Annotated in this window: 51 protein-coding genes, 1 tRNA gene and 1 pseudogene (2 of these 53 cut by a window edge); 26 read left to right on the top strand and 27 right to left on the bottom strand. The window is 65.0% G+C overall.

Annotated features, from left to right (window positions below; translation table 11 throughout):
- A protein-coding gene (locus IT350_02940) for a cytochrome c biogenesis protein ResB (GenBank protein ID MCC6156980.1) crosses the window boundary here: on the bottom strand, positions 1-498 show its 5' portion. Its footprint begins 927 nt before the window's first position; only the first 498 of its 1425 coding nucleotides appear in the window; it begins with the start codon at positions 496-498; its stop codon lies off the left edge, out of view.
- A 290-nt stretch (positions 499-788) separates the two neighbouring features.
- On the opposite strand from IT350_02940, the gene IT350_02935 reads away from it, so the two are divergent.
- Positions 789-2285, top strand: coding sequence for a hypothetical protein (locus tag IT350_02935; protein MCC6156979.1), 1497 nt, complete (start codon positions 789-791; stop codon positions 2283-2285).
- Positions 2286-2339: 54 nt separating this feature from the next.
- Here IT350_02935 and trmD read toward each other — a convergent pair whose 3' ends face one another.
- The 6 genes from trmD to IT350_02905 all read right to left on the bottom strand — a co-directional run bounded on the left by trmD (position 2340) and on the right by IT350_02905 (position 7255).
- Positions 2340-3398 (bottom strand): tRNA (guanosine(37)-N1)-methyltransferase TrmD, encoded by a 1059-nt coding sequence (gene trmD, locus IT350_02930; protein ID MCC6156978.1) that lies wholly within the window; start codon positions 3396-3398, stop codon positions 2340-2342.
- 3 nt (positions 3399-3401) lie between these two features.
- Entirely contained in the window at positions 3402-3779 is a 378-nt protein-coding gene (locus IT350_02925) for a HEPN domain-containing protein (GenBank protein ID MCC6156977.1), read from the bottom strand.
- Between the two features lie 35 nt (positions 3780-3814).
- Positions 3815-4135 carry a nucleotidyltransferase domain-containing protein gene (locus IT350_02920; GenBank protein MCC6156976.1) on the bottom strand — a complete coding sequence of 107 codons (321 nt, stop codon included), beginning with the start codon at positions 4133-4135 and terminating at the stop codon, positions 3815-3817.
- Positions 4136-4193: 58 nt separating this feature from the next.
- Positions 4194-5027, bottom strand: a complete 834-nt coding sequence (locus IT350_02915) for a metallophosphoesterase (GenBank protein ID MCC6156975.1) — start codon at positions 5025-5027, stop codon at positions 4194-4196.
- The gene (locus IT350_02910; GenBank protein ID MCC6156974.1) at positions 5024-6553 is read right to left on the bottom strand and encodes an ABC transporter substrate-binding protein; all 1530 of its coding nucleotides are present in this window, start codon (positions 6551-6553) and stop codon (positions 5024-5026) included. The genes IT350_02915 and IT350_02910 overlap by 4 nt, the downstream gene beginning before the upstream one ends.
- 72 nt (positions 6554-6625) lie before the next feature.
- Complete coding sequence (locus IT350_02905; protein ID MCC6156973.1) at positions 6626-7255, bottom strand: hypothetical protein; 630 nt, start codon at positions 7253-7255, stop codon at positions 6626-6628.
- A gap of 171 nt (positions 7256-7426) precedes the next feature.
- On the opposite strand from IT350_02905, the gene IT350_02900 reads away from it, so the two are divergent.
- Positions 7427-8143, top strand: a complete 717-nt coding sequence (locus tag IT350_02900) for a hypothetical protein (protein ID MCC6156972.1) — start codon at positions 7427-7429, stop codon at positions 8141-8143.
- Positions 8144-8209: 66 nt separating this feature from the next.
- Here IT350_02900 and IT350_02895 read toward each other — a convergent pair whose 3' ends face one another.
- The 7 genes from IT350_02895 to IT350_02865 form a co-directional block, all read right to left on the bottom strand.
- A complete protein-coding gene (locus IT350_02895; GenBank protein MCC6156971.1) occupies positions 8210-9592 on the bottom strand; it encodes a sigma 54-interacting transcriptional regulator in 1383 nt (460 codons plus the stop codon).
- A gap of 70 nt (positions 9593-9662) precedes the next feature.
- Positions 9663-9863 (bottom strand): DUF2892 domain-containing protein, encoded by a 201-nt coding sequence (locus IT350_02890; GenBank protein MCC6156970.1) that lies wholly within the window; start codon positions 9861-9863, stop codon positions 9663-9665.
- 31 nt (positions 9864-9894) lie between these two features.
- The gene (locus IT350_02885; GenBank protein ID MCC6156969.1) at positions 9895-10188 is read right to left on the bottom strand and encodes a hypothetical protein; all 294 of its coding nucleotides are present in this window, start codon (positions 10186-10188) and stop codon (positions 9895-9897) included.
- The gene (locus IT350_02880; protein ID MCC6156968.1) at positions 10185-13496 is read right to left on the bottom strand and encodes an efflux RND transporter permease subunit; all 3312 of its coding nucleotides are present in this window, start codon (positions 13494-13496) and stop codon (positions 10185-10187) included. Before IT350_02880 ends, IT350_02885 begins: the two co-directional genes overlap by 4 nt.
- Positions 13493-14584 carry an efflux RND transporter periplasmic adaptor subunit gene (locus IT350_02875; GenBank protein ID MCC6156967.1) on the bottom strand — a complete coding sequence of 364 codons (1092 nt, stop codon included), beginning with the start codon at positions 14582-14584 and terminating at the stop codon, positions 13493-13495. Before IT350_02875 ends, IT350_02880 begins: the two co-directional genes overlap by 4 nt.
- Before the next feature lie 35 nt (positions 14585-14619).
- Positions 14620-15975, bottom strand: coding sequence for a TolC family protein (locus IT350_02870; GenBank protein ID MCC6156966.1), 1356 nt, complete (start codon positions 15973-15975; stop codon positions 14620-14622).
- Positions 15976-16071: 96 nt separating this feature from the next.
- The gene (locus tag IT350_02865; GenBank protein ID MCC6156965.1) at positions 16072-16257 is read right to left on the bottom strand and encodes a hypothetical protein; all 186 of its coding nucleotides are present in this window, start codon (positions 16255-16257) and stop codon (positions 16072-16074) included.
- A gap of 150 nt (positions 16258-16407) precedes the next feature.
- On the opposite strand from IT350_02865, the gene IT350_02860 reads away from it, so the two are divergent.
- From IT350_02860 to IT350_02845, 4 genes are all read left to right on the top strand, one after another.
- The gene (locus tag IT350_02860; GenBank protein MCC6156964.1) at positions 16408-17805 is read left to right on the top strand and encodes a hypothetical protein; all 1398 of its coding nucleotides are present in this window, start codon (positions 16408-16410) and stop codon (positions 17803-17805) included.
- A gap of 77 nt (positions 17806-17882) precedes the next feature.
- Positions 17883-20750: a TonB-dependent receptor gene (locus tag IT350_02855; GenBank protein MCC6156963.1), complete on the top strand. Its 2868-nt coding sequence runs from the start codon at positions 17883-17885 to the stop codon at positions 20748-20750.
- A 42-nt stretch (positions 20751-20792) separates the two neighbouring features.
- Positions 20793-21494 (top strand): TonB family protein, encoded by a 702-nt coding sequence (locus IT350_02850; protein ID MCC6156962.1) that lies wholly within the window; start codon positions 20793-20795, stop codon positions 21492-21494.
- An 88-nt stretch (positions 21495-21582) separates the two neighbouring features.
- A complete protein-coding gene (locus IT350_02845) occupies positions 21583-22485 on the top strand; it encodes a hypothetical protein (GenBank protein ID MCC6156961.1) in 903 nt (300 codons plus the stop codon).
- Between the two features lie 202 nt (positions 22486-22687).
- On the opposite strand, the gene IT350_02840 is transcribed toward IT350_02845, so the two are convergent.
- From IT350_02840 to aspS, 3 genes are read right to left on the bottom strand one after another with little or no spacing between them, the layout of a single operon-like run.
- Positions 22688-23905 (bottom strand): hypothetical protein, encoded by a 1218-nt coding sequence (locus tag IT350_02840; GenBank protein ID MCC6156960.1) that lies wholly within the window; start codon positions 23903-23905, stop codon positions 22688-22690.
- Between the two features lie 13 nt (positions 23906-23918).
- On the bottom strand, positions 23919-25229 hold the full coding sequence (gene asnS / locus IT350_02835) for an asparagine--tRNA ligase (protein ID MCC6156959.1): 1311 nt from the start codon (positions 25227-25229) through the stop codon (positions 23919-23921).
- A gap of 10 nt (positions 25230-25239) precedes the next feature.
- Positions 25240-27024, bottom strand: coding sequence for an aspartate--tRNA ligase (gene aspS / locus IT350_02830; protein MCC6156958.1), 1785 nt, complete (start codon positions 27022-27024; stop codon positions 25240-25242).
- Positions 27025-27749: 725 nt separating this feature from the next.
- On the opposite strand from aspS, the gene IT350_02825 reads away from it, so the two are divergent.
- Positions 27750-27833 (top strand) — tRNA-Leu (locus IT350_02825).
- A gap of 40 nt (positions 27834-27873) precedes the next feature.
- A pseudogene (locus IT350_02820) lies at positions 27874-28113 on the top strand (hypothetical protein).
- Positions 28114-29067: 954 nt separating this feature from the next.
- Here the strand turns inward: IT350_02820 and IT350_02815 are convergent.
- A complete protein-coding gene (locus IT350_02815; GenBank protein MCC6156957.1) occupies positions 29068-29895 on the bottom strand; it encodes a ParA family protein in 828 nt (275 codons plus the stop codon).
- 274 nt (positions 29896-30169) lie between these two features.
- On the opposite strand from IT350_02815, the gene IT350_02810 reads away from it, so the two are divergent.
- Positions 30170-31366: a DNA cytosine methyltransferase gene (locus tag IT350_02810; GenBank protein ID MCC6156956.1), complete on the top strand. Its 1197-nt coding sequence runs from the start codon at positions 30170-30172 to the stop codon at positions 31364-31366.
- Positions 31359-31979 (top strand): Eco29kI family restriction endonuclease, encoded by a 621-nt coding sequence (locus IT350_02805; GenBank protein ID MCC6156955.1) that lies wholly within the window; start codon positions 31359-31361, stop codon positions 31977-31979. Before IT350_02810 ends, IT350_02805 begins: the two co-directional genes overlap by 8 nt.
- Here the strand turns inward: IT350_02805 and vsr are convergent.
- The 4 genes from vsr to gspN all read right to left on the bottom strand — a co-directional run bounded on the left by vsr (position 31976) and on the right by gspN (position 34607).
- Complete coding sequence (gene vsr, locus IT350_02800; GenBank protein MCC6156954.1) at positions 31976-32380, bottom strand: DNA mismatch endonuclease Vsr; 405 nt, start codon at positions 32378-32380, stop codon at positions 31976-31978. The genes IT350_02805 and vsr overlap by 4 nt on opposite strands.
- Before the next feature lie 37 nt (positions 32381-32417).
- The gene (locus tag IT350_02795) at positions 32418-32864 is read right to left on the bottom strand and encodes a nuclear transport factor 2 family protein (GenBank protein MCC6156953.1); all 447 of its coding nucleotides are present in this window, start codon (positions 32862-32864) and stop codon (positions 32418-32420) included.
- Entirely contained in the window at positions 32861-33631 is a 771-nt protein-coding gene (gene bamD / locus IT350_02790; protein MCC6156952.1) for an outer membrane protein assembly factor BamD, read from the bottom strand. Before bamD ends, IT350_02795 begins: the two co-directional genes overlap by 4 nt.
- A gap of 64 nt (positions 33632-33695) precedes the next feature.
- Positions 33696-34607, bottom strand: coding sequence for a type II secretion system protein GspN (gene gspN / locus IT350_02785; GenBank protein ID MCC6156951.1), 912 nt, complete (start codon positions 34605-34607; stop codon positions 33696-33698).
- A gap of 116 nt (positions 34608-34723) precedes the next feature.
- Between gspN and IT350_02780 the strand changes: the two genes are divergently transcribed.
- From IT350_02780 to IT350_02750, 7 genes are all read left to right on the top strand, one after another.
- A complete protein-coding gene (locus tag IT350_02780) occupies positions 34724-35491 on the top strand; it encodes a hypothetical protein (protein MCC6156950.1) in 768 nt (255 codons plus the stop codon).
- A gap of 19 nt (positions 35492-35510) precedes the next feature.
- Positions 35511-36629, top strand: a complete 1119-nt coding sequence (locus IT350_02775) for a Fic family protein (protein ID MCC6156949.1) — start codon at positions 35511-35513, stop codon at positions 36627-36629.
- A 603-nt stretch (positions 36630-37232) separates the two neighbouring features.
- Entirely contained in the window at positions 37233-38792 is a 1560-nt protein-coding gene (locus tag IT350_02770; protein MCC6156948.1) for a hypothetical protein, read from the top strand.
- Entirely contained in the window at positions 38789-39574 is a 786-nt protein-coding gene (locus IT350_02765; GenBank protein ID MCC6156947.1) for an ABC transporter ATP-binding protein, read from the top strand. The genes IT350_02770 and IT350_02765 overlap by 4 nt, the downstream gene beginning before the upstream one ends.
- A 1-nt stretch (position 39575) precedes the next feature.
- Positions 39576-40658: a membrane dipeptidase gene (locus tag IT350_02760; GenBank protein MCC6156946.1), complete on the top strand. Its 1083-nt coding sequence runs from the start codon at positions 39576-39578 to the stop codon at positions 40656-40658.
- Between the two features lie 126 nt (positions 40659-40784).
- Entirely contained in the window at positions 40785-42302 is a 1518-nt protein-coding gene (locus IT350_02755; protein ID MCC6156945.1) for an MCE family protein, read from the top strand.
- A gap of 18 nt (positions 42303-42320) precedes the next feature.
- On the top strand, positions 42321-43103 hold the full coding sequence (locus IT350_02750; GenBank protein ID MCC6156944.1) for a YhfC family intramembrane metalloprotease: 783 nt from the start codon (positions 42321-42323) through the stop codon (positions 43101-43103).
- Positions 43104-43224: 121 nt separating this feature from the next.
- Here IT350_02750 and IT350_02745 read toward each other — a convergent pair whose 3' ends face one another.
- The gene (locus IT350_02745) at positions 43225-43992 is read right to left on the bottom strand and encodes a hypothetical protein (protein ID MCC6156943.1); all 768 of its coding nucleotides are present in this window, start codon (positions 43990-43992) and stop codon (positions 43225-43227) included.
- A gap of 122 nt (positions 43993-44114) precedes the next feature.
- Between IT350_02745 and IT350_02740 the strand changes: the two genes are divergently transcribed.
- The 4 genes from IT350_02740 to IT350_02725 all read left to right on the top strand — a co-directional run bounded on the left by IT350_02740 (position 44115) and on the right by IT350_02725 (position 47465).
- Positions 44115-44858, top strand: a complete 744-nt coding sequence (locus IT350_02740) for an SIMPL domain-containing protein (GenBank protein MCC6156942.1) — start codon at positions 44115-44117, stop codon at positions 44856-44858.
- A 102-nt stretch (positions 44859-44960) separates the two neighbouring features.
- A complete protein-coding gene (locus tag IT350_02735) occupies positions 44961-46013 on the top strand; it encodes a type III polyketide synthase (GenBank protein MCC6156941.1) in 1053 nt (350 codons plus the stop codon).
- 8 nt (positions 46014-46021) lie between these two features.
- Positions 46022-46780, top strand: coding sequence for an enoyl-CoA hydratase/isomerase family protein (locus tag IT350_02730; protein MCC6156940.1), 759 nt, complete (start codon positions 46022-46024; stop codon positions 46778-46780).
- A 7-nt stretch (positions 46781-46787) separates the two neighbouring features.
- Positions 46788-47465: a hypothetical protein gene (locus tag IT350_02725; protein MCC6156939.1), complete on the top strand. Its 678-nt coding sequence runs from the start codon at positions 46788-46790 to the stop codon at positions 47463-47465.
- A 58-nt stretch (positions 47466-47523) separates the two neighbouring features.
- Here the strand turns inward: IT350_02725 and IT350_02720 are convergent, their stop codons facing one another.
- Positions 47524-48405 carry an endo alpha-1,4 polygalactosaminidase gene (locus tag IT350_02720; protein MCC6156938.1) on the bottom strand — a complete coding sequence of 294 codons (882 nt, stop codon included), beginning with the start codon at positions 48403-48405 and terminating at the stop codon, positions 47524-47526.
- A complete protein-coding gene (locus IT350_02715; protein MCC6156937.1) occupies positions 48393-50102 on the bottom strand; it encodes a fibronectin type III domain-containing protein in 1710 nt (569 codons plus the stop codon). Before IT350_02715 ends, IT350_02720 begins: the two co-directional genes overlap by 13 nt.
- A 150-nt stretch (positions 50103-50252) precedes the next feature.
- Here IT350_02715 and IT350_02710 point away from each other — a divergent pair, with 150 nt between their 5' ends.
- Positions 50253-51800 (top strand): hypothetical protein, encoded by a 1548-nt coding sequence (locus tag IT350_02710; GenBank protein MCC6156936.1) that lies wholly within the window; start codon positions 50253-50255, stop codon positions 51798-51800.
- A gap of 6 nt (positions 51801-51806) precedes the next feature.
- Here the strand turns inward: IT350_02710 and IT350_02705 are convergent, their stop codons facing one another.
- Entirely contained in the window at positions 51807-52949 is a 1143-nt protein-coding gene (locus IT350_02705) for a hypothetical protein (GenBank protein ID MCC6156935.1), read from the bottom strand.
- Positions 52950-53110: 161 nt separating this feature from the next.
- On the opposite strand from IT350_02705, the gene IT350_02700 reads away from it, so the two are divergent.
- Positions 53111-53314 (top strand): ribbon-helix-helix domain-containing protein, encoded by a 204-nt coding sequence (locus tag IT350_02700; protein ID MCC6156934.1) that lies wholly within the window; start codon positions 53111-53113, stop codon positions 53312-53314.
- Positions 53307-54059, top strand: a complete 753-nt coding sequence (gene pyrF, locus IT350_02695) for an orotidine-5'-phosphate decarboxylase (GenBank protein ID MCC6156933.1) — start codon at positions 53307-53309, stop codon at positions 54057-54059. Before IT350_02700 ends, pyrF begins: the two co-directional genes overlap by 8 nt.
- Before the next feature lie 63 nt (positions 54060-54122).
- Here the strand turns inward: pyrF and IT350_02690 are convergent, their stop codons facing one another.
- A complete protein-coding gene (locus tag IT350_02690; protein ID MCC6156932.1) occupies positions 54123-55451 on the bottom strand; it encodes a hypothetical protein in 1329 nt (442 codons plus the stop codon).
- A gap of 129 nt (positions 55452-55580) precedes the next feature.
- Between IT350_02690 and IT350_02685 the strand changes: the two genes are divergently transcribed.
- Positions 55581-56819 carry a DNA repair exonuclease gene (locus IT350_02685; GenBank protein MCC6156931.1) on the top strand — a complete coding sequence of 413 codons (1239 nt, stop codon included), beginning with the start codon at positions 55581-55583 and terminating at the stop codon, positions 56817-56819.
- Positions 56816-57671, top strand: partial view of an AAA family ATPase gene (locus IT350_02680; protein ID MCC6156930.1) — the start only. It continues 2654 nt past the right edge of the window; 856 of the gene's 3510 nt are visible here — the first part of the coding sequence; the start codon lies at positions 56816-56818; its stop codon lies beyond the right edge, outside the window. The genes IT350_02685 and IT350_02680 overlap by 4 nt, the downstream gene beginning before the upstream one ends.

The following is a 57671-nucleotide window of genomic DNA, read 5'->3' as shown; positions in this document are numbered from 1 at the left end:
GAACAGGCGCCGCACGGCGGCATCGTCGGGCGCGGCGTTCGGGACGTGATACTGCTTGCCGAAGCGCGAGAGGAGTTTCGGGCCGAGCGCGATGCCCTTGGTGTAGTCGGGCTTCACGATGTGCTCGATGCGCGTGATCGTGCACACGATGAGGTTCACGCACAAAATCAGCACAAGGGCGAGAAACCACGGCGAGTGGAAAACCTCGTACAGGCCCAGCTTGTCGGCGACGGCGAAGACGCCGCCTTTCGCGATCAGATCGGCGTATTGCTGCTCGGTGAGCCCCGGTCCGCGCTGCGGCACGATCGTGCCGATAAGCGTGGCGATGCCGAGGCCCGACAGGGTGTAGATCGCGAGACGGTTGCTCGCGAGGAACTCGACCCAGGTCTCCCGCCGGGGCGCGGAGCCCGCCGGGGCCGGCCCGGACAGCGGTGTTTCCGAAACGGGCGGCGGCGTGTCGGGGAAAGGATCTTCGGCGATGGTATGGGGTGGCGTCATGCTGTTGGGTTTCGCGGTGCGTCCGTGTTCGTGGGTGCACCTAACACGCCCGACGCTCGTCGATCAAGGTTTGCCCGGTCACGATTCGCCGTTCCCCGCCGTGTTTCGGCACGAAATGGAAAGGAATAACGGGAAACTCCTGTTTTTTCGACGTGAAATATCACCCAAAAAAAGTCGGCGCGAAAATTCGACATTCATGGTAAAAAGACGCGGTGAACTGGGAACCAATTCGGCCCCCAAACGGGACCGACGCGGCTTTGGACGAATTCGTTCCATTTGGAGGACTCGCGATGAGAACCTTGCGTCAGAAATGGTGGGTGGTTTTGTGCGCGCTGGTCTTTGCGTCGTGGACCGCGTGCGGCGGCGGGGGCGACGATGACGACGACTCGGGCGCTCCCGCGGACGACGACTCGGGTCTGGGCGGCGATGACGACGACGACGATCTCGCCGACGACGACACGACCGACGACGACACGGCCGATGACGACACGGCGGATGACGACACCGCCGACGACGACACGACCGACGACGACACGGCGGATGACGACACCGCCGACGACGACACGGGCGATGACGACACCGGCCCGACGACGATCTTCGACATCGACTTCGAGGACTACACGAACGGCAACCTCGGCTTCCCGTGGGGTCTGGATCTGTCGGGCGACACGACGATGGTCGTGGGCGACCTCGTGGCCGCGGACGGATCGGGCAAGGTCGTTTATCAAACGGGCGACGTGGACACCGAGGGCGGCGACTTTTTGGTCGCGCAATACGGTTTCAACGAGCAAGACGACGACGTCTGGGTGTCGTTCGACGTGAGCGTGGCCGACAGCGGAGTCGATTTCGGATTCCGCACGGTGCTCGAATACTACGGCTACGCCTATCCGCAGACGCAGCTCGTGGTCGAGAACGCGACGGTCAAGGCGCTCAACTTCACGACGAGCGCAATGGTGACATGCGGAACGCTCACGGCCCTGGACTGGGACAACGTGGCCGTGCTCTACAACTACAGCTCCGGCACCTACGACGTGAATCTCAACGGCTCGTCCACGGCGTGCGACAACGTTCCGGCCAACGCGACGCAGTACCCCGCGTACGGCCTGCAGGTGGTCGACTGGAGCGATGACACATACGGCGGCGTGGCGACCTTCGACAACTTCCACGGAGAGATCGATGGCGGCGCCGACATGTTCGACATCGACTTCACCGCTTACGCCGAAGGCCCGCTCGCCGCGCCGTGGGCGATCGTCGATCAGGATGGCACGAGCGAGGCGAACATCGTGACGCTCACCGCCGCGGACGGCGCGGGCAAAGCGCTCGAACTGGACGGCGGGACGACCATCACGATCGCCGACTATGTGCTGGCCAGTTACGGCTTCGCATCCACGCCGGCTGACCTGAACGTGTATTTCGACGTCTTCTACGACGACACGGACACCGAGTTCGGTTTCCGCACAATGCAAAACCCGTTCACCGGCGCGACGCCGGGTGCGCAGCTCCTCGTCGAGGCCGGGTACCTCAGCGCGTACGACTACACTCCCGGCACGTGGGTCGATTGCGGCGCGCTCACGGTCAGCGAGTGGCATACCGTGGAGGTCCGCCACACCTATGCGGCCAAGACCTACTCCATTTGGGTCGACGAGGCCGAGAGCCTGTGCGTCGGACTCCAAACGGGCTCCGTGCCGTTCAACGGACCCTTCAACGGAATTCAGCTCATCGACTGGAGCGACGAGGGTTACGGCGGAAACGTGATGTGGGACAACCTGTTGGGCATCGCCCCGTAACGCATTCGCACTGATGGGATCCGAAGGGCCGGTCCGAAGGGATCGGCCCTTTTCTCAATCGAAGGACGGATCGAGCACGGCAGCGATGCGCGCAAAGGCATCCGCGCCCGCGCCGCCCTCGACGCGCAGCACGACGCCGAGCCCTTCGATCAGCGCGGCTCGGATCTGCGCCCGAGCGGACTCGTCATCGGTGAAACCGATCCGCATCCGCTCGAACCGGCCGATGAGCCGTCGCCATCGATCCGTCGCGGCGGTTTCGCTCGGCGAGACCCATGCGTTTGGCGTATCGCCCCACGACACGCGAAATCGCGAGCGTTCATCCGCGTCGGCATGCACGTAAATCGCGCCGCGCACGAAGCGTCCGACGAGCGGCCACGCGGTCATCGCGGCCTCGACCCCGTCGCACCCCGCGAACTCGAGTCCAATGCGGTGCGCCCCCGCCGCGACGACGAGCGTCGGGCGAAAACGAATCGTGCGCGCCAGCGCCGCATCGCGCCGCCAACCCTCGACCGCCGCGGCATCGCCGGTTCGCAGCACTTCCGGAACGCGCAGTCCGTCGAAATTGTCGGGCCGTGTGTAGACCGGCCACTTGAGCCCGCTGTTGAAACTGTCCGTCTCCACGTTTTCGCCCTTGCCGACCACGCCCGGCACGAAGCGCGCGGCGGCGTCGACGATGGCGAGCGCCGCGATTTCGCCGCCCGACATCACGAAGTCGCCGGCCGAGATCTCGCCGTCGCAGTGATGGTCGATCACGCGCTGGTCGATGCCGTCGTAGCGGCCGCACACGAGCGCGAACGCCCCCGCGTGGGCCAACTCTCGCGCGGTGTCGCTCGTGAACGGTTCGCCGCCGGGCGTGAGGGCGAAGACGCGCACGCCGGGCGCCCGCGCGCGCACGTCCCAAATCGCCGCCGCCAGCGGTTCGGGCTTCATCACCATCCCGTGCCCTCCGCCGAAGCCGTAGTCGTCGGCGCGGCGGTGACGATCCGTCGCGTATTCGCGCGGGTTCACGCATTCGACGCACACGAGCCCGCGCGAAATCGCGCGACCCAGCACGCCGACGCGAAGCGGCGAATCAAAGAACTCGGGGAAGAGGGTGAGGAGGACGGCCCGCACGATTCACGAAGTCGTCGGCGCGGAACTGCTCTTAAGGACGCGCCGCACAGACTCGATGAACGTTTCGGCCTCTGAGATCAGGACCGTCAATTCGCTCTCGGAAAAGGGGCTCAGAAACCGATAATCGGACTCCTGTCGAAGATCGAATGCCCGAGCCAACGACTTCGCCAGTTCTTTCGGCAGTTCGCCGGTGCGCACGAATTCCCGATGGAAAACTTCGATGGCGCCCTTGTGCTTGCGCGGCGTGATCTTCCGCTCCTGCAACAGCGCCAGGACGGCATAGAACATAGCGTAGTACGCCCTGTTGATGACACCCTGCTGGCCGAAACCCGTTTGAAGCAGCGCGCGCGCCTCCTTGATGGCGTTGTCGGCCTGCTCCATTCGATGTCGAATCAGAACTTCGACGTCGGGATCGTTCACGCGGCAACGCCTTCCCGTGTTACGGCCAGTCCCAACAGCGATTTCTGGAACAGCCCCGTGCCCCACTCGCTTGTCGATAGGGGAACGGGAACGATGCACGACTCCGTCTCAAACCCCACTTCCCACGCGCAGTCGCTGACGGTGCGCCGGACGGCGGCATCGACGTTCGTGTCGACGACGACGAGAACATCGAAGTCCGAATCCTCGCGGGCGTCTCCCCGCGCTCGGGATCCAAAGAGGATGAGCCGCGCCAAGGGAACCCGTTCCGCCAGACAGGACTTGAATTGTGTTAGAATTTCGCGTTCCCGGTCGGTCATGGAGGAATCCTAACAGATCGCCCTTTGCGCGAAAATGGGAGTCGGGTCGACCGCCCCTTCAGCGATTCGCGTCGTCCCGAAAATTGAAGATCACCACTTCGGGCTTAACGCCAAGACGCAGCGGCAGGCCCGTCCAACCGAGGCCCGCGTTCACCCACATCACCGAATCGTCCAGCGCGTAGCGCCCGCGCAACCAGTGCGCCTTTTCGCGGCCGAGCACGAGCGCGTAAAGCGGGCGCGGAAGCCAAGTCTGGCCGCCGTGCGTGTCGCCCGCGAGCATCAGGTCCGCGCCCGCCTTGGCGTAGGCGGGAAAACTCTCGGGAAGGTGCGCCATGGCGATGACGGGCCGCGCGCCCCTGCGCGCCCAATCGAGCGCGGGGCGCAGCTTCACGTCGCCCGCCCAGAGATCCACCGCGGGCTCGCCGTCCGTCCCCGCGAGCGTCGCCATTTGATCGCGCAGCACGCGCACAGGCAGATCGTCGCGAATCGCCCAGCTTCCCGGCGCGTGGCAATACACGCAGTTTTGCGAACCGAGCCGATACTCCGCGTCGCCCAGCACCGCGTACGCGCCGCGCCGCGCGCGGATGCGGCGGAAGAATTCGAGCGACGGTTCGGCGGAACCCTCGTAGGGCTTCAGGTCGCCAGCGATGAGCACGTAATCCGGCGATTCGCGCTCGATGAGGTCCAGCACGAAGCGCTCGCGCGGACCGATCGCGCGCACGTGGATGTCGGACAGAAAGACGATCTTCGTGCCCGCGAGCGCTTTCGCCACGGCGGGTGGCGCGTCGGCGCGCGTGACGCGCACGTCGTACAGATCGACGACGCCCTTGTAGGCGAGATTGATGAACGCGATGAGCGCGACGATCCAGGCGATGCGCCGGCGGTCGGTCACGGGTGCGTCTCCCCGGCGAGCCGCGCCGACGCGAGCGAGGTGTACTCGCCGCCGGGGTACGGCGTGAAGCCGACGAGCCGCTCGCGACGCACGATCACGTTGTCCATCCACCACAGACCCACATATACCGCTTCGTCCGCCACGCGACGTTGTACAACACGCAGGAGATCGAGCCGCGCGGATTCGTCCGCCTCCGCGCGCGAGCGTTCGAGCAGCGCGTCCACTTCGGCATTGCGATAGCGCCCGCGATTCGCCCCCGAGGGCGGCATCGACGACGAGTGGAAGACGTAGAACAGATGATCGGGATCGATCACGCCCACCCATGTCAGGCTGAACGTCTGGAAATTCCCCTTCTGGATGTCGGCGAAAAACGTGCCCCACTCGAACTGACGTTTCTCCACCGCGATGCCCACCTCGGCAAGCTGGGCCGCGATGGCGTCGGCGATGCGGTTGCGCAGCCGGTCGGTGCTCGTCTTGTACGACAACCGAAATCGCGGTGCGGGGCCGTCGCCGTCGGGATCGGGAAAACCCGCCGCGTCGAGCAGCGCCTTCGCACGCGCCGAATCGTGCGTGTAACGCGTCACGTCGGCGTGCGCGGGCAATTCGGGCGCGAACATCGAATCGGCCACGCGCGCCTGACCCAGCAGCAGCGTCGCGATGATCGCCTCGCGGTCGATCGCATGCGCGATCGCCCGGCGCACCTCCACGCGGCTCGTGATCGCGCGCGGGTCTTCGAGGTGGAATCCCAGATAGCTGTAGTTGATGCCGGGCGTGCGTTCGACGGCCACGCCGGGGATGTCTTCGAAATAGCGCACCGCGTGGGGCGGGACATTGTTTTGCAGCAGGTCGATGTCGCCGCGCTTCATGTTCAGCATGCGCGTCGTTTCGTTGGCGATGACCTCGAAGCGGATGCGCGCGATGGCGGGCGGCGGTCCGGGCCGGTGCGGATTCACGGCGAGCTCGATGGCCCGGCCGCGCTCGAAGCGCGTCACCATGTACGGCCCCGAACCGATCGGCCGCTCGCCGAAGTCCGCGTCGGCGAGGCACGCGGCGGGGACGATTCCGCGCGTGAGCTTGAGGAGAAACGGCGCGAAGGGACGCCGGAGCGTGATGACAAGAGTGCGTTCGTCGGGGGCGTCGACGGATTCCACGGCGTCGAGCGACGAGGCTGCGGGACACTTGTTGGCGGGGTCGAGGATGAAACGGAAGTTCGCGGCGACATTGCTAGCGGTCAGCGGCGTTCCGTCGGCGAAGGCGACGCCGTCGCGCAGATGAAACGTGTATCTCGTGCCGCTTTCGATCGACCAACGCTCCGCCAGGCCGGGACCGACCCGTCCGTCCGGCGTGACGGTGACCAGCCCGTCGAAGAGAAGGGGCAGGATTCGCGTGGCGTAGGCGTCCATCGCGAATCGGGGATCGAGCGTGGACGGGCTGCCCTCGAGTCCCACGACGACGGTGCCGGAATCGCGCTCGTCGGAGCATCCCGCGGACAACGCCGCGAACGCAACGCAGATCGCCACAAACATGGTTCGGAATCGCCGCACGCGGCCACGCTATCGGCGGCCCCGGGCGATGTCAAAGTCGAAGGGCAGTCCGCGTTACGGGTTCGCGGCCTCGCCTTCAGGCGCGTCCGGAGCAGGGGCTTCGCCGGCCGGTGCCGTGACGCCTTCGAGCGCGCTGGGGTTGTCGAACGCGGGATCGGACTCCGCACCCGCCGGCGGCGCGGCCTTTCCCTGCGGCATCAGCCCGCCGAGGAAATGTTTGAGGATGCGCTTGTCCACGCTGCCCACGGGGCGCCCGCCCGGCAGGGTCGAGGTCGTGCCCAGGATGCGCACGAGCTCGACCATCGGCTGCGAACCGAACTGCTCGCCGAGTTTGGCGAAGGTCTCGCCGGGCACGACGAGAAACACGCGGCCATTGAGCGCGAGGTTCACGGCGCGGACGTTTCGATCCTTCTCCTTGGCGGCGAACTCGAAAAAGAGCTTCAGCGCCCGCTGGGCGACCTGTTCGCCGCCCGCGCTGGTGATGTTGAAGACGACGGTGTCGAACCGGTAGTAGCGCATGAAGTGCGCCTTGACGCCGATCTGGGTCTCGGCTGATTCGGCCAGCACCTTGTTGATCGGCATCTGCAGGGTCACGTAGTTGAAACTCCACAGGCCGACGCCGGCCACGAGAAACAACGTCACCAGACCCAGAACGGCTTTGGTCGCAACGGTCTTCCAGTTCATCTCATCACATCCTCATGGCCAAATAACATACGCTGCCGGATGGGGCCCTATACCACGGAGCGCCCGGCGTGAAAACCGGCGACGGCGCCCGGTGAATGCGTCGCGAGCTTGACAGTCCGAATCCCTTCGGGTTACGAAACCCGCGTGGTGACCACGAAGAAGAGGCCGAAAATGCGCGCGCGCGCGAGGGTATTGGTGTTGTGGACGGCGGTGCTCGTCATCGTCGGAGCGCTCGCGTCCGCCTGCGCCCAGGACAACAAGGACGAGGACGACGTCAAGAAGACCGTCATGGTGAAGATTCTCGTCCTGCGCGACGGGCTGTTCAACTTCCAGGTCGACGACTCGGTCGGCGAGGTCGAGTTCAGCAAGTACCGTGGCCCCGTCGGCTCGATGGTCGAGGCCGTGGCCCGCATCAACAACCTCTCCACGTTCACCGACCGAAAGGTCAACGTCCGCCTCGAACTGCGCAATCAGGACGCGACGCAGACCGTCTTCGAGCCGATCGACTGGGTGCAGGACGCGAACCGGCGGTCGTTCAAGTTCTACGTCCCGCAGGTCGAAACCGTCCCCGTGCTGCTCAACTTCCGGCTGCGCGTCTACGAATTCGCCGACGGCTCGACGCTGCCGCCCTTCGACGGCGGCGATGACGTGGATGACGACGCGGCGGATGACGACGCGGATGATGACGCGGACGATGATACCGACGACGATGCCGACGACGACGCGGATGATGACGCCGACGATGACGCAGATGACGATGCGGACGATGACGCGTCCGACGACGACACGGATGACGACGATGCGGACTCGGCGAACGAGCCCGAGTTCGAAGCCGCGGCCGATTTTGTCTTCACCGTGAATTCGGGCGGACCGGGCATCGGCGACTGACGCCATCGAATTTGGAGAAACGATCAAGCGGCGCTCCCCCAAAGGGGCGCCGTTTCCCATCCCGGCTCAGCGAAGGCCGAGTTCCTTCATCCATCGCCACAACGTCGTGCGGCTGATCCCGAGTTCCGCAGCCGCGGCGTCGCGATGGCGCCGGTGGCGCGCCAGAGCCGCGACGATTTTCTCGCGTTCCACGCGCGGCGGCACGGTCACGTCCGTCAATTCCGATTCGCCGCGCCCGGCGCGCTTTGCCGCGTCTTCGATCGCGCGCAGCGTTCGCGCGGCCGCGTCGTCGGAGTTTAAAAACGACGGCGGCAGGTCGCGCGGTTCGATCACCGCGCCCGGCGCGACCGCCAGCGCGTACTCCACCACGTTGATGAGCTCGCGCACGTTGCCCGGCCAGTCATGATTGATGAGTGCGCGCAGCGCGGTTTCCGAAAACCGCTTTTCCGACCGATGAAAACGCTCGGCGGCGACGCGCAGGTGATGCTCGAGCAGCAGCTCGATGTCTTCGCGCCGTTCGCGCAGCGGCGGCAGGTGGATCGGCACCACCGCGAGCCGGAAATACAGATCCTGACGGAATCGGCCGTCGTTCACGGCGCGCGTCAGATCGACGTTGGTCGCCGCGATGATCCGAGCATCCATCTCCAGCGTGCGCGTGCCACCGACGCGCTCGAAGGTGCGTTCCTGCAACACGCGCAGCAATTTGACCTGCAGCGGCGCGGGCATATCGCCCAGCTCGTCGAGAAAAAGCGTGCCGCCGTTCGCGAGTTCGATCCGCCCGGGTTTTTGGCGCACGGCCCCGGTGAACGCGCCCTTTTCGTGGCCGAAGATCTCGCTGTCCAGGATCTCGGGCGCGAGCGCGCCGCAGTTGACCGCGTGGAACGGCCCCTCGCGGCGCGGCGACAGATCGTGGATCGCGCGCGCGACGAGCTCCTTGCCCGTGCCGGATTCGCCGGTCACCAGCACGCTCACGTCGGTCTCGGCGATGGCACGCACCAGCTCAAAGATGCGCAACATCGCGGGCGAGCGCGACACTATGTTGGAAAACCGCCAGCGCCCGGCGGCCTCGGCCTGCAATCGGTCGAGCACCGACAGGTCGCGGATGCGACCGATCATGAGCGGCGCGCCCGCGACATCGGCGGGGACGCGCGTCAGGCGGATCTCGACCGGGATGCGAAGCCCGTCGCTTCGCCGGATCACCGCGTGGCTGCCGGGGTGGGGCTCGTCGCGCCCGCGCAGTTCCTGGAACACGCAGTACGCCTCGTCGCCCGCGCCGCCGAAGACCGCGCTGCAGTGGCGGCCGATCACGTCATCGAGCGACGCGCCGGTGAGGTGCCGGGCCGACGCATTGCAATAGACGAGGTTCTGCGCGTCGTCGACGACGAAGATCGCGTCCTCGATGTCATCGAGAACGAACCGGATGAACGGCGCGAGCGCAAAGTCGGCCACGGGCAATCGCCCTCCGCAAAACGGGGGCACTTTAAACCCGATCGCGCCGCCGGCCAAACGCGTCCGCCCTTCAGCGCGCCGACGTCTCGGGAACGCCGAGTTTACGCAGCAGCGAGATCATGGGGCACGCGCGGGTGAACGCGCTCTGCAAGAGGTTCACGCCGACGAAGGCGGTGAAGGCCAGCGCCCACGGTGTCCACAGGACGCCGAGGGCCACGCTGGCGACCACAAAGGCGCCCGCGATGAGTCGGATGTAGTCGTTCACGGTCATGATGAAACTCCCTGTAAAGTGGTGCATGGAGCTAAAGAAATTCCTCGACGCCGAGGACCGCGACGTGCATGGACGTGCCAGCCGCGTTGACGCGTGCCGCCATGTCGGCGAGCTGCGTCTTCAGAGCGACCGCCCGTTCGGCGGGCACCACGGTGAAGATGAGCGTGCTGGCCCCCGGGTGCAGGCGGGACCCGAGCCGTTTGCCGTGCGTGCCCTCGCCGAACACCATGGGAACCTCGGTGTAGCCGCGCGCGCCGTGGTCTTCCAAAAACACCTCGACCTGATCGCGCAGCGAACCGTCGGCGATGATCATGAACATCTTCATGCGGATGCCTCCTTCGGCTGGGCCGCCGCGCGCCGTTCGCGGCGCGATTCGACGGCGTAGTAGAGAAGCGGAATCACCACGAGGGTGAGCGCGGTGGAGACGCCGACCCCGAAGACGAGGCTGGTCGCCAGCCCGCCGAAGATGGGATCGGTGAACATGACGATGCCGCCGATGGCCGCGGCGATGGCGGTGAGGACGATGGCCTTGAAGCGGATCGCGCCCGCGGCAAGCACGGCGTCGGCGAGCGTGGCGCCCGCCTCGCGTTCCTGCTCGACGAAATCGACGAGCAGAATCGAGTTGCGCACCACGATGCCCGCCAGCGCGATGAAGCCGATCATGCTGGTGGCGGTGAAGAAGTTGCCGGTCAGCCAGTGACCCGGGACGATGCCGATGAGCGCCAGCGGAATCGGCGCCATGATGATGAGCGGCGTGGAGAAGCTTTTGAACCACGCGACGACGAGGATGTACATGAGCACCATGACGACCGCGAACGCGATGCCCATGTCGCGGAAGACCTCGTAGGTCACCTGCCACTCACCGTCCCACTTCACGCTGTACGTCGTCTCCGACGCGGGCATGCCGGACCAGAGCTGCATCGCCGTTCCACCGCCCGGGGCGGCCATGGCCGCAACGCGGTCCTTCATGTCGAGCAGCGCGTAGACGGGGCTTTCGTCCGCGCCCGAGACCTCGGCGTTCAGATACACCACGCGGCGCAGATCCTTGTGGTAGATGAAGCGGTCCTCGGAGGACAGCTCCTCGCGCACGAGCTCGGCGATCGGCACAAGACGCCCGTCCGCGCCATGCACGCGGATCGAGGTCAGGTCGCGGGCGGAAGAGCGCAGCGCGCGCGGGATCACGACCTGGAGTTTCACGGGCTCGCGCTCGCGGTCGGTGTGCAGCAGGCCCGCGGGGCGACCGGTGAGAGCGAGGCCAAGGGTGTTCGTGATGTGCTCGGTGGAGACCCCCGAGAGCGCCGCCTTGTCCTTGTCGACGATCAACCGCGCCTCGGGCTGATCGGCCTCGACGTACCAGTCCACGTCCACCACGCCCGGCGTCGATGCAAAAACGTCCTTCAGGTTTTTCGCGAGTTCGAGCTGCCCGGCGGCCTCGGGGCCGTAGATCTCGGCCACGATCGTCGAGAGCACCGGCGGCCCGGGCGGGACCTCGGCGACCGACGCCACCGCGCCGTGACGGCTCGCGATCTCGACGATCGCCGGGCGCAGGCGCTTGGCGATGTCGTGGCTCTTCTCGTCGCGGGCGTGTTTTTCGATCAGATTCACCTGCACGTCGCCCTGATGCGCTCCGCTGCGCAGGAAATAGTGACGCACGAGGCCGTTGAAGTTGATCGGCGCGGCGGTGCCGACATGCACCTGCACGTCGCGCACGACCGGCTCGGCCGCGAGGCGCGCGGCGATTTCCCGCGTCGCGGCGGCGGTCGCCTCGAGCGTCGAGCCCTCCGGCAGATCGACGATCACCTGGAACTCGGCCTTGTTGTCGTGCGGCAGCATCTTGACCTTGGCCCAGCGCGGCACGAACAGGGAGACGGAAACCAGCAGTGCCGCGACTACGCCGAGCAGGAACACGTTTCGTCTCTTCGGCGAACGCACGAGCGGCGTCATGATGGCGCGGTACACGCGCGTAACGCGGTCGTCGCCGTCGTGGCCGTGGTCGCGCCCCTTCATGCCGAGGCGTTCGGTGAGCCGGATCAGCCCCTTTGCGGTCCACGGCGTGACGATGAAGGCGACCGCGAGCGAGAACGCCATCGCCGCCGACGCGTTGATCGGGATCGGGCTCATGTAGGGCCCCATCATCCCGGAGACGAACGCCATGGGCAGCAGCGCGAAGATCACGGCGATGGTGGCGAGGATCGTCGGGTTGCCGACTTCATCGACCGCGTAGGGCGCCATGACCTTCAGCGGTCCCCAGTTCATCTTGTGGTGACGGTTGATGTTTTCGACGATGACGATCGCGTCGTCGACGAGGATGCCGATCGAAAAGATCAGCGCGAAAAGCGTGATGCGATTGAGCGTGTAGCCGAACAGGTAGCTGGTGAAGAGCGTGAGCGCGAGGGTGACGGGAATCGCCACGATGACGACGGCCGCCTCGCGCAGGCCGAGCGCCAGCGCCATCAGCAGCGCGACGGCCACGGTGGCCTCGAGCATGTGGCGGATCAGCTCGTTGGACTTCTCCTTCGCCGAACGCCCGTAGTCGCGCGTGACGGTCGCGTCGATACCCGACACGATGGTGCGTCCGCGCTGCTCGTCCACCACGGCGCGCAGTTTTTCGGCGAGCCACGTGGCGTTCGCCCCGCGCCGTTTCGCCACGGCGATGGTGACTGCGGCCTCCTCGGCAAAATCGCCGGCCGGCGTTTTGTGCGCGTGATCCGTGCCCGCGCCGTCGAGGTGGAACACGTAATCGCGGACCTCCTCGGGTCCGTCGCTCACCGTCGCGACGTCGGACAGATAAACCGGACGGCCGTTGAAGACGGACACCACCACGCGGCCGAGCTCGTCGGCGTCGCGGAACCAGTCGCCCACCTCGACCAGCACATTGCGGTTGTTTTCGTCAAACGAGCCCGCGGGCAAATTGGCGTTCGCCTGCGCGACGGCCTGATAGACTGACAGGGGCGACGCGCCGACGCCCGCGAGACGGGCGGGGTCGAGCTCGATGCGCACCTGGCGGCGCGCACCGCCGATCAGCGACGTCTCGCTGATGTCCGGGATCTTTTTCATCTCGGTCGCGACTTCGGCGGCGACCCGGCGCAGCATGTGGTGGTCGTATTCGCGCGAGTGCAACGTGAGCGCGAAGATCGGCACGTCGTCGATGCCCCGCAGCTTGATGAGCGGCGGCGACACGCCGATGGGGATGCGGTCCATGTTGCCGTGCATCTTGTTGTAGATCTTGACGAGGCTCTGTTCCTCGGGCTCGCCGACCTTGAAGCGCACGATGGCCATCGCGCCGGAGGGCTGCGAGATCGTGTAGATGTGGTCGACGCCGGGGATCTCCCACAGCAGCTTTTCCATCGGCGTCGCGACGAGCTGCTCCACCTCGCGGGCGCTCGCGCCGGGATACTGAACGAAGACGTTGACCATCGGCACGACGATCTGCGGCTCTTCCTCGGACGGCGTCATCACGACGGCCATGCCGCCGAGAAACAGCGCGAAGAGCACGATGAGCGGCGTGAGCTTGCTGTCGAGAAACGCGGCGGCGATGCGTCCCGAAATGCCGAGCTTCTTTCGCTCGTAGCGGTGACGCAGCACCTCGGCGGCGGCCGCGTTCGATGCGGATTCGTGCTTCGCGGTCGTCATGGCTGCACCTTCGCCTGCTGGCCGTCGATGAGCGATGCGATGTCGGACACGACGAGGCGGTCGCCATCGGCGAGGCCGGAGAGAATCTCGACCTCCCCGCCGCGCGCGCGGCCCTCGCGCACGAGGCGCAGGCGCACCGTGTCCGCGCCGTCCACGATGAACACGCCCGCGAGCTGCCCGCGACGCACGATGCGGTCGGCGGGCACGGCGACGGCGACGGGACCGCCGGCCGCCCGGGGAAAGCTCACGCGCCCGAACGCGCCGCTGCGCAGCCCCTCGGTTTCGGCGAGGGCGATGCGCACCGTCGTGGTGTGCGTGCCGGTGTCGGAAGCAGGCACGATCTCGCTGATCTCGCCGCGGGCTTCGCGCTGCTCGTCTCGCGACAGGTCGAGCGACACGCTGACGGCCTGCCCGACGCGCAGTTCACGCACGTCGCGCTCGTCCACGGTCGTCTCGAACTCCAGCTTCGACTCGCCCTCGACCTTCACGAGCGGTCGGCCCGGGGCGACCATCTCGCCCTGCTCGATCAGGGTATCGACCACGCGGCCGTCGAAGGGTGCGGCGACGCGCGCCTCTCCCGCCATGCTGCCCGCGGTCGCGACCGCACCGCGCGCGGCCTTGAGCGCGCCCGCGGCCGATTCGAATTCGTATCGCGCCTTGTCGAGTTCGGCCTGGCTCGCGCTGCCCTTGGCGAACAGGTCCTCAAAACGCGCCAGGTTGGTTTTCGCGATCGCATGAGCCGCCTCGGCCTGCGCGAGCCCGCCGCCCGCCTGCTGCACTTGGCCCTGCATGTCGCGGTCGTCCACGCGGATCAGCAGGTCGCCCTTCTTCACCGCGTCGCCCGACTTCACGCGCACCTCGACCACGGTGCCCATCACTTTGCTGGTCAGCACCGACTCGCGCACGTTCTTCACACGACCCACCGACTGAAACGTCGCCGCGCCGTCCTGCGTGGACAGCGTACGCACGGAAACCTCGGCAGTGGGTTTGGGCGCGGGGGCCGCGCCGTCGTGCGAACCGGAGCAGGCGGTCGCCCCCAGCAACAGCGTCGCGCCGAGCATCGCGGGGAGATATCGTCGGATCTTCATCATCGTCGTCTCCATGAAAAGAAAATCGGTTGGATTCAGTTGTTTGAGGGTTTCGAGGACAGGGCGTCGCAGTCCGTCGCGCCGACCGCGTGCAGCAGCGCGCGACGCGCGAGGACGAGGTCGTACGTCAGGTTCAGCTCGCCGGTGCGCGCCTCGGTCTGCGCCGTCTGCGCGTCGAGCACCTCGGCGATCTTCACGAGACCCTGCTCATAACGGTTGGTCATGATCTCCAGATGCCGCGTCGCCTGCGTGACCGCCGTGCGGGCGGTGTCGAGCTTGCGTCGCGCCGATTCGAGTTCGAGCGCGTAGCGGCGCGTTTCGAGCGCGATGCCCTCCCGCATCTGCCGCAGCCGCGTCTCGGCGACTTTCTGATCGGCCGCGGCCTTCGCCGTCCTCGACGCGTCGCGAAATCCCGAAAAGAGTTCCCACTTCGCCGCGACGTACACGGTCCAGTCCTCGGCCTGATCGCCGAACAGATCCTCTTCGTCGTGAAAATCGTATTCGCCGCGCACGCCCACTTGCGGCAGGAACGCGCCGGCGGCGCCGAATTTCGCCGCTTTCGCCGCGCGAACGCGGTGCTCCATTGCGGCGAGATCCGCGCGGTCGATCCACGCAACGTCGATCAGCGCGGGGGTTTCGGGAAACTCGCAGGCGTCCGATGGCGGTTCGGCCAGGTCCCACACGGCGTCCTGATTCTCGCCCATCAGATAGTTGAGCTTCGCCAGCGCGAGGCGGCGATTGTTTTCGGTCTCCAACAGCGAAACGCGGGCCTTGGCGAGATACACGTCGGCCTGCAGCACCTCGCTTTCGAGCACGAGCCCGCCCGCGAAGGCGTCGCCCGCCGTCTGGCGGTGGCGCTCCATTGTGCTCACCACCTGCTTCGTCAGATCCACGAAACGCGTCGCGCGCAGCACGTCCAGATACGAACGCTCGACCTCGTAGCGCACGTTTTGCGCGACCTGGTCCACGCCCGCCTCGGCGGCCTTTTTCATTTGGTTCGCGCCCACGACGCCCGAGGTGATGCGACCGCCCGCGAAAATCGGCTGCTCGACCGACAGGCGCGTGATGTAGTCCTCGGCGATGTCGGGCTCGTTGGGGTCCGACATCTGGAAGTCCATCAACGAAAACGTGCCCTGGTTCAGATCCGTTCCGAACGCCGCCACCGGATTGTTGGAACGCAGGTAGATTTCTTCGACGCGTCCCGTGGGCAGGTAGTGGCCCGCCGCCTCGGTGAGTTGCCAGAACGCGGCATCGCGCTCGTACCGCGCGGCCTTCAGATCGGGGTGGGCGCTTTCGGCCCTCGCGCGCGCGTCGTCGAGGGTGAGGGACTCCGCTGAGGCGACGTTCGCCGCCAATGTGAAGAAGGTGAGAAAGGCAAAAATCCGAATCATCTTTGAATCTCCCCGCAAAACAACACGGGAGGTATCTCAAGATCCGTGCCGATCGAAATTGTCGATAAATTCCATATAGATAAGCGAATTGGCGTTTCAATCGCCAACGCGGATACGTTTCATTGTGTTTCTCAGTGAAACAAAGTGAAACGTTACAAATTGGAACGGCAGCGTCGGGAAGCGGGGACGGGAGAGCGCCAGTTCACGTAATCGCCGCATCGTTTTCACGATTTCGTCGTCAAAAACCGTGGTTTCGCTGCGCGATTTCTCGATATGGAACATCGAATTTGCGGTTTCGTCATCATGATGCCATTTCGATCGAGTCCACTCCGCCCCGCTCAATGCTGACCACGACCGGAAAAGGCTCACCCGCAATGGACGCGGGGCGGCAACCGGACAGGAACGAAATCACCAAGACGGAGGCGAGGGACGATGAATCGAGGCATTTGGACAATCTGGGCGCTCGTGATGGCGCTGCTGGCGATGGGCGCGGCGGCGGGATGCGTCGGCGACGACGACGATGACGACGATTCGGGCGGCGGCGGTGACGACGACGATGATGACGACGACGATGACGATGTCGAAGGCGTCGAGTGCGAGAACAACCTGTGCATCCTCACCGGCGTCATCGGCGAGGACTACACGATGAAGGCCGAAAACGAATACCTGCTTTCGGGCGGTGTGTTCATCGGCGACGACACGAATGAAACGGTGCTGACGATCGAACCCGGCACGCGCATCTACGGCGAGTCGTCCACGAACGGCCTTCTCGTCGTCACGCGCGGCTCGAAGATCATGGCCGAGGGGACCGCGGACGACCCGATCGTGTTTTCGTCGTCGAAGGTCGACGGCGAGCGCGCCCGCGGCGACTGGGGCGGTATCATCATCAACGGCCGCGCGCCGATCAACAACTGCCTCGTCGAGGACACGACGGAATTCTGCGAGTCGATCGGCGAAGGCGGCACGGGCAAGTACGGCGGCACCGACGCGGGCGACAGCAGCGGCGTGCTCAAGTACGTGCGCGTCGAATTCGCGGGCAACATCATCAGCCCGGACAACGAGCTCAACGGCATCGCCTTCCAGGGCGTCGGCAGCGGCACCGAGGTCGATTACGTCCACGTTCACATGAACAAGGACGACGGCGTCGAGTTCTTCGGCGGCACGGTGAACGCCAAGCACATCATCGTGACGGGCGTGGCCGATGACATGATCGACTGGACCGACGGCTGGACGGGCAAGGTGCAGTTCGCGGTGCTCCAGCAGTACGCGGACGGCGGCGACAACGGCTTCGAGGGCGACAACAACGGCGAGGACAACACCGCCACCCCGCGCTCGCACCCGACGATCTCCAACGTAACGATCATCGGCGTGCCCGGCGGCGAGTTCTCCGACCTCGGCATGCTGATCCGCGAGGGTACGGCCGGCAACTTCTCGAACATCCTCATCGACGGCTTCGCCGAGGGCTGCATCCAGATCGAGCACGACGAGACCTTCAACGTCGCGGCGGACGGCGCCGACCTGTCGGGCGAGCTGACGCTCGCCAACTCGATCCTGCACTGCGACACCGTCGCCGTGGAACCCGCCGAGGCCGCGGACCCCGACTTCACCGTCGCGGACTTCGTGAACACCCTCAACGACGGCAACACGACCGACGATCCGATGCTCTCCGACGCGTTCAACACATCGAGCCCCGACTTCACTCCGTCGGGTTCGAGCCCGGCGCTCGGCGCGGGCGTTGCGCCTTCGGACTCCTTCTTCGACGCCGTGGACTTCATCGGCGGCATGGGCACCGAGGACTGGACGAGCTGGACGGCTTACCCCGCTTCGTGAGCGGAACATTCGGGCGCGGCGGGCAACCCCCGCCGCGCCTTTTCGCAATCGGCATGTGACAGCACGCGGGATGTTGCGTGGCAAAACGAAGGGGACAGGACATGGAGCGCACGGCAGTGATGAGTGAAAAGAAATTTGCCGGTCGAATCGGCTGGTGCGTGCTGGCGGTCGCCGCGGCGCTTTGTGTGCTCGCCGATACGGCATGGTCGCAAACGGCCAACGGCCGCGTCGAGGGACGCCTTGTGCGCAAGGACGACGGCATTCCCGTCGACGGCGCGCGCATCGCGGTGAAGGACGGCGCGGCGCAGGTGGTCACGGACGAGGAAGGCGCGTTTGCGATCGAACTGCCTCCCGGTTCCTACACGCTCCTCGTCACGCACGCCGATTTTCCGAACGGCGCGACGCGATCGGTCACCGTCGAGGCCGGAATGACGGCGAGCGTGTCGATCGAGATTTCGTCGGACGCGGACCTCGCCGCCGACGAATATGTCGTCACGGAAAAACACAAGGAAGGCTCCGTGGCGTCGATGCTCGACGAACGCAAGAACGCCGACGCGGTGGCCGACGTCATCGGCTCGGAACAGATCGCCAAGTCGGGCGATTCGAGCACGGCCTCGGCGCTCAAGCGCGTCACGGGCCTGACCCTCGTGGACGACCAGTTCATTTACGTGCGCGGCATGGGTGAGCGTTATTCGGCGACGATGCTGAACGGATCGATCCTGCCGAGCCCCGAACCCGAGCGCCGCGTGGTGCCGCTCGACATCTTTCCCGCCGGCATGCTGCGCGGCGTGATGATCCAAAAGACGTATTCGCCCGACCTGCCCGGCGAGTTCGGCGGTGGCGCGGTTCTGCTCGAAACGCGCGGGTTGCCCGACGGCTTCGTCGCGGACGCCGGCGTGTCGGGCAACTGGCACGCGGGGACAACCGGCGAGCGCGGCCTGATGTACGAGGGCGGCTCCACCGACTGGCTCGGTATCGACGACGGCGACCGACAACTGCCCGGCAACATCGACGACGCCTCGGCCGATCAGCCGCTGCTGGAACGCGACCGCTTTTCGGATCGGGGCTACACGGCCGACGAGCTCGAACAGTTCGGCGAGGACATGCCCAACGTATGGGAACTGCGCCGCGAGGACGTGCCGATGGACACCGGCGCGTCGGTCTTCGTCGGCCACCGCGTGCGCCCTTTCGGCATTCCGCTCGGCGGCATGCTCGGCGTCTCGTACGACAACAGCCGGGATCTCGCGAAGACCGAGAAGAGCTACTACATCGTCGGCGCCGGCGACGAACTGGAACTCCAACACCAGTACAATTTCGAGACGCTCGAGCACAGCGTCAACCTCGGCGGCATCCTCGGGCTCGGGCTCGAGATCACGCCCGACCACACGATCAAATCGACAACGATGCTGCTGCGGATCACGGACGACGAAACGCGCGTGTACGAAGGGCGCAACCGCGACGTCGCCACCGACATCGAGGTTTCGCGCATCGCGTGGATCGAGCGCCAGATGTTCTATCAGCAGGTCGCGGGCGAACACGTCATCCGGCCGCTGTGGGATGTTGAGCTCGACTGGCGTTTCAACTACGCCAAGGCGACGCGCGACGAGCCCGACCGCCGCGAGGCGCGCTACGACTTCGACACGCAAAGTTCCACGTGGCTGCTCTCCGACCGCCCCGAGGGAAACCAGCGGATCTTTTCGGACCTGGGCGACGAGTTGCAGGACATCGGCGTCGATCTGAAAGCCCCGTTTCGCGTGTGGAACGCGCTCGATGCGAGCGTGAAGACCGGCGCGACGCTGGTCGATCGCGTGCGCGACGTGGGCACGCGGCGCTTCAAGTACCAGCACAAGGGCCCGGCGTCGGGCGATCCGAACGTGCTTCGACGGGATCTCGAGGACATCTTCACCTCCGCGAATATCGGCAGCGACGGGTTCCAGTTCGAGGAAGTCACGCGCCAGACGGACAACTACGAGGCGGACCAGGATCTCCTGGGGGTGTACGCGATGGCGGATCTGCCCGTCGTTGTGGACGAGGTCCGCATCGTGGGCGGCGCGCGATACGAGCAGTCGAAGCAGGCGGTCGAGACCTTCGAGCTGTTCAACCCCGACCAGGAGCCCGTCGTTGCCGATCTCGACACCACCGACGTGTTGCCCGCGGCCAACGTCGCGTGGTCGGTCCGGCCCGACATGATCCTGCGCGCAGCGTATGGACGCACACTATCCAGGCCGGATTTTCGCGAAATGTCACCTGCAACATACAATGATGTCACCGGCGGGCGCGAATTATTCGGCAACCCCGATCTGGAACGCACGCTGATCGACAACTCCGACATCCGTTGGGAATGGTATTTCGCCTCGGGCGAGGCCGTGTCGCTCGGCCTGTTCCACAAGAGTTTCAAGAAGCCCATCGAGTCGATCGTCGTGCCCAGCGCGCAGCAGTCGGTCACGTACGAGAACGCCGACGGCGCGACGAACTACGGCGTCGAGATCGACTTCCGCAAGGACTTCGCCTTCGCCATGCCCGAACTGCGCGACCTCTACCTCATGGGCAATTACGCGTGGATCCAGTCGCAGGTGGAACTCGGCGACGACTCGGGGCTTTCCACCGAAAAGGAACGCGCGCTGCAAGGGCAGTCGCCCTGGGTGGTGAACGCCACGCTCGGCTACGACCAGCTCGACTGGGGTACGAGCGCCACGCTGCTCTACAACGTCTTCGGCCCGCGCATCGTCGAGGTCGGCGCGTTCAACGCCCCCGACATCATGGAAGAGCCCGTGCACCAGCTCGACTTCGTGGCGTCCCAGAAGATCCCGTGGGGATTCAAGGTCAGCCTGAAGGCGAAGAATCTGATCGATCTGGAAGTCCGCAGGACGCAGGGCGACGAGATCACCGAGCGCACGTTCAAGGGCCGCGAGATCGGCCTCGGCCTGTCGTGGCACTACGAATGACCGGCCCGGTCCGTCATCGCGGGCCGGCCAAAGAGGTGAGCCATGTACATTGAACCCGATCCGCCGCGTCGTTCGCGATTCGTGATCGCGACGATCGTCGTTTCCGTGCTCTTCCACGTCGGGGTCAGCGCCGGGCTCTCCGAGATGTCGCCGCCGAAACCGAAGGCGGTCTCGTATCACGTCGCGTTCGATCCCCCGCCCCCACCCCCGCCCCCGCCGATGCCCGAGCCGGAGAAGCCGAAGCCGAAACCCAAGGCCCCCGAGCCGGAGCCCGCGCCGAAGGTGGAGGAGCCGTCGAAGGCCGCGGAGCCGGTGAAGGAGGTCTTCGGCGTGACGAAGGATTCCGTCGCCGAGGATTCGAGCTTCGCCGTGCGCGTGGGCAACACGCTCATGGCCGAGCAGGAACAGACCTTCACCGATCCCGCGAAGGTCAAGACGCTCGCGCCGGTGGCCGAGAAGAAGCCCGCCGTGAAGGTGGCGTCGCCGCCGCGACTGCGCAGCAGTGACGCGCCGAACTATCCGCCGATGGCCCGCGAGTCGGGCCGCGAAGGGCGCGTGGTGCTGCGCGTGTTGATCGACGAGAACGGTCGCGTCAGGGAGTTGAAGGTCATCAGCGAGGACCCGCCCGAAATGGGCTTCGGCGACGCCGCCATGGCCGCCGTGCGCCGCTGGGTCTACGCCGCGCCCGACACCGGCAGCGAGGTCTGGTTCTTCCAGCCCGTGCGGTTCAGTTTGGAGAATTGATTCGAGGAGGACGCCGGATTTCGCGCGCGACCGTTGCCTCGGCCGCGCAGTCGTGCGAACAACTCCTCACGGATTCAGGATCGTCCGAATGTCGGGGGAGCGCGTGGCGGCCGGCGAGCAGGGACAACTCGATCTGTTTTCGGGCGCGGTGCAACGTCGCCGGCTCGCCGAGGACGCGCTCGACGAATTCCGTCTCGACGACGCCGTTCGGGAACTACCCCTCCATCTGGAAACGTATCCCCGCGATGAAGACATGCGCGCCCGGCTCGTCGCCGCGACCGCGCTCGCCGAGCGTCTTGCCCGTCTGCGCTCGGAAACCGCCGACGACTTTCGTGCCCTGCTCGCGCTCGGCGAATACGTCGCGAGGAATGATCTGAAGAAGGCTTGGCATCGCCGCGTGGCCCGCGACGCCGAGGTACGCTTCGGAGAAGGATGCCGGATTGACGGAACGCCGGCCGGACTTCACTGGCTCGACGGCGGCGACGCGAAGCAGGCCGCGCAGTCGCTTCGCGCGACGCTTGATGCGACGCCGCGCACCGACCCCGACAGGGTGCGAATTCTGGCGCATCTGGGCGACGCGATTCATCTCGGCGGGGACGGCGAGCGGGCGGGAGCGTGTTATCTGGCCGCATTCCTGACAGATCCCACAGATGTGGATACTGCGCGCATCGCGAACGTAGACATCATCCGTCTCGCGCGTCGCGAGCAAATGCCGGACGACATTGTCGGTGACTGGCGGGACTGGATCGCGCCCGTCGGCGTCGTCGCGGGCTTCTTCGAACTGCCCAGGCCAAACCCCTGGGGCGTAGAGAAACTCCCCGGCGATCCCGATCTCGACGCCGAAGGCCGGCCCGGGTTGGAGTTTTTCCGATTGCTTCTCTCCGTTCGCGATGAGCCCGAGGTCGCGCGACGCCGCGAAATCCGGAAACGCATGAAGGAGCTGTGCCCATCCCTCTTCGCCGAGTACCGAGAGTCCGTCGGCGAGGCATGACGATGCGGCAGACGCCGGACGTCAAACGAAAGCCACGCGCGCCTCTGCATCCCCGCTTTACCACCATGCGGCTCAAGTACTGTTCGTGCGGATATACCCGTATAAACGGTTATACGGTTATAAACACGCGACGATGATCGGCTGCCGAATACGGGACGTGCGAACGTCGTGCGCGGTTTGAGTTTCGAACCCTGTGCGGGCGTCAGCGTTTCGGAGCGAGTTGCGCGCCGAGGAACTTCGCGGCGTCCGGGATCTGACGCGAGACGAACATCAGCGAGTGCGCGCCGGCGCGAACCGGGTCCGCGGGCTCGACCGTCGCGCCGAGCTGCCGCGCGCGGGCGGCGAAGCGCGGGATGTGGTGCTGGAAGAAGTAGACGTCCTTGTCGCCGGCGACGATGTAGAACGCGCGCCCGGACAGATCGAGCCCGCCCGGCGAGAGCAGGTCGGGCGGATTCGTTTCGCGCAGGCGCTCCCACACCGGCCGGTCCTCGTTCCACACCGGCCCCGGGGATTTGTCGCTGTCGAAGACCGGCCAGAACGCCCAGCGGTCCGTGAAGCGCCCGATGCGCCCCGCGCGCAGGATCACGCGATCGGGGCGGTCGTCTTCGATCGGCCGGTAATGGGCCTCGTCGTACGGCGCGAGCCGATCGCCGTCGATGGCGTAGCGCGTGTCGAGCGCCGGCGAGATGGCGACGACGGTGTACGCCAGCCGGGGCTGCCGAAGCGCGAGAGACACCGCGATATAGCCGCCGACCGAGTAGCCCATGAGCACCGTGCCCCCGGCGTCGGTGCGCACGGGGTAGTGCTCGCGCACAAAGGGAATCACGCCGCCGAGAAGATCGTCGGAAAACCGGCCGAGGTTCGAGTCGACGCCCCAGTGGCCGAGACGCTCATCGAGCGGCGTCACGGGATCATCCGCGCCCGTGCCTCCGATCGACACGTCGGGAATCGCGATCACCGAGGGCGGGAACACGCCCGCCGCCATCGCATCGGCGAGGGGCTTGAGCGTGGTCGCGAGCATATGGACCGGCGTGTCGAGATAGCCGTGAAAGAGCAGGATGAGCGGCGCGTCGGCCTTGGCGACGTCGATCGCGTCCGGCGTGTAGACGATCAGGTTGCGTTCGCGATCGAGAATCACGCTGCGATAGGGCGGCTTGTTCTCGACGCGCGCGCCGGGGATCTCCCAGTTGGTCGCGTATACGTCCAGTCGACCGGGCAGGTCGTGCGTGTAAGGGGTCGGCGCGAAGACGAGTTTGTGCGCGTATTCCGGCCCGCGCAGCGGCCCGCGCATCGGGCGCGTGCAAACCCGGGCGGTCGCGCCGAGCAGCAGAATCAATACACATATATAAAGGAGTCGATTTCGACGCTTTCGCGGCGGTTCGGGTGCGGCCCCGCCCGCATCGATGTCCGTTTGGGCCATCGTGCCCTTCCGATCAGGGCGACAGACGCCCCATCAGGCGCGGGAACGGAATCGTCTCGCGCACGTGATGAAGTCCGCAAATCCACGACACGGTGCGTTCGATGCCGAGCCCGAATCCCGCGTGGGGGATCGATCCGAACTTGCGCACGTCGAGGTACCACGCAAACGCCTCGCGCGGCAGGCCGTGCGCGTCGATCTTGGCGACGAGCGTGTCGTAGTCGTCCTCGCGCTGGCCGCCGCCGACGATCTCGCCGTAGCCCTCGGGCGCGATCACGTCCACGCACAGCGCGCGCTCGAGCCGCGCGGGGTCGTTTTTCATGTAGAACGCTTTAACGGCCGTCGGGTAGCGGTGGACCATCACGGGGCGGTCGAAGTTCTTCGACAGCACGGTCTCGTGTTCGGCGCCCAGATCGTCGCCGATAGAAAAGGGCACCTCGTATTCGGCTTGCGAGCGTAGGATGATTTCAGCGGCTTCGTCATAGCTGATGCGCGGAAAGGGCTTTTGCACCCGGCGCAGGGGTTCGAGATCGCGCTCGACCGCGGCCAGATCCGCCTCGCACCGCTCCAGTACGCGCCCGACAACGAAGACGAGGAAGTCCTCGGCGAGGTCCATGTCGCCGTCGAGGTCCATGTAGGCGACCTCGGGCTCGACCATCCAGAATTCGGTCAGGTGACGGCGCGTCTTGCTCTTTTCGGCGCGGAACGTCGGTCCGAAGCAATAGACCTTGCCGAAGGCTTGGCAGGTCGGCTCGTTGTAGAGCTGCCCCGACTGCGACAGATACGCCGGCTCGCCGAAGTAGTCGGTGGCGAACAGCGTCGTCGTGCCCTCGCAGGCGTTGTTGGTCAGGATCGGCGCGTCCACCAGCGTGAAGCCGTTGTCGTCGAAATAGTCGCGCACCGCCTTGATGATCTGGTGGCGGATGCGCACGATCGCGTGCTGGCGCTTCGAACGCAGCCACAAGTGGCGGTTGTTCATCAGGAAGTCGACGCCGTGCTCCTTCTTGGAGATCGGGTATTCCTCGGCGCAGGCGTGCACAACGCGAAAGCCGGTGACATCGAGCTCGAAGCCGAGCTGCGAGCGCGTGTCTTCTTTCACCTTGCCGGTGACGACGAGCGACGATTCCTGCGGCAGGCGATCGGCGGCGAGGAAGGTCTCCTCGTCGAAGTTGCCCTTGAACATCACGCACTGGATCGTCTGCGTGCCGTCGCGCACCTGCAGGAAGTGGAGCTTGCCGCTGGAGCGCTTGTTGTAGAGCCAGCCGCGCAGCTCGATCTCCTCGCCCAGATGGGCGGCGATGTCGCGGATATAAACATGGGGCGCCATCGTCGACTCCTCAGGTGGTTCGCAGGACGCGGATGCCCAGGTCCTCGAGGGCGCTGTTGGGCACGACCGACGGCGAGGCCGTCATGAGGCACGACGCGCGCGCGGTCTTGGGAAACGCAATGACATCGCGGATGTTCGTCGTGCCCGCGAGCAGCATGATGAGCCGGTCGAAGCCGAACGCGAGGCCGCCGTGGGGCGGCGTGCCGAAGGCGAGGGCGTCGAGCAGGAAGCCGAACTTCTCGCGCGCCTCCTCTTCGCCAATGCCGAGCGTCTTGAACATGAGCGCCTGCACATCGCGGCGGTGGATTCGGATCGATCCGCCGCCCAACTCACAACCGTTCCACACGAGGTCGTAAGCGTTCGCGAGCACCTTGCCGGGGTCCGTCTCCATCAGCGCGATGTCCTCGTCGCGTGGGCTGGTGAAGGGATGGTGCATCGCGTAGAAGCGGCCGTCCTCCTCGCTCCACTCGAGCAGCGGGAAGTCGACCACCCAGAACAGGTCGTTTTTCGCGTCGTCGATCAGGTTCAGGTCACGGCCGAGTTTCAGCCGCAGCGCGCCGAGGGCGTCGAAGGCGACCTTGGGCTTGCCGGCGACGATCAGGAACGCGTCGCCGTCCTTGGCGCCCAAGGTCTCGATCATGGCGCGGCCCTCGGCCTCGGAGAGGAACTTCGAGGAGCCGCCGGTCCACGCGCCGCCATCGAGCTTGCCCCAGAAGAGCCCCTGCGCGCCGAAGACCTGCACGTGCGCGGCGAGATCGTCCATCTGCTTGCGCGAGTACGACCCCACCGGGGCGCAGATGCCGCGGATCGTGCCGCCCGCGTCGAGGACGCCGCGGAACACGCGGAACTCGGAATTCGCGAAGTCCGCCGTCAGGTCGCGGAGTTCCAGCCCGAAGCGCCGGTCGGGTTTATCCGATCCGAATCGGTCCATCGCCTCGCGGTAGGACATGCGTTCGAAGGGCAACGGCAGCTCCACGCCCTTCACCTCGCGGAAGATCGCCGCCATCATCCCTTCGATGTGGACGAACAGGTCGTCGCGCGACAGAAAGCTTGTCTCGATGTCGATCTGCGTGAACTCGGGCTGCCGGTCGGCGCGCAGGTCCTCGTCGCGGAAGCACTTCACGATCTGGAAGTAGCGGTCGTAGCCCGCGACCATGAGGAGCTGCTTGAAGAGCTGAGGGCTCTGCGGCAGGGCGTAGAACGACCCGGGGCTCACCCGCGAGGGAACGAGGTAATCGCGCGCGCCTTCGGGGGTGCTCTTGGTCAATACGGGCGTCTCAATCTCGAGGAATCCCGCGTCGGACAGATGGTTTCGCGCGAGGCGAGCCACCTGGTGGCGCAGCATCAGCATTCGCTGCAACCGCGTGCGTCGCAGGTCGAGATAGCGATAACGCAGACGCAGGTCCTCGCTCGCGTCCACGTCGTCGACGATCACGAAGGGCGGCACGGCGGCCTCGTTGAGGATTTCGAAATCGGTCGCGGAGACTTCGACGTCGCCGGTCTCGATGCCGTCGTTGCGCGTGCCTTCGGGGCGGGTGCGCACGCGCCCGCGGATGGAGACGACGAACTCGCCGCGCAGGGTCTTCGCCTGTTCCATCAGCTCGTCGCCGACCGAAGCGGGATCGATGACGACCTGCACGATGCCCTCGCGGTCGCGCAGATCGACGAAGATGATCTGACCGAGATCGCGCCGACGCGCGACCCATCCGAAGAGTACGACATCCGCGTCCGCGTGCTGCGCGCGCAGCGCTCCGCACATGTGAGTGCGCGTCCATTGTCGCTTGCCGATGGCCATGACGATGTTCTCCGAAAATTCACGGCACGCCCAATTGACGGGCCTGTCACTGAAGCGCCGCGATTATATCGGGGCGCATCGGAGCGTCAAGGAACGCGCGCCGCGCGCAAACGTACCATGACGATTCGCGCCGCGAATGTCATGACGGCGCATCCGTCATGACGTGGGTTCCGTCATGACACGCGCGTCTTTCACGCGAGCGATTTTCGGGCGGCGAGCGGGCTCGGAGGCTATCCGGGCGAAAAAAAAGGACAAACTAGGGCTCGACCGAAAAAAAACATTTGACACAAGATGTAGTAGGTTGTAGGGTGCGTCGATAAGGAGATGCCCTGAATCGGATGCGTAGCCAGAACCTGCACGGTCGGCTGAACACCAGATTGCATCGACCTGAATTTCACGGGGGCGAGCCGAAAACGCATCGCCGTTTCACGCCACCCGCCACGACGCGCGCATCGATGTCCCCCATCGCGACGCGGTCGAAATCTCGGGACGACATTCGCGGACGTGTCGCGCGAAGCGCGACGGAGCGAATCGACGGATACAGACAGGCGGTACCGGGAACTCAACCGAGCGGCGTCATCGGAAGCGCCGCGAACGAGGACATCGAAATCAGCGACACGGCATAGGAACGCGACGCGTCGCGCATGCGTCGGCGAACACGAAGTCGGGTCGTTGTCAGTGAGCGAGTCCAAGGTTGGGCGTGGGCGGCATTGGAAACCGTCCGCGCCTGGATGGCGGAATTGGCAGACGCGCGGGACTTAAAATCCCGTAACCGAAAGGTTGTGCGGGTTCGACCCCCGCTCCAGGCAGTCTGCGCGTTCAACCCTGATCCCTGCAAGGAGGTTCGAAATGGCTGAGGTGAAGAAAGCTGCTCCGAAGAAGGCCGCTGCGAAGAAGCCGGCCGCCAAGAAGGCCGCTGTGAAGAAGCCGGCCGCCAAGAAAGTCGCGGCGAAGAAGCCCGCGGCCAAGAAGCCCGCCGCGAAGAAGCCCGCGGCCAAGAAGCCGGCGGCGAAGAAGCCGGCCGCCAAGAAGGCCGCCGCCAAACCGGCTGCCAAAAAGGCCCCGGCAAAGAAGGCGCCTGCCAAAAAGGCGGCGCCGAAAAAAGACGAATCCAAGGCGTCACCTCTTTCGCCGGCTCCTGTCAGTCCCGCGGCCAAGAAGCCGGCCATCACCAGTTCTTTGGCCGCGGATGACCGTGAACGCGTCGGAAGCGCCGGGACGGAGCGCGCGGCGGCAGCGGCATCGCCCGCGGCCGCGCGCCGTACCGATCTGCGACTGGCCCCGTCGCCGGTGGAAAGCTTCGCGCAATTCACCACGTTCCCTTTCAACATTCAGGGGACAACGCCGGACGGTCGCGTTTATTACGGCACCGGAACGATCCTGATCAGCAGCGATCGCCACACGCGCCGCGCCTCCTACACGGTCACTTTCGACACGATCACCTACCGCGGCACCGCCCTGCTGCGGGGCAGTCTCGACGAGAAGAACCTGGTGATCGTTTTGGACTATCACGAGAGACCTTTTCACAAGGGCATGGTGGTTTCGATCCATGAACAGGATCCCAAAACCGGCAAGTTCAAGGGCCGGCTGCTGTTTCAAGGGCGGCAGGAGATCGGAGAAGAGACCATCACGCTGACATGACGGCGCGGGGGCCCTCCCCGCCCGTCCCCATCGACTGCAGATCAACGTAAAACCCCGAAAGGGGTTTTTCTTTTTTTGCGTTGAGAGACCGAAGCGAGAATTCGGTTGCCCAACCTGTCGCCGCGAAACCCCGGTCGCAGCGAAACCCCGGTCACTGCGCACAACCTGTCACCCTGAGCGAAGCGAAGGGTCTGCCTGGAATGCGTGTCACCCTGAGCGAAGCGAAGGGTCTGCCCGGAATGCGTGTCACCCTGAGCGAAGCGAAGGGTCTAGCGTGAGTCGGGACAAGATCCTTCGCTTCGCTCAGGATGACAGGCCGGTCGGGATGACAAGTGAAGAGCGTTGAGGATGACAGTCGGACAGTGACGGGATTAACCGGCGGGGTTCCCGCGGCGACTTCGCTCAGTACAGCGCGTCGGCTCCGCCCTCGGACGGCGTGGGCTTCTTGCCCGCGGCTTCTTCCTGCGCTTTTTTCATGATCTCTTTCGCAAGACGCAGATAGGCCTGGGCGATTTCGGCGTCGGGGTCCTGCATGATGATGGGCTTGCCGACGGCGAACGACGCGGAGAACTCCTCGCTGCGCGGGATGACGTTGCGGAACACGACCTCCTCGGGGAAGCTCGCCCACACCTGACGCGCGACTTCGCGGCTGATACGGTAGTTCTCGTCGTACATCGTGAGCAGCAAGCCCTCGATGATGAGATCGGGGTTCACGCTGCGGCGCACCTTGCGGATGATCTTGAGGATCTGCGTCAGGGTCTTGAGCGAAAGCGGCTCGGGCTGCATCGGCACGAGCACCGAATCCGCGGCCGACAGGGCGTAGATCGTCAGGTCGCCCATGCCCGGCGGGCAGTCGATCAGGATGAAATCGCAACTGTTGCGCACGGCGGCGATGTACTTCTTCAGCAGCGGCGCGCTGCCCTTCTGGCGCACGAACTTTTCGAACTCGTCGGTCAGCGTGCCCTTGCCGTAGGGGATGACCTTGAGCGTGGGGACGGACGTTGGATGGATGATGTCGCGCAGCCGCGCCCGGCCCATGAAGACATCGTAGATGCCGCTCATCATCTGCGCGCGGGACAGACCGAGGCCGAAGCCCACCGCGTTCTGTTCGTCCAGGTCGATGACGAGCGTGCGCTGGCGCATCGTCGCCAGCGACGCGGCGATGTTGATCGTCGTCGTCGTCTTGCCGACGCCGCCCTTTTGCGATGCGATCGCGATGACCTTACCCATCGAAGCCACACCCGTATGCTCGCGGCGCGATCCAAAGTCCGCGCCGACGGTTCGGAATTGAAGGCTCGCTCATGCTAGCGGCGCGCCCGCCCATGCGTCAAGGATGCGCGTCGCGTCGGCGCGATCGTCACACGCTCAGGCCACCACGTCACACGCACCGGCTCCCCGAATTTCGCCTTACCCTTTCTCAAACGCGATTTCGAGCTTCGTCGGATTGATAGCGGCGTGGGAATTACGTAAAAGGGGGACATACGAGTAACTCGCGGTGGATGCAATGGCCGAACGCACGAAAACCAAAGTCTCGAGAACCCCCGGCCTTCGATCGCTCGAACTCTTCACCGGTGCTGGCGGATTGGCGTTGGGTCTGCACTTCGCGGGGTTTCGACACGTCGCCTTAATCGACTACAATCGCGATGCTTGCCGGACCATCGAGCGAAACGCTGAGCGCGGGACCATCAAAGGCGTCGGCGATTGGAATGTCGTCGCGTCACCGATTCAGGACGTGTCGTTCGAGAAGTTCGGCGACGTCGATGTGGTGGCCGGTGGTCCTCCTTGCCAGCCTTTCAGCATAGGCGGAAGGCACCGCGGGCCCGAGGATCAACGCGACATGATCCCCGAGTTCATTCGGGCCGTGCGCGTGCTGCGGCCGCGCGCCTTCATCCTAGAGAACGTTCGCGGGCTACTTCGCAAGTCGTTCGCCACCTATTTCCAATATGCATTGTTGCAACTGTCGCTGCCCACCTTGGCTCGAAGGCAGAACGAGACCCCTGTCGACCATCTAGCTCGATTGGAAAAAGCCCAGACCTCGGGAAAGCCGTTTGAGCCTCGATACAATCTCGTGTTTCGAGTTCTGAACGCGGCGGATCACGGCGTTCCTCAGAAGCGCGAACGCATTTTTATCGTTGGATTCAGGGGTGACACCGGCATCGAATGGTGCTTCCCGGAAGCTTCCCACTCCGATGACGCACTTGCCTATACGCAATACGTCACGGGGGAGTATTGGGAGCGTCACGCCGTTTCGCCGCCCGAGGAATTCGGGTGTGCTCCACGGGAAACCAGCATACGATTGCCTGCGGGTCGGGAGCCGTGGCGGACAGTAAGGGACGGCCTTGTCGGTCTTCCAGATCCTCGCAGTCCACGCGCGGCGATGTGCATCCCGAACCACGTGTTTCAGCCGGGAGCACGCGTTTATCAGGGTCACACAGGAAGCCCGCTCGATCTGCCAGCAAAGACTCTGAAGGCGGGTGTTCATGGAGTCCCGGGAGGCGAGAACATGATCGCGTTCCCGAATGGGGACTTGCGCTATTTCTCGGTACGAGAAGCGGCACGCATTCAGACTTTTCCCGACGAGTGGGAATTCGTCGGGGCTTGGTCCGAGTCGATGCGGCAACTCGGGAACGCTGTTCCCGTTGAGCTTGCGCGCGTCGTGGCGGCGGGCGTCGCGCGGAATCTGGAGGGATCCCGTGCCTGAGGCGAGAGACTTTCGGGAATATAACCCCCTCGACTACGAGAACCTGACGTGGACCCTGGTTCGGGAACTCCTGACTCGGGGCCCATTCGACCTTCCGCTCATGGAGCCCTTTGTCGGATCAGGCGTATACGCTCTGTTCTACGACGGAGATTTCGGGCCGTATCGTACACTGCGATCCGCGGATGCAAGCACTCCCATCTACGCGGGGAAAGCCGTTCCGGCGGGATCACGCAAGGGCAATTCGAAGAACTTCGACGGAAAAGCGCTGTTCAAGCGAATCGGGGAGCACGTAGCGTCGATCAACGCGGCGGAGAACCTGGACATCGCACATTTCCGATGTCGGTTTCTGGTCGTGACACCTCTGTGGATCACGATGGCCGAGAGGTTTCTCATCGAACACTTCAGGCCAGTCTGGAATCAATGCATCGACGGGTTTGGCAACCATACACCGGGCATTAGACGTGGCGAGGGCGAAATTTCGTGGTGGGACGCACTTCACCCGGGGCGGCCTTGGGCTCGCGGTCTACGTAGAACAAGGTCCGAGACGGACGCTCAACGACGTCTGCAGAGTTTTCTCGGGGTGAATCGTGCGTCGGATGGGGAGCCAGCTTAAGAGAGGAACTCAATCAGCCGCTTCGAGAGTTTCTCTCGATCCCCTATTTGGCACTCCCAGACGACCAAATAATTCCACCCCATCTTTCTCAGGCGCGACTGCGCAGTCCGGTCTCGCATTGCATTCGACTCGAGCTTGGGCAACCAGAAATTCAAGCGGCTTTTCGGCAGGCGGGCCAGTGCGCATCCCCTGTGGCGGTGCCAGAAACATCCGTGTACGAAAACGACCTTTCGCCGTGAACGGAACAGGAGATCGGGACGACCCGGCAGGTCCTTTCCCTGGAGCCGATAACGGTAACCCAGCGAATGGAGGAGACTCCTAACGGCTTTTTCCGGTTTGGTGTCGCGGGATTTGACCCGCGACATTCTTTCACTTCGCTCCAGTGGAGTCAGGGTGTCCATGGTGTTTGCCCGCGCGACTTTCGCTCCGGCCGCCACGTCACACGCTCAGGCCCTCGTAGAACAGATACTCGGTGAAGAGGCCCCAGCGGCGGTGGCGCTTGAGCTTGAAGTATTCGGTGTCGGCGTGGCGCACGATCTGGCCGTCCAGCATTTCGGCCTGCAACGTGAATTCCTGCACCACGCTCGCGATCTCGCCGTCCTGCTCGAACGTGACGCGCCGATTGGTGGTGTAGAGCTGAATCGTCCGGTACTTGGTGAACCGCTGCTCGGTTTGCGACCGGATGGTCTGCGTGGAGTCGGGCTTGTAGCGGTACTGGGGATGGAAGAGCGCGACGTAGCCCTCGACATCGAGTGACGCGAGCGCCTTTTGCCGGGCTTCGAGCGTTTTTTCGACCAGCAATTCGGGATGCGCGCCGCACCCGGTCGCGATGACCGCGGCGAACGCGGCGAATGCGACGAGGACGACCGCGCGCGCGCGCGTCACGGCGAAACCGAGTCGGGCGCGGGGCCAGACGTGGGCGCGGCCTCGCCCGCGAGTTTTTGCGAGAGCTTGTGATCGGGGAACTTGGCCGCGAGCATTTTTTCGTGCCGTTCGGCCTGCTCGGGCTCCTCGAGCTTTCGGTAGCACAACGCCGAGAAATACAGCGCCTCGGGCAGGAACTTCGTGTCGGAGAAATCGCGCACGATCCGCTGCCAGCGCATGACCGAGGCGTAGTACTCCTTCTCGCGCCAGTAGAACCTCGCGATGTAGCGCTCGCGCCCCGCCAGATCCTCGCGCACCTTCAGCAGCCGCGCCCGCGCATCGGCGATGTCGGCGTAGTCGGGGTACTGCGTCACCACCCGCGCGAGCGTTTGTTCCGCGGCGAGCGTCTCTTCCTGATCGCGGTCGAGGGCGAGGCGCTGTTCGTCGTGCGACGCGCCTTCGCGGTGGATCGCCCGCGGCGCGGCCTCGTTGGTGGGATGCCGCTCGGCGAAATCCTTGTAGGCCACCGCGGCTTCGGGCCACCGCTTGCGCGCGAAGTAGGCGTCGGCGATGGCGAGTTCGGCCCGCGTGACGTAGGTGCTGAACGGGTAGAGCTCGATGAGCTTCTCGAACGCCTCGATCGACTCGGAGTAGTCGCGCTTTTCGAAACGATTCGAGCCGTAGTCGTAGATTTCGGACGCCGACATGTTTTCGAACTTCGGCGCGCACGCCGCCGCGAAGGCGACAACGAAAACGACGGCAACGGCGCGAACGGTCCGATTCATCATGCGCGAAACCTACTTGCGCGGCCGGGGCAGGTCAAGGCCGACGACGCCGCGGCCCGGGCGAGCGCTATCGGAAATTGATATTCGGTTTGGAGAACGGGCCGTTGATGCGCAGCGTGTACCAGCCCTGCGAATCCGGCGCTTTCATCATGGCGAGTTCGGCGAACTGGTCGAGCAGCGTCTCGGACGGCTTGGCCTTGAGCGTGAAGCTGATGCGGCTGTTGCGCAGGTTGTCGTTCACCGTCACACGGCCGGTCATGTTGATCGACAGGTTGTCGCCGTTCATGTCCCACTGCGAGATCGAAAACGCGCTGCGCTTAAAATCCATCTTCACCGCCGAGGGTTCAAAATTGATCTCGGGCAGCGTCTTGGTCATGATCGTCGCGTCGGCGATCTTCATCCCCTCGAATTTCAGGTCCACCGCGCCCTGGCTGTTGCGCTTCTGCACGCCGTCGAAAAAGAGGTTCAGGCTGCCCGAGAGCTTGCCGAACAGGTTCATCTGCCCGTAGTCCTCGATCAGCTTGGCGAAGTTGTAGCGGTTCAGATCGAGGTTCAGAAAATTCACCGCCACCGCGAATCGCTTGCCGGTGCGGCCCTCGATCACACCCGAGAGTCCGCCGCCGTAAGCCTCGAGGTCGAAATCGACGACGGTGCGCCGGCGAAAGAGCGGCGCGATATGGACCCGAAAACGCATCAGGTCGATTTCGGCCAGCACCTGGGTGTTGTCGCTCGGTTTCATCAGGCGCACGCCCTCGGCCTGCACGCCGCTCATGCGCAGGGGACGCAGCCGCGCGACCTCGACCTTGGCGCCGGTGCGCGCCTCGAGCTCGGTCACCAGCGTCGCCTTGATCGTGTCGAAGGGAAACGACAGGTAGATGACGGCGAAAAATACGAACACGAAAACGACGGCGTACAGGGCCGTCTGTTTCCAGTCGAGGCTCGCGATGAAGCCCCTCAGGGCCGCCAGCACCCGTTTCATGCCGTGTTCGTGCCTTTCCCCAAAACGGCGATTCTTCTAACATGCGCCCAAGCGCCCGACAAGTCGAGTTGGCCGTCAGACACGTCGCGCGCGGGCGTGTTCCCGGGAGGAAGACGATGACGCATCACCGATGGACGACCGTTTGGACAATCGCCGTTGCCCTGTTCGCGGCGACGTTCGCATACGCCGCCGGTTCGGACGACGAAAACGACGAGCCGCCCGACGATCGCGATCGCCCGCTCGACGCCGGCATCTACGGCGCGGTCGCGTACATGCCGATTTTTCAGGACACGCAGCGCCTCGCGGCCAAGCTTCCCGCGTCGCCGCCATTTGCCACCTATACGCCGGCGCTCGACTTCGAGTTGCACTTCTTCGGGCGGTCCGCGGCGATTCTCGGCATTTCGGGCGGCATGTGGAAAACGCAGTCCAAGGACGACCTGATGGACACCGACCTGTCGGGTTGGGACATCCAGCTCGACGTGGGCACGCCGGTGGCCGAGTACCGTCTCGGGACGGTGTCGGTGCTCGTGGGGCTCGGGTACGCGCAAAATCACCTGCGTTTCGAGGGCGACTTCGCGGCGCTCGACAACAGCGACGAACACCTGCCCACGGGCAAGGACGCGGCGGATCTGTATCAGACGGGATTCGTGTACGACGTGGCGTTGCGAACGGACTTTCGCGATCCGTTTCTTGCGGGCGAGCGCGGCGCGGGACTCGTCGTGAGCGGGTTCTCGATGGGGTACAAGAGCGTGCCGTGGTCGACGAAGTGGATGCGCGGCGGCGACGAGATCGCCAATCTGCCGTACGTGGCCGAGCATATGCTGTTCGCCCGGCTGCACGTGGGTCTCGGCGGCGGCGCGTATCTTCGCGCGGGCGAGGATTGAGGGGCGGGAGGATATTCGCATGTCCGGCGCGGTGAAATATCACGAGGGGCGGTTTCCGCCCAAGGGTCTCGATTGGGAGCGGCTGGTTCCCTTGGTCGGCCCCGCGACGGCGGCGCTCGCCCGTTACGACGGATTGCTCATCGCGATTCCCAACTCATCCGTGCTGCTCAGTCCGTTGACAACGAACGAGGCGGTGTTGTCGTCACGGATCGAGGGCACGCAGGCCACCATCGGCGAGGTGCTGGAGTACGAGGCTTCGCCGGGCGGACCGTCTCTCCCGCCCGAAAAAATCGCCGACATCCACGAGGTCATCAACTATCGAAACGCGATGCTGGAGGCCGAACGTCTGCTGCGCGAATTGCCGCTATGCATCCGTGTGTTGCGCGAGGCACACAGGATCCTGATGTCGGGCGTGCGCGGACAAGGGAAGGCCCCGGGCGAGTATCGCCGCATTCCGAATTGGATCGGCCCGCCGGGGTGCGGGATCGAAGATGCGCGATACGTGCCGATCGAGGCGGGGTCGCTTCCGGATGCCATGAGCCGCTGGGAGACGTATGTGAACTCGGATCAGCCCGATGTCCTCGTGCAAACGGCCATCATGCACGCCGAGTTCGAGGCGTTGCATCCGTTTCTCGACGGGAACGGGCGGCTCGGCCGAATGTGGATTCCACTTTTTCTGTTTCAGCGCGGGGTGATTCGCCGCCCGTACTTTTTCATCAGCGAGTATTTCGAAAAGCACCGCGACGCGTATTACGACAGCCTCCTCGGCGTGTCGCGCGATCACGACTGGACGGCGTGGTGCGTGTTCTTCCTAAAGGCGATCGTCGAACAGGCGGAGGCGAATCGCACGAAAGCCGAAGCCATCGTTCGTCTTTACCGACGCATGAACGAGGAGCTGTCGGGGATGCTCAAGTCCCAGTTCTCCTCCCTCGCGGTCGAATTTCTCTTCCAGAGGCCCATTTTCAGCGGTTCGGATTTCGTTCACGCTCGTATCCCCGAACCGACAGCCCGAATCTTGCTCAACAAGCTGAGAGATTTCAATATCTTACGTGAAATTCGTCCTGCTGGAGGTCGCCGCGCGGCCATTTTTGGGTTCACGGAACTCGTCAACATTACTGAAGGTGAGCCCGTCCTTTGAGTCGAGTCTGCTCGACTCAAAGAGCGTTGTCTCTACTGAAAGGCCGTTTCAGTAGAGACAAGTGGATTTGAACCCAACAGAATCGTGACAAAACGAGAGCCGTGCTTTGTTCCCGTGTGTCGTTGAGGCTTCGTCCTTTTCTTGCGGATTTGAGTCGAGTCTGCTCCCCTCGCCAGAGTTTGTTGCTACTGAAAGACCCTTTCAGTAACGACAAACGGACTTGATGCCACCAGAATAGCGACAATGGAGTGGCAGGGAGCCTCCTCGGGGTTCGAGCGACGCTCCTTCGACGATCCACCCTCCATATTTGGCGTGCTCGCCGTGTTCGAGTTTCGGTGACGGCGAGGACGATGACCCGTACACCATTCCCCTCCTCGCCTTCGGCGCGCAAAGTCGTCAGCCGTCCCCCGCGGCCAACTTGTCATCCCTCCCCGCTTCGTATTAACTAGGGCGGCTACGACAAACCGGCCCGTCTTGCGGCATACGGGAGGGCCGGTTGTCGCGGCTTGCTGTCGTGTTTTGACTTCGATCCGAAAATGACCTAATCAGAACGCCGATTTCGATGAGCCTCCTCGTGGGTTTATTGAAAAAGGGGCTCGATCCATGACGCAGTTCCGCGCCGCAACGCCTGGGGCGATCGCGAAATACCTGCTCGCGCACCGGCAGCGCGTCAAGCTCTCGTTCTGGCTGGGCGCGGGAGCGTCCACGTCCAGCGGAATTCCGGGCGCCGACGATCTCGCCGCGGCGATTCACGCGCGTTTTCCCTATCTGCCCGACGAGCCCGACAACCGCGTCGATTCGCCGTACGCGCAGGCCTTCAACCGGCTGCGGCCGTTCTCGCAACGCACGTTCCTGAACGAAGTCAACGACGGCGCGCGCACGATCAACTGGACGCACCTGCTGCTCACGCAGCTCGTCAACACCGGCTGGGTCAACCTGATTCTCACGTCGAATTTCGACACGCTGCCGGTGCGTTCCGCGCACTTTCTGCACGACGCGAAACCGCGATTCGTCGATCTCGCGCGCGACGTGAAGTCGAGCGCCGAAGGACTCGAGCCCGGCACGGTGGTTTACCTCAACGGTATGGCCGACAATCACGCGCCCGCCAGTGAGGAAAGCCTCAAGCGACACGACGCTGTGATCCTGCAGATGCTCTACCGCGCTGCGCTCGATTCCGTCGTCATCGTGCTCGGCTATTCGGGCCGGCGCGATCCGCTCTTCGACCGATTCGCGCGAATGCCCGAGGCCGGCAACGGCCTGTTCTGGGTGACGCGCGATCCCGAGCCCGACGCGCACGTGCAGGAGGAAATCCTGGGTACGGGTCGCTACGCCGATTTTCTCGGCAAAACCGACGCCGACCGCTTCATGGCCGAGCTCGTGCTCGCCGGAATGGGCCTGCCCGACCCCGAGCCGCTGGCCGATCGCGAGCGCTACTGGGCCGATCACGTCGCGCAGATCGACGTGCGGCCGATCGGCGGCAACGGCACACCGCCGCCGTGGACGCCGCCCGCGCCATCAACACCGCCGCCCGTCTCGCCACCTTCCTCCGCGATGGAGGCGACGTTTGAGGATACCGCGTCCGCCGTCGAAGTGGCGGAGGCCGATCTCATTGCCGACGCGCGCGTGCATGCGGATCTCGCGGCGAAGGCCGATGAATCCATGATCGTCGAGCCGCAAGTCGACGAACCCGAGGTCGATGAGCCCGCGCCCGCCCAGATCCTCGAGGCCGAGGTGACCTTCGCGCAGGCCGCGGCATCCGTACTCGACGTGGAACCCGTGGAGGACGTCGTCGAGGAACCGACCTTGACCGAGGACGTGTACGAGCCGACCAACGGATTTCATGCCGACGAGATGATCGGCCAGGCGCAGGAAGCCCTCGTCATGGGCGATACCGACGATCTGATCGAGATCGCGCTCAAAGCGTTCGAGATGGAGGTCACGGACGCGTTCGATGAGCTGACTGAAACGCTGCTCGAATACGGACGCGAACTTTTCGGTCACGAAAACCTGAAAGACTCCAAGCGCGTTTTCGAGATGGCCGTGCAGCTTTCGCCCGACCGGCCCGAGCCCTGGCGCGCGCTCGCCGATCTGGCGCGGCGGATGGGCGATCACGCCGCGGCCCGGTCGCTCGATGAAAAGGCGCGCGAACGCAACGGCTCATGAGTGACGCCCCCGCCGCCGCGCCCGACGGCACGCCCGTCATTCAGATGCTCGACGTGTACAAGTCCTTCGGCGCCCACAAGGTGCTGCAGGGCGTCAACCTCACGTGCGAGAAAAATCAGATCACCATCCTGATCGGTCGTTCGGGCAGCGGAAAATCCGTCACGCTCAAGCACCTCATCGGCCTGCTCATGCCCGACGCGGGGCGCGTGCTGATCGACGGCATCGACATGACGCAGCTCGGCCCGATCGAGCTCAACAACATGCGCCGCAAGTTCGGCATGCTGTTTCAGGACGGCGCGCTCTTCGACTCGATGAACGTGGCCGAGAACGTGGCTTTTCCGATCAAGGAGACGCGCAAGTTCACCAAGTCCGAGATCGCGGAAAAAGTGCGCGACGCGCTCGAAGAAGTCGGCCTGCACGGAGTCGGCCAAAAAATGCCGTCGGAGCTGTCGGGCGGCATGCGCAAACGCGCGGCGCTCGCGCGGGCGATCGTGCTCGGTCCCGACATCATGCTCTACGACGAGCCGACCACCGGCCTCGACCCCATCATGACCGACTCGATCCACCGTCTCATCAGGAGCACCAAGGAACACCTGGGCCATACGAGCTTCATCATCAGCCACGACATCTCCGCGGCGATGAAGATCGCCGATCAAATGGCCGTGCTCTACGAAGGGCGCATCATCGCGACCGGCCCGCCCGACGAGATCCGCCGCCACGACCACCCCTTTATCCAGGCGTTCCTCGCGGGCGAGCACGCCGGATTCGACGATCAGGCCTGACGTGGGCGCGACGCCGACCGCGACCGGCGCGTACACCGAGGCGAACACCTCGCCCGAAACCTCGCCTTCGCTCGAACGCGCGCGCGAGTTGCATCGCTCGTGTCTCGTCGCCGACCTGCACATCGACATCCTGCTCACGCACGACCTGCTCGGCTACGACATCGCCAAACGCCACCGCAACATGGTGCCCCGGGCGCCGCTCGTCTGGCAGGCCGACCTGCCGCGCTTTCGCGACGCCGGCATCGACATCCAGGGACTCGGGCTCGTGTGTTCGCCGCTGTCGTCGCCCCGCCGGCGCGCGGGAAAAATCCGCCGCCAGCTCGAATACCTTCATCGCGTGTGCGACGCGCACCCCGGCGAGATCCACGTGATCCGCGACCGCACCTCGATGCGCGAGGGGATCGACGCCGGGCGCATCGGTGCGTTCTGCGGCATCGAGGGCGCGCACGCGCTCGGGGGTCGGATCGAGCTGCTCGGGATGTTTCACGAACTCGGCGTGCGTTACATGACCTTCGCGCACTTCTCGGGCAACGAGGCGTGCGAATGCGCGATGGGCTTGGGCTCGCGCTCGGGCCGCGACAGGGGACTCACCGACTTCGGCCGCGCGCTGCTCGCCGAGTGCGAACGGATGGGGATCGTCGTCGATCTCGCGCACGTCAACAAACGCGGCTTCATGGAAGCGTGCGCGCGCGCCGAAAAACCCGTCATCGTCAGTCACACCGGCGTTTGCGGCGTGAAAAAAACCTGGCGCAACATCGACGACGAGCAGATCGAGGCCGTCGCGAAAAACGGCGGTGTGATCGGCGTGATCTTCGGCCCGCAGTTCACGGGGCGCACGTGGTTCGACGATCTGTGGTGCGTCGCCAGGCATATCCTGCACATCGTGCGCGTCGCGGGCGCGGACCACGCCGCGTACGGATCGGACATCGACGGCTGGCTTTGGACGATGCCCGCGGGGATGCGCGGCATTGAGGATCTGCCGCGCCTGACGGCGCTGCTGCTCGATGCGGGCCTTTCCGAAGCCGACGTGAAAAAGATCATCGGCGGCAACGTCGCGCGGGTCCTCGAGCGCACGCTCGCGTGATGTCGCGATGGGATGGCCGTCCGGGCCGATCGGTGGAACCCCCCGTTCGCCGCGAGGCGTCGCCGATTGCGTTTTGGGGGCTCGGATAGTAGAAAAACCTCACCTTAAAGCGGCCTTGGGAGATCCATGCGAAAACTCACGACGGAGACGAAGGTCGGCATCTTCTTCGTCGTCGTCTTCCTGCTCATCGCCTGGATCTCGACCCGGCTCGGCGACTACGCCATCGGCGACAAGTACCCGAACCGATATGCCGCCCGTTTTCCCACCGCGGCCGGCATTCAGAAAGACACCAACGTCTATTTGGCGGGCATCAAGATCGGCGTGGTCGAAGAGACCCGGCTGGACGGCGGCAAGGGTCTGGTGACGATGAAAATCAGCGCCGATGCCAAGATTCCCGACGACAGCCGCATCTCGATCGCCAGCCACGGTTTTCTGGGTCAGAAATATATCGAAATCCTTCCGGGCGCGAGCCGACAGGTCCTGGAACCGGGCAAGGAATTCGAAAACGTGGACGATTCGGGCGACATCGCCGCCCTGACCGGCAACCTCAACGACGTGGCCGAGGACATCAAGGCGGTCACGACGAACCTGCGCGAAGTCTTCGGCGGCGAGGAGGGACAAGAGGGCATCCGCGACGTCTTCATCTCGCTCAACACGATCACGACGACGCTCGCCGACACGCTCGAGGCCAACCAGGATCGCATGGACGCGATCATGGCGAACGTCGAGAGCTTTTCGGGCAACCTGTCGTACGTGACGTCGAAGAATCGCGAGGAAATGTCGCGCACGGTGGCGGCGCTGCCCGCCATCGCCGAAAACCTCAAGGACATCAGCGGGCATTTGGCGACGGTGATGTCCACCAATCGCGAGGACATCTCGGCGACGCTCGAAAACCTCGTGGCGGTCACCGAAAACCTGTCGCGCAGCCTCGAGGCCTTCGCCAACGTCGCGCAAAAGATCGACGACGGGCAGGGCACGCTGGGCAAGCTCGTCAACGACGACGAGACGATCACGTCACTCAACGAGGCCGTGAGCGGCATCAACGACTACGTGCAGCGCCTCACGCGCCTGGAGATGGAGTTCAAGTACCGGGGCGAATACCACATCGAGCAGCAGGAGGCGAAGAGCTTCTTCGCGCTCAACATCCGGCCGAATTACGACAAGGTCTACATGCTCGCCCTGGTCGACTCGCCCAAGGGACGCACACGCACCACCGAAATCGAGACGACCACCGTGGAGAACCCCGACGCGGCGGACGAGGAGACGTCGGTCAAGAACGAGACACGTCGCGTGACGAGCGACGAGCTGCTCTTCAGCGCGCAGTTCGGCAAGCGCTGGCACGACTTCCTGTTCCGCGGCGGCATCATCGAGTCCAAGGGCGGCGTCGGCGTCGAGTACTTCCTGTTCAAGGACCACTTGGACATCGCGTTCGAGGCATCGGATTTTTCGAAGGACAACAACCCGCGCCTGAAGACCTACATCGACCTGATGTTCCTCGATCACTTCTTCGTGACGGCGGGCGTCGACGACTTCATCAACAAGTATGACGACCCGCGCTGGTTCCTGGGCGCGGGCCTGTATTTCAGCGACCGCGATCTGTCGATTCTCGCGTCGAGCCTCCCCACGAGTGGAGCCGGCCTGTAACGAAGCACGGAGGCCGCGATCCTACCGCAAACATCCGCGCCAGCGCTGCTCATCGCCGCGTTCGCCGCGTCGGCTGTTCTCGTCGCGCTGCTTGTTTTCGTCGTCCCCCGCATCTGGCGCGCACGAACCGGCGCGGCATCGCGCTATGTGTGGTGGGGCGTCGCGACCTTCTTCATCTTCCAGATCGCCACGCGCATCCCGCTCGTCGCGATCCTCTCCAAACTCGCGGGACTCGGCGCGGAGGCAAGCCGCACAACCACCCTCGTCGTCGCCGTGCTGCTCTCGTACAGCGCGGGGCTCTTCGAGGAGGTCGGTCGTTATCTGGTGCTTCGATGGTGGTGCAAGCCGAAACCCGGGGACACGCACGCGTGGCGCGATGCGGTCGCCTTCGGACTCGGCCACGGCGCGCTCGAGGCGTTCGTGCTGAACGTGTTGCCGTTCGCCGGTTTCGCCGTGCTGTTTTCGATCCGCATCGACGCTCCCCCGCCGGAACTCGCCGCCGTGATGGGCCAAATTCTGAAGACCCCCGCGCACATGCCGTTCCTGGGTGTGATCGAACGCGCGATGGCGTTGGGGCTGCACGCGTCGCTGGCCGTGATGGTGGCGCGCGGGATCAACGCGGGCCGCGCCGGCAAAGCGGTGCTCGCCGCGATCTTCGTGCACGGCACGGTGAACCTGATCGCGCTCGCCCTCATGCAGGCTGCCGGTTGGTGGGCCGCGGAGATCGCAGTCGCGGTGAGTGTGGCGGGGTTGGCGTGGTGGGCTGTCTCGACGCGCGGCGAGGCGGCGTTCTCCGCGTAGTCCGAATGCGCCGAACGGGACTGATTGGAGCGTGGCGCGGGCGCCCTCGCCCGCGACGATGTGAATTCCCCGGCCGGGGGCGGCCGGGCCACAATTCAAATCGTCATTCTTTGGACTCGCCTCAGTCGTAGGTCTCCCGGTCGCCGCCGATACCCACGAGCACGTAGGGTCCCGTCATGTGGAACTCGGGTCCGCCCGAGACGTTGAACGCGCCGCTGCGCCAGTCCGCGGCGGGCGGCGTCCACATGTACCCGCCGCGCGCGGAGATCACGAAGTGCTCCTGCCGCCCCTTGCGGTCGAAGGTCGGGATCGTGACATCCAGCACGGCGCCGGCGTCGAGGATGAAGTTGTGGGCGGTCATGTTCAGCACGCGCCGGGTGGAGGTGTGCGCGACCTCGACCGAATTGCCGCCCTTCTCGGTGTGCGACATCTGGAGCCACCCGTAGCCGATGCCGATCATCGGGTAGCAGTTGAAGACGGTGGGCGGGACCATGTTGAACCCGACGTGGCCAATGATCGCGCCGCCCATCATCGCCGACTCGAAGCGCGTCGAGCTGTCCGACTCGCGGATGAAGATCGGCACCATGAAATCGCTGCGGAGATTGCCCCGGCGGTAGAACGACTCGAAGCCCACCGTCGTGAAGTTGCCGTCGAACTCCGGGTAGCCCCACTTCTTCAGCGTCGAGTTGATCCGGTCGAAGTCGAAGAACACGCCCCCCACCTGCAGCAGCCCGCCCCCGAAGTGCGTTTCGCGCTCGTCGTCCAGACCGTCGTCATACGGGTTCGCGCCGCCGTCGTCCTGGGCGAACGCGAGACCGTTCGTCATCAGGACCGCCAGGATCACCAACAGCGCGGAGACGAATGCGAGCAGGGCCGAGCGAAAGGTCATGTCGATCCTCCGGGAAAAAGGACTCGGGCGATCTTCCCGAAACGACGCGGGCGACGCAAGGCCGCGCCCGTTGCCCGTCCGAGCTGTGCGGGTGTAGAGTCCCTTCCAACGCGGAGGACTCGATGTCGAAGGACAACTGGCCGTTTTTCTGGGGCATGCTCGCGCTGGCCGTGGGGATCTCGCTCGCCGGGCGTTTCCTGTCGAACACCGTGCGCGATCTGAAAAGCGGCGAGGAGATCATCAGTTCGACCGGTTCGGCGACGAAACCGATCCAGTCCGACTTCATGATCTGGCGCGGGCGGCTCTCGGCGACCGGTGCAACCTCGCAGGCCGCGTTCCCCGAGATCAAGCGCCACGTCGAACGGCTCAAGGCCTACTTCCAGAAGGAGGGCGTGAAGCCCGAGGAGCTCGTCTTTCCGCCCATCGCCACCTCGCCGATGTACCAGACGCGCGTGTTGGAAGGCGACCAGACGATCAACGAGGTCGTCGGCTACGAGTTGTCGCAGGGCTTCGAGATCCAGTCGACCGACGTCGCGCGGGTCACGGCCGTCTCGCGCAAGGTGACGGATCTGATCGAAGAGGGCGTGCCGCTGGAATCCTACGCGCCCGAATACTACTTCACCAAGCTCGCCGAGATGCGCATCGAGATGCTCGGCCTCGCCACGGACGACGCCAAGGTTCGCGCCGAGAAAATGGCCGACTCCGCGGGCGGCAAGGTCGGTGTGCTGCGTTCGATCAGCTCGGGCGTGTTTCAGGTGACGCCGCGTTATTCCACCGACGTGTCGGGCTACGGCATGAACGACACGACGTCGCTGGAAAAGGACATCACCGCCGTCGTGAAGGCGGCTTTCGCCGTCGAGCACTAAAATAGTCCCCGGCGTCACGGGCTGAACATTGCGCCCAATGTCGCGCCGATGGACATGCGAAATCGGACGCGATAGCGTCGAGGCTTGCAAGCCGCTGACGCCATGACACGTTCGGATTTCATCGCGCCGCGCATCGCGGCCATCGGCACGGCGAATCCGCCGGACCGCTACACGCAGGATCAGTTCCTCGATCTGTTCCGTGTGGATGATCCCCGTTCGCGCGCGTTGTTTCGCAACAGCCATATCGAATCGCGCCATCTCTATCTGCCGCCCGCCAACGGCGACGGCTACGCCGACGAGTCGCCCGAGGAACTGATCGGCAAGCATCTGCGCGGCGTGCTCGACATGGGCGCGCGGGCGGTCGGCGCGGCGCTGGACATGGGAGAGCTCGCTCCGGGCGACATCGACCAACTCGTGACCGTCACCAGCACGGGGTTTTTGTGTCCGGGCATCAGCGCGCATCTCGTGCGTGCGATGGGATTTCGCGCCGACGTGCACCGGCTCGACATCATCGGCATGGGCTGCAACGCCGCGCTCAACGGCCTCGCGCCGGCGGCGTCGTATGCCGGTGCGCACCCCGGCGCGCGGTCGCTGCTGCTGTGCTGCGAGGTGTGCTCCGCGGCGTATGTGCACGACGAGACCATGCGCACCGCCGTCGTCAACTCGCTGTTCGGCGACGGCGCGGCGGCCGCCGTGCTCACGACGGGGAATTCCGAAACGCACCCCGCGGTGCTCGGTTTCGAATCGCACATCATTCCCGAGGCGATCGACGCGATGCGTTTCGACACCGTGGGCGGCAAGCTCTCGTTTTTTCTCGATCACAATATCCCCTACGTCATCGGCAATAACGTGCGTGTGCCCGTGATGCGCCTGCTGGACCGCTTCGGCCTCAAGCAGCGAAACATCGCGCACTGGCTCGTACATTCGGGCGGAAAGAAAGTCATCGACAGCATCAAGTACAATCTCGGCCTCACGAATCACGACGTGCGCCACACGCGCGCGATCCTGCGCGGCTTCGGCAATCTCTCGTCGGCGTCGGTGCTGTTTTCGCTGGCGCGACTGCGTGACGAGCAAATCGCGAAGGACGGCGACTACGGCGTGATGATCGCGATGGGCCCGGGCACGAGCATCGAGACGGCGCTGTTGCGCTGGTGAGGAGAGAGATGGGTTACGAAACACTGACGCTCACGGACGGCCCGCGCGTCGCCACGCTCACGCTGAACCGGCCCGAAGCGGGCAACGCCACGAACATGAAGATGGTGCGCGAGCTGGTCGCGGCGTGCGAGCATCTGGCCGACGAGTCGAAGGCCGATGTGCTCGTCATTCGCGGCGCGGGCGACGTGTTCTGCTCGGGCATTGATCTCGCCGATTTCGAGCCCGGCCGCGCGGCGGACATCAATGGCTTTCACAAGTGGGAAAAGGCCTGCACCGCGATCGAGAAACTTCCCAAGATCACGATTGCGCAGATCAACGGCGAGTGCGTGGGCGGCGGCGCGCAGCTCGCGCTCGTGTGCGATTTTCGCCTGATGGCGCGCGGCGCTCGGATCGGCTTCAACGAGGTGCGTCTCGGTTTTATCCCGGGCCTCGCCACGTTCCGCCTCGCCAAGTTCATCGGCCTGGGGCGCGCCAAATCGATCGTGCTCACGAGCCGGATGCTCGCGGCGGACGAGGCCGAGCGGATCGGGCTCGTCGATCGGCTCTACGACCCGGTTGACGCCGACGCCGCGCTCGCGAAAACGATCGACGAGTTTCTGCCGTTCAACGCCGTCTCGCTCGAACTCTCGCGGCGGCTGCTGAACGAATCCTACGCGGTCGAGTACGAGGATTTCGTCGGGCATTTTCTCGCGGCGCAGCATAGGTCGATTTCGGACGAGCCCTTCGCGGCGCATGTCGCGAAAGCCCGCACGAAAAAATCCGATTGAGCGCGCCATGACCGTCGGCCCCCTCGACTACGATCCCGCATGGCTCGAACGCATTCGCCCGATGCGCGAGCCCGACGTTCCGCGCGTGGCGGCGATGCATGCCGAGGGCATGGGACGCACCATCTGGGGTCGGCTCGGCACGGGATTTTTGAGCGAGATTTACGCGGGCATGATCGCGCGCCGCGATTTCATCGGCTTTGTGTACGAGGACGGCGAGGGTGCGGCGCGCACGGTGCGCGGCTTCATCGCGGGCAGCGAAAACCCGCGCCGCATGATGCGCGACATCGCCCGTGCGCGGGGCGGGCGTCTCGCGTTCGCGGCGCTGGGCGGGCTCATCCGCCGACCGACTCTGCTCGCACAGGTCGCGTCCACACCGTTTTACTTCTCGCGCAGCCGAGTGGACGACGACGTCGCCGCCGAGTCGCTGTTTTGCTGTTTCGACCCCGATCTGCGCGGCACGCGCGTCTCGGGCCTCATCAACAAGGTGCTCTTCGACGAACTCGCGCATCGCGGCCATGCGCGCGTGAAGATCACGACGGAAACGGACAACGAGGGCGCGAACCGCCAACTCGCGTCGTGGGGATTCGAAAGTCGGGGCGAGTTCCGCTTCTACGGCAAGACGATGCGCGTATGGGTCCTCGATCTCGCCGCGTCGCCGCGCGTGGAGTCGGTCAGGCGGTGGTGACGCGCTCCGTGTCGCGCACCTCCTGTTTTGCCGCGAACCTCCTGTCGTGTCGCGACCCTCACACCGCGTCGCAGGACAGGCGTCGCGCCGTCAGATCCCACTCTTTGACGATCGTGGAAAGATCGGGAAACGTGCCGCAGATATCCTCGGCGAGCGCGGGCGCATCGGGCCAGTCATCCACATATTCCGCGTTGAAGACGGCTTTTCCCGCCGCGAGAAAATCCGCGTAGGCGCCGCACTCGTCGTACGCGTGACATTCCTCGTTGAGCGCCCAGTCGAAATCGTCGCGCAGGTCGTCGATCTGTCCCATGTCGTTTTTCAGACCGATCGAAAGCCCGCGCGCGTGCGCCGCATCCGCGAGGAAACGGTTGTAATCGATCTGATCCGACTCCGTCAGGCCGAGGCCGTTGTCGTTGTCGTAACCGTCCACATTGTCCGGCTCCACGCCATCGCACCCTTTTACGACCGCCACATCGAGACGCGCGAGCATGATTTCTCGGACGGCGGCGTTGGTGACATCGAGCCAGCGCTCGCCTTCCCAGCCATCCAGATTGTTTCCGAGCGCCTCTTCGGGAAACTGCGAGGCATCCTCGCGCCAGTCCTCAAGACTGCCCGCGGAAAAATAACAGATCACCACGCGCCCGCTGTCGCGAAGGGCTTGCATCATTTGGCCCGGAACATCGAAAAGATCGATGTCGTACATCTCGACGTCAAACGACTCGTCGATCGCGCCGCTCAGTTGCCATTGCCACGTCGTGCCGGGCGCAGGGCGCCAGATATCGGCGGCGGCGTCCGAGTCGTTGTCGCTCGAATCGTCGTCGTCATCGTCGCCGCCGGCGCACGCCGACGCGACGGCGAGGAGAAGGACGAGACCGATCGATGCGACCAGAGCGCGAAACGGGTCGGGAAAGAGTGTGTACGCCGCGTCTAGCATCCGCATCCTCCATCGTTGTCGTCGCCCGATTCGCCGGAAGAGTCGCCGCCCGTCGCGTCATCATCCGCCGTCGCGTCGTCATCCGCGGAGTCGTCGTCGTCCGGGAACCACGTGTCGTCGTCGGAATCGTCATCCGTCGTATCGTCATCCGCTGTGTCGTCATCGGTCGTGTCGTCGTCGGTCGTGTCGTCATCCGTCGAATCGTCGTCGGTATCGTCGTCCGGCATCGCGGGCAGCACCGTGACATCGAGTTGGGCCGTGTCGGTGTTGCCGTCGTTGTCGGTGACGGTCAGCGTCACCGTGTAGGTTCCCGGTCCGTCCCACGCGTGATCCACGATGACGCCGGAGCCCGACAAGCCGTCGCCGAAATCCCAGTCGTAGTCCGCGAGCGTGTCGCACGGATCGAAGGCGTCCGACGCGTCGAAGGTTGCCGGCTCGAGCGCCTCGATGGCGCCCGCGGGACCCGTGAACGCCGCCGTGGGATAGCCGAGTTCCTCCTTGCTCCACTCGAACGAGTCGTAGGTCAGGCCGAACTCGCTCTTGACCGTGAGCCGCATGCGGTTGAATGCGACGTCGAAGATGACGTAGTGCGTCGCGCCGATGCCCTTGAGGTAGAAGTTGTTGAAGATGTTGAGGATGGGATTCACGAACGCGCCCGCGCCCCCCGACACCAGGTACATCGTGCCCAGCGAATAGTCCTCGCCCGCGATCGGCGTGCCGTTGCGGACCGGCTTGGTGCGCTCGTACATGTGGTCGTGGCTGCCGATGTTCACGTCGATCTCGTGCGTGTCGTACACCGGCAGGAAGTACTGCTGGCACTCGGGTTCGGAGCCGTGCGTGGTGCCCGACGAATACGTGGGCCGGTGCTGGAACGAGATCGTCCACGGCGCGTCGGTGTCGCCGAGTTTTTCGTCCATCCATGTCGCCTGCTGCTGGTAGCCGGTCGCGCCGTGCTCGGTGGAAAGCGCGAAGAAGTGGACCGGGCCGACGCGGAAATCGTACCAATCCTCGGTGCCCGTGACGTCGTTTACGGGAAACGCGAAGTTGTCGAGGAACGCGCTGACGCCGTGGTGTTCGTGGTTGCCCCACACCGCCATGATGGGGAACTTCGACAGGTCGCCCTCGGCACGGTCGAAGAAATCCTCCCAGCCGTCTTCCTGTTCGTCGCCGTCGGCGATCATGTCGCCGCCGAAGAGAATGAAGTCGGGGTTTTCGTCGGTGGCGGCGTCCATGACCGTGGACCAGTAGATCGACGCGCCCGAGCCGGTGGACGAGCGCGCGTCGCCCATCGAGATGAAGCGAAACGGTGCGCACAGATTGTCGCCCGCAAACGCGGTCTTGAAGGTTTTGTCGCCAGACCAGTTCGATCCGCCGTCGCCCACGCGGTAATGATAGGGCGTGTTTTCGGCGAGGCCCGTGATCTCGACCGTGTGGCTGTAACCGCGGCCCTCGGGCAGCGCGGCCCATGTGCCGGTCGCGCTCTGGCCGTAGCTCGCGGTTGGTCCGTACTGCACCACCTGGTCGGTGACGCCGTTCATCGTGCGCCACATGATCGTCATGGTGTTCGCGGGGTCGTTCTGCCACGACAGATGGACGTAGTCCGGGGTCGGACCCGGATCGGCCGCGCCCGCCGCGCCCGCCAACAGCAATATCCAAGCCGACACCACCACCCAAACGCACGCAAACGCGACGCGACCGCGCATCGGAGGACCCCCGCAACGAGTAGAATTGACTAGTTTATCGCGAAAGGACGACGCGAACAACGCCACCCGCCAATGGGCTGTGGAGCGTCACGCCGATCGGAACGGGGACAAGGGAACGCGGGATTGACGATGCGGCCAAAACCGGAAAGCATGACGCGCTTTTTTGAAGACGGGACGTGCGGCGTGATTTGCACGATTCATATTCGACGATTCCTCGCGTGGGCGCTGGTCGCGGTGCTCGCGACGGTTCTGGTTGCGTGCGGCGGGGGCGGCGACGAGGACGAGGAAGAGGACGAACAGGAAGAGGACGCCAACGCGCCCACCGCCGAGGACCTGCTGCGCGAACGCACCGGCTACACATGGAGTCTTTCGGAAGGCGACGCCGGCGTGCCGACCCCCGGCGGCTGGCGATTCCTCTTCGCGTTTCGGCTCGACTCCACGCAGCTCGGCATGCTGGACGGCCTGTGGTCGGTGAACTTCGATGAGATCAACGCGACGCTCGCCGAGAACGGCGGCAGCCTCGCCGGTGCGGGGCTCGACCTGTCGGGCATCGAACACCAGATCGCGCTGACGAAGGTTGACGACGGCGCGAGCGAACCGCGCTTCGTTCACAAGCTCGCGTGGGATGGCGCGGTGATGCGCCTCGACGACGAGGCCGCCGCACTGCTGGGCGACGCGGTCGGGCCGGCGGGTTCGGGCTGGTATGCAGCCTACGCGGCGCAGGGAGAAGTCGGATTCGCCACGGGCACGGTCGCATCGACCTGCGAAGGCGAGGCGGTCACCGCCGTTCGCGTGACCGGCGGTGCGCGTTCGATCGCCGCGTTGGCGCGAGCGAGCGGGGCGTTCGCCGTTCCCACCGCGCGCGAAGCGTCAGCCGCCGATTGGGGCCGCGCCGCGACCCTGGTGGCGACCGGCGACGGCTGCGTCTCGGCTCTCGCGGTTCCGATTACGGATGTCGCGGCAAACCCCAATCCCAAATGCGGCGTGGCGGGCGTCGGCCCGGACTGCGCGACGCCCGTGGGCGCAATGTTTTCCGACGGCACGGTTGTCGTCTCCGGCGCGGAATTCGACCTCGCGGCGGACGGCGTTGCGATCGGCGCCGCCGATGATTGCGTGAATTGCGATTTCGAAACCGGCGACACCACAGGATGGACCGCCGCGTCGATCGGCGAATCGGGTGACTGCCTGTCGACGGACATCGCGGCGTACGCCGACCTGTTCCCGGCGGGCGACGAGGCGGCGTACGGGCTGCTGACCACGGGTGGCGACGGACGCACCGCATGCCTCGCCGCGCGCGCGATCGTCGTGCCCGATGGCGCGACGAGCATGATCCTCTCCTACGACCTGCTCACGCAGGACGCCTCCGAGTGGCTTGGCTCGCCTTACGCCGACACGGCGTTCGCGTTCGTCGCGGGCGGGACGCGCGGATTCGCGGTCGATCGCACGATGGAGAACGGATCGGGCGGCGACTTCGGCGACATTCCGGGATCGGCATCGACGCTCGGCGGCATCGCGACGTCGGTGGATGCGTCGTACAACGCGGGGGGCGCGGTGTGGGACGCCCATTTGGCGAGCGGTGGATTCGCGGCGTGGCCGGTTTATCCCGGCGAGACGATCACCCTGGTGCTGGGCGTCGCCGATACCGCGGACCCTTACTGGGACAGCGCGCTCGTCGTCGATTTCGTGCGCTTCGAGTAGCGCGAACTACTTCCGCCCGCCGCCCTTGTCCTTGTCGTCGTCGTCGTCCTTGTCTTTGTCCTTATCCTTCTTGTCCTTGTCGTCGTCCTTCTCGTCGTCGTCTTTCTTGTCGTCTTTCTTGTCGCCCCGATCGTCCTTCAGCGGCGGCACCGCGCCCGGCTTTTTGTCGAGATCGCGATCGGGATCCTTCGAGCGGTCGGGGTCCTTCTTCGGCTTCTTCATCTCCCGCTCCAGCCGATCGTCGTCCTTTCGCGGTTTTTTCATCTCGCGCTCGATCCGCTCGTCGCCCTTTCGCGGTTTGACCCGCCGATTGTCCTCCGGTTTCTTCGGCGCATTCAGCTTGTCCGATTCGGCCGGGACGTTGCCCTTGTGGAGTCGCGTCTCGCGCCGCTTGTCCCACGCCCCGCCGATCGTCAGAAACACGTACGACATGCTCGCCGAGGCGTCGGGCGTGTCGCCCGAAACGTCGTCGCCCGAGCTGTTCCGCCATTCGCCGGTCGCGATCGCCGGCAGCCAGCCCACGCGCCCGCCCACCGACAGCCGCGAGAGCCATTCGCGGCTCTTCCACTCGGCCACGTACACGTCAAGTTGCAGCGCCAGATGCCCCGCCAGCGCCGTGCGGCTGATGTCGGTCGAGCGCGGAATGTCGGCGATCTCGGCGTCCACCGTGGTGCTCGGCGACGATCCCGCCCGCCCGCTCGTCGAATCGCGCGCATCGTCGATCGTCGACTGCGTGTCGGCGCTCCAGTCGATGCTCAGGCTTTGGCCGGTGAGGGCGAGGCCCGCCAGAGCAAACGCACGCACGCGCCGCGTATCGATGAACGCGTAGCCGCCGTCGAGGCCGATGAAGAACGCGCCGAGGTCCAGGTCGCCCGCCGAACCCGACTGCGACTGCCCGCCGCCGCCGAGAAAGCCTTCGAGGCAGATGCGGTCGAGCCCCGCGCCGAACCACGCACCGATCGCGGGCGACCACGTGCGGAAGTCGTCGGCGTTCACCGCGGCAAGCGCGTCGTTGTACGCCGGCGCGTCGATGGTGTGGATGCCGAGCCCGCCCCCCGCGAACGCGAAGGGCTGATCGTCCAGCGCCGTCGCCGTTCCCGTTGCGAACATCACCACCGTCACCGCCAGTACGCCAATCACCCGTCGCATCGCTGTCTCCGTTCGGATCCAAGACAGAGCATTCATAGCACGTGCCTTCCTTGGAAAAAAACCTGAGCGAAGAGCGAATGACAGGTGCGGGCCGGAAAGTGCCGAGGTATCTTTGACAATCTTAATTATTCAGATTATTAAGAAGCGAACTGGAGCATGCCATGGTGGAGCGAAAAATCCCCGTCAGTGTGTCTTTCGACCCGAACCTGCTCGAAGAGCTTGACAGAATCTCCGCGAGAACAAAGATTCCCCGCAGCGTCCTGATCCGGGATGCCGTGGCGAGTTACATCGAGTACTTGCAGCCCCAGCGCGAGCTGCCGATCAGACCGCTCAAAGCCATGTCACGGGAGCTCCAAGATGACTGAAGCCGCCGACCGACTCATTGTGGCGCTGGACTTTTCCTCTGCCGACAGCGCGAAGACTCTCGTCGACCAACTGGATGGCGTTGTCTCGTTTTTCAAGGTCGGCTTGGAACTCCACCTGGTCGGCGGAACCGAGATGGTGAACTGGTTGCTCGCCCGGGGGAAACGCGTTTTTCTCGATTTGAAGTACAACGATATCGAGGAGACCGTCGAGCGCACGGTGCGTCAGGCCGCCAAACTCGGGATCAGTTTCCTCACTGTCCACGGCGGGGGAAAAATCGTTCAGGCGGCCGTCAATGGGCGAGGAGACGCGGACCTGAAGATTCTGATCGTTACGGTTCTCACGAGTCTGGACAACGACGACATGCGGGACTTGGGATTCGCGTGCACGGTGGACGACCTCGTGCTGGCCAGGGCGAAGCGGGCCGCAGAACTCGGTTGCGACGGAGTCATCGCGTCGGGACGCGAAGCTCGAACCATTCGCGAGCAGGTCGGCGGTCAGATCGTCATCGTCACCCCCGGCATCCGCCAATCGGACGGAAGCATGGACGATCACAAGCGCCACGTCGACGCGCGGACCGCGATTTGCGAAGGAGCGAATTACATCGTCGTCGGACGCCCGATCCGAAATGCCGCTAACCCTCGCGCCGCCGCGGAAGAATTCGTTCGACAGATCCAAGCCGGACTCGACGGCCGCGTGCAAAGCGGCGGCAAACCCCCTTTCAATTCGGCCCACGCTCCGGTTTGATTCCCGGCGACCCGTGCCTTCACGCTGGCGCGCCGCGAACGACGCGGGCGTGATCGCTCCCTGTCAATTCGGGCTCAGCTTCACCAGCGGGCTCGCCACCGCTTCGCGCGCCGACGCGGCCACGCCGCTCTTCTGCAGATACTTCGCGAAGTCCGTCATCATCGCGTCGTAGAGCATCTTGGCGATCACTTCGCCGCCCTCGCGCGTCGGGTGGAACAGATCCGCCGCACCCAGTTGCGGCTTGGCCTTGTACCAGCGCGCCATCGAGCCGTTGCCGCCCATCGCGTCGTACGCGCTCCAGAACGCCGCCTTCTGCTGCTTCGCCACCTCGCGCTGCGCAGCCACGATCTTCGGCAGCATCGGACTCGTCACCAGATCGCCGCCCGATTTGGTCGCGCGGTCGAGCGGCGCCTGCCACAGGATCGACGCGCTGGGCACGGCTTTGCGCGCGCGCTCGATCAGCCGCGCGACCTGCTTCTTGTACGCCTCCAGATCGAGGTCGGGCGAGGTGTCGTTGGTGCCGAGCGCGAGGATGATGAGATCGGGATTGCGGTGACGCAGGTGCGCAATCCAGTTGTCCTCGTTCGCCGACAACCAGCTCGGCACGCCGGTGCCGTTGACGCCCAGCGCGTCCCACACCACGCCGGGCCCGTCGCGGCCCAGGATCACACCGTAGGCGCGCGAATCCTTGGTGAGCGCGGTGATCTCGATCGTGTGTTTGCCGTCGGGCAGCTTGAACTCGGCCACGCCCTCGGCGTCCGCGCCGGTGGCGACGACCGTGCCCAGGCTTTTGCCGTCGATCGCGACCGCGAACGAGCCGTTGTCGGGACGCACCGGCACGAGCAGTTCGAATCGCGAGACGCTCTCGCCCGTCGGCCCGCCCTTCGCGGTGCCGACCTTCGTCGTCGCCTTGTCCTTGTATGCGAGCAGGTACGCGCCGCCGAGGCCGAAGCGCCGGTCCTTGACGTCGTTTTCCTTCACGTCGCTCGAAATCCACGTCGAGTCGGGGTCGAACTCGACGTCGTAAGGCCGATACCACGGCTTGGGCCGACCCATGAGCACAAAACCGCGGCCGCCGTCGCCGAAACGCGCCGCCATCAATCGCCGCATCGGCCCGGGGGTCAGGTCCATCTCGATCGTCGAATCCCCGAAGTGCGCCACGCGCGTCACCGAGCCGGACAACTTCGCGGCGCTTCGAGAAAGCTGCGCGTAGAACGCGTTCATCGCGCCGGTTTCATCCTCGATCGGCTGGATCTTGCCGCGCGATTCCTTCGCCAGATCGGCGGCGATGGCGGCGGCGTCGGCCCCCGAGGCCGGCGCGGCGCGCCATGCGGCGGACGCGATCAGGGCAACGAGAGCGACGAAGACGACGGTGCGGAAAATCGGGCGCATGCACGGCTCCGGTTTGTGGGCGTTGCGAGAACGGCAGTTTAATGGTTGCGCGGGAAATGGGGAACAGATGTTGCCTCCCGCCCGGCTTTGGCCGATCATTTCGGCGTAACCTCCCTCCCGGAAAAACGCATGACGGACTTTTGCTTTATTCACGCGGCGGATATCCATCTCGATTCCCGACTGAAGGGACTCGCCGATTATCCCGGCGCGCCGGTCGAGGCGATGCGCGACGCGACGCGGCGCGCTTTTGACAACCTCGTGCGTTTCGCGATCGAGGCCGACGCGGCGTTCGTCGTCATCGCCGGGGACGTGTACGACGGCGACTGGCGCGACTTCAACACGGGACTGTATTTCGCGCACGGCATGTCGCGCCTTCGCGACGCCGGCGTTCGCGTCGCGCTGATTCAGGGCAACCACGATGCGCAATCGGTCATCACAAAATCCCTGCGCCTGCCGGACAACGTCTCCCGTTTCGCGACGGAACACGCCGAAAGCGTGGTATGGGAAGACCTCGGCGTCGCGATTCACGGGCGCGGCTTCGGCAAGCGGGCCGAGTCGGCGAATATCGTCGCGTCTTATCCCGAGCGCCGTTCCGGTTACGTGAATATCGGCGTGCTTCACACCAGCCTTGCGGGCAGTCCGGATCACGAACCCTACGCGCCTTGCGGCGTCGAAGATCTGATTGCGAAAGGATACGACTACTGGGCGCTGGGTCACGTGCACGCGCGGCGAATCGTGCGCGCCGATCCGTGGATCGTTTACCCCGGCAACACGCAGGGCCGTCACGCCCGTGAAACGGGTGAAAAGGGCGCGATGATGGTGCGCGTGACGGATGGCCGCGTGGCCGAGCCGGAATTCGTCGCTCTCGATGCGGCGCGCTGGGCGCTCGTCGAGGTTGATGCCGCGGGATGCGGAGATGGCGAAACCGCAATCGAACGCGTCGAGGCCGCCGCGGCGGGTTCGATCGACGAAGCCGAGGGACGGCCTGTGGCGCTGCGAATCCGGGTGCGCGGCTCGTGCCCGGCGCATCGGGACATCGTCGCTGACCATGAGCGCTGGACAGCCGAGGCAAGGCAAGCGGTGACGAACGTTTCGCGAAGTCGCGGGTGGGTCGAAAAAGTGGCGTGGGAGACGAGTGCGCCGACGGACGCGAAATCGATCGGGTCGGATTTCGATCTGGAACGCATCGCGGACGACCCCGAATTGGTGGCGGCCGCGATGATCGAAATGCGCAAGGATGACGAGGCGCTGAAAAAGAAACTGCCGCGCGACCTGCACGACCTGTTCGGCGCGGACAACGCGCCCGACGCCGCCGATACGTGCGCGTTGCTCGCGGCGAAGCTCGCGCGGAGCGGAGACGCGCGATGAGATTTCTGGAGCTGCGCCTCGAACGATACGGCCATTTTCAGGATCGCGTTTTGGACCTGTCCGCCACCGCGCGCGGTCTGCACGTGGTCCACGGCGCGAACGAGGCGGGAAAAAGCACGGCGCTTCGCGCGATACTCGCCCTGCTCTATGGATTTCCCAAGCAAACGCCGGACGACTTTCGGTTCGCATACAAGGATCTGCGCGTCGGTGCGCGGATCGAAACAGACGACGGTCGCGCCATCGACATCACGCGGCTCAAGAGGGACAAGAATTCACTCGTGGATGCCGGCGGCGCGCCGATCGACGAGGGCTCGCTACGGGCGCTGCTCGGCGGCGTGAACAGGGACGAATTCGTTCGCATGTTCGGACTCGATCATGACGGGCTGCGCAGAGGCGGGGAGGAATTGCTCAAGGCCGGCGGAGCGCTGGCCGAGAGCCTGTTCGCGGCCGGGCGCGGCGGGGCCGACGTGCGAGGACTCCGCGACGCGCTGATCGCCGAGTCGGAAGCGTTGTTTGGCGCATCGGCGAGAACACGGAAGATCAACGACCTTGTCGCCAGAGCCGACGTGATAAAAAAGGAGGCCGACGAGGCGTTGCTGAATCCATCGGATTATGAAACCCGGTCGCGGCGACTCGAAGATGCGAACGCGAAGGCGAGACGACTGAAAGGGACTCTCGACGAGCGCACCATCGATGTCGACCGGCTGCAACGCCGGATCCAAATACGGCCGAAATTCGACGAGCTTGACGCCACCGAGCGCGAACTCGCCGCGCTCGCCCTCGTTCCCGATCTTCCCGAGTCGTTCGACATGGAACTCACGCAGGCGCGGACCAAGAGAAACAATTTCACCG

The organism is Deltaproteobacteria bacterium, assembly GCA_020845895.1.
Classification (GTDB): domain Bacteria; phylum Lernaellota; class Lernaellaia; order JACKCT01; family JACKCT01; genus JADLEX01.
The sequence above is the reverse complement of the archived record's forward strand: the minus strand, read 5'-3'. Positions and strand labels throughout refer to the sequence as shown.

What these genes read in the sequence shown, in the direction of transcription:
- IT350_02765 (MCC6156947.1), top strand. Translation starts at nt 38,789, where the DNA reads ATGAGTGACGCCCCCGCCGCCGCGCCCGACGGCACGCCCGTCATTCAG.
- IT350_02935 (MCC6156979.1), top strand. Translation starts at nt 789, where the DNA reads ATGAGAACCTTGCGTCAGAAATGGTGGGTGGTTTTGTGCGCGCTGGTC.
- IT350_02865 (MCC6156965.1), bottom strand. Translation starts at nt 16,257, where the DNA reads ATGTTCCATATCGAGAAATCGCGCAGCGAAACCACGGTTTTTGACGAC.
- IT350_02775 (MCC6156949.1), top strand. Translation starts at nt 35,511, where the DNA reads ATGTCCGGCGCGGTGAAATATCACGAGGGGCGGTTTCCGCCCAAGGGT.
- IT350_02880 (MCC6156968.1), bottom strand. Translation starts at nt 13,496, where the DNA reads ATGACGACCGCGAAGCACGAATCCGCATCGAACGCGGCCGCCGCCGAG.
- IT350_02715 (MCC6156937.1), bottom strand. Translation starts at nt 50,102, where the DNA reads ATGCGCGGTCGCGTCGCGTTTGCGTGCGTTTGGGTGGTGGTGTCGGCT.
- IT350_02770 (MCC6156948.1), top strand. Translation starts at nt 37,233, where the DNA reads ATGACGCAGTTCCGCGCCGCAACGCCTGGGGCGATCGCGAAATACCTG.
- IT350_02870 (MCC6156966.1), bottom strand. Translation starts at nt 15,975, where the DNA reads ATGATTCGGATTTTTGCCTTTCTCACCTTCTTCACATTGGCGGCGAAC.
- bamD (MCC6156952.1), bottom strand. Translation starts at nt 33,631, where the DNA reads ATGATGAATCGGACCGTTCGCGCCGTTGCCGTCGTTTTCGTTGTCGCC.
- IT350_02860 (MCC6156964.1), top strand. Translation starts at nt 16,408, where the DNA reads ATGAATCGAGGCATTTGGACAATCTGGGCGCTCGTGATGGCGCTGCTG.
- IT350_02705 (MCC6156935.1), bottom strand. Translation starts at nt 52,949, where the DNA reads ATGCGACGGGTGATTGGCGTACTGGCGGTGACGGTGGTGATGTTCGCA.
- vsr (MCC6156954.1), bottom strand. Translation starts at nt 32,380, where the DNA reads ATGGACACCCTGACTCCACTGGAGCGAAGTGAAAGAATGTCGCGGGTC.
- IT350_02850 (MCC6156962.1), top strand. Translation starts at nt 20,793, where the DNA reads ATGTACATTGAACCCGATCCGCCGCGTCGTTCGCGATTCGTGATCGCG.
- IT350_02730 (MCC6156940.1), top strand. Translation starts at nt 46,022, where the DNA reads ATGGGTTACGAAACACTGACGCTCACGGACGGCCCGCGCGTCGCCACG.
- gspN (MCC6156951.1), bottom strand. Translation starts at nt 34,607, where the DNA reads ATGAAACGGGTGCTGGCGGCCCTGAGGGGCTTCATCGCGAGCCTCGAC.
- aspS (MCC6156958.1), bottom strand. Translation starts at nt 27,024, where the DNA reads ATGGCCATCGGCAAGCGACAATGGACGCGCACTCACATGTGCGGAGCG.
- asnS (MCC6156959.1), bottom strand. Translation starts at nt 25,229, where the DNA reads ATGGCGCCCCATGTTTATATCCGCGACATCGCCGCCCATCTGGGCGAG.
- IT350_02740 (MCC6156942.1), top strand. Translation starts at nt 44,115, where the DNA reads ATGTCGAAGGACAACTGGCCGTTTTTCTGGGGCATGCTCGCGCTGGCC.
- pyrF (MCC6156933.1), top strand. Translation starts at nt 53,307, where the DNA reads ATGACTGAAGCCGCCGACCGACTCATTGTGGCGCTGGACTTTTCCTCT.
- IT350_02745 (MCC6156943.1), bottom strand. Translation starts at nt 43,992, where the DNA reads ATGACCTTTCGCTCGGCCCTGCTCGCATTCGTCTCCGCGCTGTTGGTG.
- IT350_02875 (MCC6156967.1), bottom strand. Translation starts at nt 14,584, where the DNA reads ATGAAGATCCGACGATATCTCCCCGCGATGCTCGGCGCGACGCTGTTG.
- IT350_02810 (MCC6156956.1), top strand. Translation starts at nt 30,170, where the DNA reads ATGGCCGAACGCACGAAAACCAAAGTCTCGAGAACCCCCGGCCTTCGA.
- IT350_02885 (MCC6156969.1), bottom strand. Translation starts at nt 10,188, where the DNA reads ATGAAGATGTTCATGATCATCGCCGACGGTTCGCTGCGCGATCAGGTC.
- IT350_02890 (MCC6156970.1), bottom strand. Translation starts at nt 9,863, where the DNA reads ATGACCGTGAACGACTACATCCGACTCATCGCGGGCGCCTTTGTGGTC.
- IT350_02905 (MCC6156973.1), bottom strand. Translation starts at nt 7,255, where the DNA reads ATGAACTGGAAGACCGTTGCGACCAAAGCCGTTCTGGGTCTGGTGACG.
- IT350_02720 (MCC6156938.1), bottom strand. Translation starts at nt 48,405, where the DNA reads ATGCGGATGCTAGACGCGGCGTACACACTCTTTCCCGACCCGTTTCGC.
- IT350_02815 (MCC6156957.1), bottom strand. Translation starts at nt 29,895, where the DNA reads ATGGGTAAGGTCATCGCGATCGCATCGCAAAAGGGCGGCGTCGGCAAG.
- IT350_02725 (MCC6156939.1), top strand. Translation starts at nt 46,788, where the DNA reads ATGACCGTCGGCCCCCTCGACTACGATCCCGCATGGCTCGAACGCATT.
- IT350_02840 (MCC6156960.1), bottom strand. Translation starts at nt 23,905, where the DNA reads ATGGCCCAAACGGACATCGATGCGGGCGGGGCCGCACCCGAACCGCCG.
- IT350_02685 (MCC6156931.1), top strand. Translation starts at nt 55,581, where the DNA reads ATGACGGACTTTTGCTTTATTCACGCGGCGGATATCCATCTCGATTCC.
- IT350_02710 (MCC6156936.1), top strand. Translation starts at nt 50,253, where the DNA reads ATGACGCGCTTTTTTGAAGACGGGACGTGCGGCGTGATTTGCACGATT.
- IT350_02735 (MCC6156941.1), top strand. Translation starts at nt 44,961, where the DNA reads ATGACACGTTCGGATTTCATCGCGCCGCGCATCGCGGCCATCGGCACG.
- IT350_02755 (MCC6156945.1), top strand. Translation starts at nt 40,785, where the DNA reads ATGCGAAAACTCACGACGGAGACGAAGGTCGGCATCTTCTTCGTCGTC.
- IT350_02700 (MCC6156934.1), top strand. Translation starts at nt 53,111, where the DNA reads ATGGTGGAGCGAAAAATCCCCGTCAGTGTGTCTTTCGACCCGAACCTG.
- IT350_02845 (MCC6156961.1), top strand. Translation starts at nt 21,583, where the DNA reads ATGTCGGGGGAGCGCGTGGCGGCCGGCGAGCAGGGACAACTCGATCTG.
- IT350_02920 (MCC6156976.1), bottom strand. Translation starts at nt 4,135, where the DNA reads ATGACCGACCGGGAACGCGAAATTCTAACACAATTCAAGTCCTGTCTG.
- IT350_02910 (MCC6156974.1), bottom strand. Translation starts at nt 6,553, where the DNA reads ATGTTTGTGGCGATCTGCGTTGCGTTCGCGGCGTTGTCCGCGGGATGC.
- IT350_02780 (MCC6156950.1), top strand. Translation starts at nt 34,724, where the DNA reads ATGACGCATCACCGATGGACGACCGTTTGGACAATCGCCGTTGCCCTG.
- IT350_02690 (MCC6156932.1), bottom strand. Translation starts at nt 55,451, where the DNA reads ATGCGCCCGATTTTCCGCACCGTCGTCTTCGTCGCTCTCGTTGCCCTG.
- IT350_02900 (MCC6156972.1), top strand. Translation starts at nt 7,427, where the DNA reads ATGCGCGCGCGCGCGAGGGTATTGGTGTTGTGGACGGCGGTGCTCGTC.
- IT350_02925 (MCC6156977.1), bottom strand. Translation starts at nt 3,779, where the DNA reads ATGGAGCAGGCCGACAACGCCATCAAGGAGGCGCGCGCGCTGCTTCAA.